Annotated in this window: 50 protein-coding genes, 1 tRNA gene and 1 rRNA gene (1 of these 52 running past the window's edge); 31 read left to right on the top strand and 21 right to left on the bottom strand. The window is 72.9% G+C overall.

The window, feature by feature from the left end; translation table 11 throughout:
• A protein-coding gene (locus tag ABZW30_RS16160; protein WP_355671729.1) for a TetR-like C-terminal domain-containing protein crosses the window boundary here: on the top strand, nt 1-573 show its 3' portion. It extends 45 nt beyond the left edge of the window; the window shows 573 of its 618 coding nt (coding positions 46-618); its start codon lies off the left edge, out of view; its stop codon occupies nt 571-573.
• An 86-nt stretch (nt 574-659) separates the two neighbouring features.
• On the opposite strand, the gene ABZW30_RS16155 is transcribed toward ABZW30_RS16160, so the two are convergent.
• Nucleotides 660-878 (bottom strand): cold shock domain-containing protein, encoded by a 219-nt coding sequence (locus ABZW30_RS16155; RefSeq protein ID WP_355671728.1) that lies wholly within the window; start codon nt 876-878, stop codon nt 660-662.
• 241 nt (nt 879-1,119) lie between these two features.
• Here ABZW30_RS16155 and ABZW30_RS16150 point away from each other — a divergent pair, with 241 nt between their 5' ends.
• From ABZW30_RS16150 to ABZW30_RS16140, 3 genes are all read left to right on the top strand, one after another.
• Nucleotides 1,120-1,647, top strand: coding sequence for a peptidylprolyl isomerase (locus ABZW30_RS16150; RefSeq protein ID WP_355671727.1), 528 nt, complete (start codon nt 1,120-1,122; stop codon nt 1,645-1,647).
• Nucleotides 1,648-1,736: 89 nt separating this feature from the next.
• Nucleotides 1,737-2,582 (top strand): DUF3626 domain-containing protein, encoded by an 846-nt coding sequence (locus tag ABZW30_RS16145; RefSeq protein ID WP_355671726.1) that lies wholly within the window; start codon nt 1,737-1,739, stop codon nt 2,580-2,582.
• Between the two features lie 47 nt (nt 2,583-2,629).
• Nucleotides 2,630-4,192 (top strand): AMP-binding protein, encoded by a 1,563-nt coding sequence (locus tag ABZW30_RS16140; RefSeq protein ID WP_355671725.1) that lies wholly within the window; start codon nt 2,630-2,632, stop codon nt 4,190-4,192.
• Nucleotides 4,193-4,401: 209 nt separating this feature from the next.
• On the opposite strand, the gene ABZW30_RS16135 is transcribed toward ABZW30_RS16140, so the two are convergent.
• Nucleotides 4,402-5,325, bottom strand: a complete 924-nt coding sequence (locus tag ABZW30_RS16135; protein ID WP_355671724.1) for a LysR family transcriptional regulator — start codon at nt 5,323-5,325, stop codon at nt 4,402-4,404.
• A 95-nt stretch (nt 5,326-5,420) separates the two neighbouring features.
• Between ABZW30_RS16135 and ABZW30_RS16130 the strand changes: the two genes are divergently transcribed.
• Entirely contained in the window at nt 5,421-5,771 is a 351-nt protein-coding gene (locus ABZW30_RS16130) for a DoxX family protein (RefSeq protein WP_355671723.1), read from the top strand.
• 203 nt (nt 5,772-5,974) lie between these two features.
• Here ABZW30_RS16130 and ABZW30_RS16125 read toward each other — a convergent pair whose 3' ends face one another.
• Both ABZW30_RS16125 and ABZW30_RS16120 read right to left on the bottom strand, forming a co-directional pair.
• Entirely contained in the window at nt 5,975-6,460 is a 486-nt protein-coding gene (locus ABZW30_RS16125) for an SRPBCC family protein (protein WP_355671722.1), read from the bottom strand.
• A 48-nt stretch (nt 6,461-6,508) separates the two neighbouring features.
• A complete protein-coding gene (locus ABZW30_RS16120) occupies nt 6,509-7,468 on the bottom strand; it encodes a helix-turn-helix domain-containing protein (RefSeq protein WP_355671721.1) in 960 nt (319 codons plus the stop codon).
• Between the two features lie 82 nt (nt 7,469-7,550).
• On the opposite strand from ABZW30_RS16120, the gene ABZW30_RS16115 reads away from it, so the two are divergent.
• Nucleotides 7,551-8,147, top strand: a complete 597-nt coding sequence (locus tag ABZW30_RS16115) for a cysteine hydrolase family protein (RefSeq protein WP_355671720.1) — start codon at nt 7,551-7,553, stop codon at nt 8,145-8,147.
• 6 nt (nt 8,148-8,153) lie between these two features.
• On the opposite strand, the gene ABZW30_RS16110 is transcribed toward ABZW30_RS16115, so the two are convergent.
• On the bottom strand, nt 8,154-8,675 hold the full coding sequence (locus tag ABZW30_RS16110) for a hypothetical protein (protein WP_355671719.1): 522 nt from the start codon (nt 8,673-8,675) through the stop codon (nt 8,154-8,156).
• Nucleotides 8,676-8,706: 31 nt separating this feature from the next.
• Nucleotides 8,707-9,489, bottom strand: coding sequence for an NAD(P)H-binding protein (locus ABZW30_RS16105; RefSeq protein ID WP_355671718.1), 783 nt, complete (start codon nt 9,487-9,489; stop codon nt 8,707-8,709).
• Between the two features lie 104 nt (nt 9,490-9,593).
• On the opposite strand from ABZW30_RS16105, the gene ABZW30_RS16100 reads away from it, so the two are divergent.
• Nucleotides 9,594-10,511 carry a sigma-70 family RNA polymerase sigma factor gene (locus ABZW30_RS16100; RefSeq protein WP_355671717.1) on the top strand — a complete coding sequence of 306 codons (918 nt, stop codon included), beginning with the start codon at nt 9,594-9,596 and terminating at the stop codon, nt 10,509-10,511.
• Nucleotides 10,512-10,605: 94 nt separating this feature from the next.
• Here the strand turns inward: ABZW30_RS16100 and ABZW30_RS16095 are convergent, their stop codons facing one another.
• The gene (locus ABZW30_RS16095; protein WP_355671716.1) at nt 10,606-11,181 is read right to left on the bottom strand and encodes a nucleosidase; all 576 of its coding nucleotides are present in this window, start codon (nt 11,179-11,181) and stop codon (nt 10,606-10,608) included.
• Between the two features lie 550 nt (nt 11,182-11,731).
• On the opposite strand from ABZW30_RS16095, the gene ABZW30_RS16090 reads away from it, so the two are divergent.
• The 10 genes from ABZW30_RS16090 (at nt 11,732) to ABZW30_RS16045 (ending at nt 24,872) form a co-directional block, all read left to right on the top strand.
• Complete coding sequence (locus ABZW30_RS16090; RefSeq protein ID WP_355671715.1) at nt 11,732-13,045, top strand: hypothetical protein; 1,314 nt, start codon at nt 11,732-11,734, stop codon at nt 13,043-13,045.
• Nucleotides 13,046-13,060: 15 nt separating this feature from the next.
• Nucleotides 13,061-14,011 carry a glutamate ABC transporter substrate-binding protein gene (locus tag ABZW30_RS16085; protein WP_355671714.1) on the top strand — a complete coding sequence of 317 codons (951 nt, stop codon included), beginning with the start codon at nt 13,061-13,063 and terminating at the stop codon, nt 14,009-14,011.
• A 190-nt stretch (nt 14,012-14,201) separates the two neighbouring features.
• Nucleotides 14,202-15,563: a hypothetical protein gene (locus ABZW30_RS16080; RefSeq protein ID WP_355671713.1), complete on the top strand. Its 1,362-nt coding sequence runs from the start codon at nt 14,202-14,204 to the stop codon at nt 15,561-15,563.
• Between the two features lie 5 nt (nt 15,564-15,568).
• Nucleotides 15,569-18,142 (top strand): tetratricopeptide repeat protein, encoded by a 2,574-nt coding sequence (locus ABZW30_RS16075; RefSeq protein WP_355671712.1) that lies wholly within the window; start codon nt 15,569-15,571, stop codon nt 18,140-18,142.
• A 3-nt stretch (nt 18,143-18,145) separates the two neighbouring features.
• Nucleotides 18,146-19,486, top strand: a complete 1,341-nt coding sequence (locus ABZW30_RS16070; protein ID WP_355671711.1) for a PP2C family serine/threonine-protein phosphatase — start codon at nt 18,146-18,148, stop codon at nt 19,484-19,486.
• Between the two features lie 94 nt (nt 19,487-19,580).
• On the top strand, nt 19,581-20,936 hold the full coding sequence (locus ABZW30_RS16065) for a VWA domain-containing protein (RefSeq protein ID WP_355671710.1): 1,356 nt from the start codon (nt 19,581-19,583) through the stop codon (nt 20,934-20,936).
• Between the two features lie 73 nt (nt 20,937-21,009).
• Nucleotides 21,010-22,164, top strand: coding sequence for an FHA domain-containing protein (locus ABZW30_RS16060; protein WP_355671709.1), 1,155 nt, complete (start codon nt 21,010-21,012; stop codon nt 22,162-22,164).
• 155 nt (nt 22,165-22,319) lie between these two features.
• Complete coding sequence (locus tag ABZW30_RS16055; protein ID WP_355671708.1) at nt 22,320-23,237, top strand: ABC transporter ATP-binding protein; 918 nt, start codon at nt 22,320-22,322, stop codon at nt 23,235-23,237.
• The gene (locus ABZW30_RS16050; protein ID WP_355671707.1) at nt 23,234-24,379 is read left to right on the top strand and encodes an ABC transporter permease; all 1,146 of its coding nucleotides are present in this window, start codon (nt 23,234-23,236) and stop codon (nt 24,377-24,379) included. The genes ABZW30_RS16055 and ABZW30_RS16050 overlap by 4 nt, the downstream gene beginning before the upstream one ends.
• Before the next feature lie 88 nt (nt 24,380-24,467).
• Complete coding sequence (locus ABZW30_RS16045) at nt 24,468-24,872, top strand: globin (protein WP_355671706.1); 405 nt, start codon at nt 24,468-24,470, stop codon at nt 24,870-24,872.
• A 44-nt stretch (nt 24,873-24,916) separates the two neighbouring features.
• Here ABZW30_RS16045 and ABZW30_RS16040 read toward each other — a convergent pair whose 3' ends face one another.
• From ABZW30_RS16040 to ABZW30_RS16020, 5 genes are all read right to left on the bottom strand, one after another.
• Nucleotides 24,917-25,609, bottom strand: coding sequence for a hypothetical protein (locus ABZW30_RS16040; protein ID WP_355671705.1), 693 nt, complete (start codon nt 25,607-25,609; stop codon nt 24,917-24,919).
• Nucleotides 25,610-25,676: 67 nt separating this feature from the next.
• A complete protein-coding gene (locus tag ABZW30_RS16035) occupies nt 25,677-26,120 on the bottom strand; it encodes a thioesterase family protein (RefSeq protein ID WP_355671704.1) in 444 nt (147 codons plus the stop codon).
• Nucleotides 26,121-26,229: 109 nt separating this feature from the next.
• Complete coding sequence (ettA, locus tag ABZW30_RS16030; protein WP_355671703.1) at nt 26,230-27,894, bottom strand: energy-dependent translational throttle protein EttA; 1,665 nt, start codon at nt 27,892-27,894, stop codon at nt 26,230-26,232.
• A 268-nt stretch (nt 27,895-28,162) separates the two neighbouring features.
• Nucleotides 28,163-29,581, bottom strand: coding sequence for a Cys-Gln thioester bond-forming surface protein (locus tag ABZW30_RS16025; protein WP_355671702.1), 1,419 nt, complete (start codon nt 29,579-29,581; stop codon nt 28,163-28,165).
• 354 nt (nt 29,582-29,935) lie between these two features.
• Entirely contained in the window at nt 29,936-30,520 is a 585-nt protein-coding gene (locus tag ABZW30_RS16020) for a single-stranded DNA-binding protein (RefSeq protein WP_355671701.1), read from the bottom strand.
• Nucleotides 30,521-31,154: 634 nt separating this feature from the next.
• On the opposite strand from ABZW30_RS16020, the gene ABZW30_RS16015 reads away from it, so the two are divergent.
• Nucleotides 31,155-31,230, top strand: a tRNA-Arg gene (locus ABZW30_RS16015).
• A 194-nt stretch (nt 31,231-31,424) separates the two neighbouring features.
• Here ABZW30_RS16015 and ABZW30_RS16010 read toward each other — a convergent pair.
• A complete protein-coding gene (locus tag ABZW30_RS16010) occupies nt 31,425-32,033 on the bottom strand; it encodes a TetR/AcrR family transcriptional regulator (RefSeq protein WP_355671700.1) in 609 nt (202 codons plus the stop codon).
• Nucleotides 32,034-32,110: 77 nt separating this feature from the next.
• On the opposite strand from ABZW30_RS16010, the gene ABZW30_RS16005 reads away from it, so the two are divergent.
• The gene (locus ABZW30_RS16005; protein WP_355671699.1) at nt 32,111-32,662 is read left to right on the top strand and encodes a GNAT family protein; all 552 of its coding nucleotides are present in this window, start codon (nt 32,111-32,113) and stop codon (nt 32,660-32,662) included.
• 145 nt (nt 32,663-32,807) lie between these two features.
• On the opposite strand, the gene ABZW30_RS16000 is transcribed toward ABZW30_RS16005, so the two are convergent.
• Nucleotides 32,808-34,286, bottom strand: coding sequence for an MFS transporter (locus tag ABZW30_RS16000; RefSeq protein WP_355671811.1), 1,479 nt, complete (start codon nt 34,284-34,286; stop codon nt 32,808-32,810).
• Nucleotides 34,287-34,521: 235 nt separating this feature from the next.
• Here ABZW30_RS16000 and ABZW30_RS15995 point away from each other — a divergent pair, with 235 nt between their 5' ends.
• From ABZW30_RS15995 to ABZW30_RS15985, 3 genes are all read left to right on the top strand, one after another.
• Nucleotides 34,522-35,211, top strand: coding sequence for a TetR family transcriptional regulator (locus tag ABZW30_RS15995; RefSeq protein WP_355671698.1), 690 nt, complete (start codon nt 34,522-34,524; stop codon nt 35,209-35,211).
• A gap of 35 nt (nt 35,212-35,246) precedes the next feature.
• On the top strand, nt 35,247-36,056 hold the full coding sequence (locus ABZW30_RS15990; RefSeq protein WP_355671697.1) for an enoyl-CoA hydratase/isomerase family protein: 810 nt from the start codon (nt 35,247-35,249) through the stop codon (nt 36,054-36,056).
• 97 nt (nt 36,057-36,153) lie between these two features.
• The gene (locus tag ABZW30_RS15985; protein WP_355671696.1) at nt 36,154-36,756 is read left to right on the top strand and encodes a hypothetical protein; all 603 of its coding nucleotides are present in this window, start codon (nt 36,154-36,156) and stop codon (nt 36,754-36,756) included.
• A gap of 55 nt (nt 36,757-36,811) precedes the next feature.
• Here the strand turns inward: ABZW30_RS15985 and ABZW30_RS15980 are convergent, their stop codons facing one another.
• Entirely contained in the window at nt 36,812-38,038 is a 1,227-nt protein-coding gene (locus ABZW30_RS15980) for an acyl-CoA dehydrogenase family protein (RefSeq protein WP_355671695.1), read from the bottom strand.
• Nucleotides 38,039-38,191: 153 nt separating this feature from the next.
• Between ABZW30_RS15980 and ABZW30_RS15975 the strand changes: the two genes are divergently transcribed.
• Both ABZW30_RS15975 and ABZW30_RS15970 read left to right on the top strand, forming a co-directional pair.
• Nucleotides 38,192-38,818 (top strand): TetR family transcriptional regulator, encoded by a 627-nt coding sequence (locus tag ABZW30_RS15975; protein WP_355671694.1) that lies wholly within the window; start codon nt 38,192-38,194, stop codon nt 38,816-38,818.
• A gap of 130 nt (nt 38,819-38,948) precedes the next feature.
• Nucleotides 38,949-40,400, top strand: coding sequence for a cellulase family glycosylhydrolase (locus ABZW30_RS15970; protein WP_355671693.1), 1,452 nt, complete (start codon nt 38,949-38,951; stop codon nt 40,398-40,400).
• On the opposite strand, the gene ABZW30_RS15965 is transcribed toward ABZW30_RS15970, so the two are convergent.
• The gene (locus tag ABZW30_RS15965; RefSeq protein ID WP_355671692.1) at nt 40,401-42,425 is read right to left on the bottom strand and encodes a M3 family metallopeptidase; all 2,025 of its coding nucleotides are present in this window, start codon (nt 42,423-42,425) and stop codon (nt 40,401-40,403) included. It abuts the gene before it with no gap.
• Between the two features lie 168 nt (nt 42,426-42,593).
• Here ABZW30_RS15965 and ABZW30_RS15960 point away from each other — a divergent pair, with 168 nt between their 5' ends.
• Nucleotides 42,594-44,321, top strand: a complete 1,728-nt coding sequence (locus tag ABZW30_RS15960; protein WP_355671691.1) for a bifunctional 3'-5' exonuclease/DNA polymerase — start codon at nt 42,594-42,596, stop codon at nt 44,319-44,321.
• 18 nt (nt 44,322-44,339) lie between these two features.
• Here the strand turns inward: ABZW30_RS15960 and dhaM are convergent, their stop codons facing one another.
• Complete coding sequence (gene dhaM / locus ABZW30_RS15955; RefSeq protein WP_355671690.1) at nt 44,340-44,732, bottom strand: dihydroxyacetone kinase phosphoryl donor subunit DhaM; 393 nt, start codon at nt 44,730-44,732, stop codon at nt 44,340-44,342.
• Between the two features lie 167 nt (nt 44,733-44,899).
• Here dhaM and dhaK point away from each other — a divergent pair, with 167 nt between their 5' ends.
• The 4 genes from dhaK to ABZW30_RS15935 all read left to right on the top strand — a co-directional run bounded on the left by dhaK (nt 44,900) and on the right by ABZW30_RS15935 (nt 49,842).
• Nucleotides 44,900-45,895, top strand: a complete 996-nt coding sequence (gene dhaK, locus ABZW30_RS15950) for a dihydroxyacetone kinase subunit DhaK (protein WP_355671689.1) — start codon at nt 44,900-44,902, stop codon at nt 45,893-45,895.
• Between the two features lie 19 nt (nt 45,896-45,914).
• Nucleotides 45,915-46,556, top strand: coding sequence for a dihydroxyacetone kinase subunit DhaL (gene dhaL, locus ABZW30_RS15945; protein WP_355671688.1), 642 nt, complete (start codon nt 45,915-45,917; stop codon nt 46,554-46,556).
• A 727-nt stretch (nt 46,557-47,283) separates the two neighbouring features.
• Nucleotides 47,284-47,502, top strand: coding sequence for a cation transporter (locus ABZW30_RS15940; protein WP_355671687.1), 219 nt, complete (start codon nt 47,284-47,286; stop codon nt 47,500-47,502).
• 69 nt (nt 47,503-47,571) lie between these two features.
• A complete protein-coding gene (locus tag ABZW30_RS15935; RefSeq protein WP_355671686.1) occupies nt 47,572-49,842 on the top strand; it encodes a heavy metal translocating P-type ATPase in 2,271 nt (756 codons plus the stop codon).
• 176 nt (nt 49,843-50,018) lie between these two features.
• Here ABZW30_RS15935 and ABZW30_RS15930 read toward each other — a convergent pair whose 3' ends face one another.
• The 3 genes from ABZW30_RS15930 to ABZW30_RS15920 form a co-directional block, all read right to left on the bottom strand.
• Entirely contained in the window at nt 50,019-50,738 is a 720-nt protein-coding gene (locus ABZW30_RS15930; RefSeq protein WP_355671685.1) for an SDR family oxidoreductase, read from the bottom strand.
• A 541-nt stretch (nt 50,739-51,279) separates the two neighbouring features.
• On the bottom strand, nt 51,280-52,569 hold the full coding sequence (locus tag ABZW30_RS15925; RefSeq protein ID WP_355671684.1) for a citrate synthase: 1,290 nt from the start codon (nt 52,567-52,569) through the stop codon (nt 51,280-51,282).
• Between the two features lie 225 nt (nt 52,570-52,794).
• A complete protein-coding gene (locus tag ABZW30_RS15920; RefSeq protein WP_355671683.1) occupies nt 52,795-55,038 on the bottom strand; it encodes an ATP-dependent RecD-like DNA helicase in 2,244 nt (747 codons plus the stop codon).
• Nucleotides 55,039-55,245: 207 nt separating this feature from the next.
• On the opposite strand from ABZW30_RS15920, the gene ABZW30_RS15915 reads away from it, so the two are divergent.
• Both ABZW30_RS15915 and ABZW30_RS15910 read left to right on the top strand, forming a co-directional pair.
• A complete protein-coding gene (locus ABZW30_RS15915; RefSeq protein WP_355671682.1) occupies nt 55,246-56,037 on the top strand; it encodes a VOC family protein in 792 nt (263 codons plus the stop codon).
• Nucleotides 56,038-56,137: 100 nt separating this feature from the next.
• Nucleotides 56,138-56,599: a GNAT family N-acetyltransferase gene (locus ABZW30_RS15910; RefSeq protein WP_355671681.1), complete on the top strand. Its 462-nt coding sequence runs from the start codon at nt 56,138-56,140 to the stop codon at nt 56,597-56,599.
• Nucleotides 56,600-56,650: 51 nt separating this feature from the next.
• Here the strand turns inward: ABZW30_RS15910 and rrf are convergent.
• Nucleotides 56,651-56,741, bottom strand: a 5S ribosomal RNA gene (rrf, locus tag ABZW30_RS15905); the annotation flags it as partial.

Below are 56,741 nucleotides of genomic sequence, written 5' to 3'. Positions count from 1 at the left end.
GTGGCGTGTGCGACCGAGATGCTGGCCACGGGCCCGCGGGAGTCGGTCACGGTCCGCGCCGTGGCGGCCGCCGCCGACACGTCGACGACGGCGGTGTACTCGCTGTTCGGCGGCAAGGACGGACTGATCGGAGCGGTGCGCGACCGGGCTGTCGCCGGCCTGTTCCAGGACTTGTCGGCGGTGCCGGCCTCGGCGGAACCCCTCGACGACCTCTATGCCCTGGCCATCGCCTACCGGCGATGGGGGTGCGGACACAGCCACCTGTACACGGTGCTGTTCGGAGGGGCACAGTCCTTCGATCCGTCGGGCGCCGTCGGCACCCGTGACCCCGTCCGGCCGCTCATCGCGGCGATCGACCGGGCCGTGGCACGTTCCGCCCTCGACGGCGAGGCGACGTCGATCGCCCTCTCACTGTGGGTCACCCTGCACGGCCTCGTGACGCTCGAACTGGCCGGAGCCCTCGACGCCCGCACGGCCGAGGTCGCGTTCCGGGCGACGGTCCGGGCCGCGCTGCGCGGGTGGGCGACCCCTGCGGTGTTCCACAGCCTTCGCCAAGCCGAACTCGCCCCCTGAGCAGCCGCCGTGCGCGGCCACCGAGCCTGCCGCCCTGCGCAGGAAGTCGGCGCGGCCGACTTCCTGCGCAGTGTCCGCGAAAGCGCCTACGGGTTCACGCCCTCGACGTTCTCCGCCTGGGGCCCCTTCTGGCCCTGGGTGATCTCGAAGGAAACGGCCTCCCCCTCCTCAAGGCTCTTGAACCCCTGCTTCTTGATGGCCCTGAAGTGCACGAACACATCGGCGCCACCACCGTCCGGGCTGATGAACCCGAACCCCTTCTCCGCGTTGAACCACTTCACCACGCCGGTCACTCGCTCGCTCACGCTGTCGCCAATCTCGCTCGAATGTCGATCGACGGCCCCGGAACTCCGGCCGCCCACGCCACCTTCCCCGCCCCGGCCCCCGGTCGCGGGGATGCTCGCCGGGATGGCGCCGAAGGTGTCAGGGCCGGATGCCTGTTCGCCCCGGCGCCACCCGTGCGGGTGAGATGCCGTGTCGCCGCTTCGGGGCCCGCCGTCCGGTCTGGAGACTGGCCGGACCAGTTGCACCGAAGGAAGGATTGTGATGGCGGACGAGCTGTACGCGACGCTGAAGACCGACCAGGGCGACATCGTGATCCGGCTGCTGCCGAACCACGCCCCGAAGACCGTGCAGAACTTCGTGGAGCTGGCCCAGGGCGAGCGGGAGTGGGTCGACCCGAACACGGGCCGGCCGAGCAGGGAGCCGCTGTACGACGGCACGGTCTTCCACCGCGTCATCGACGGCTTCATGATCCAGGGCGGCGACCCCCTGGGCAACGGCACCGGCGGGCCCGGCTACGAGTTCGCCGACGAGTTCCACCCGGACCTGGCGTTCACCGAGCCCTACCTGCTGGCGATGGCCAACTCCGGGCCGGGCACCAACGGCTCCCAGTTCTTCATCACCGTCGCGGCGACCGTCTGGCTCACCGGCAAGCACACCATCTTCGGCGAGGTCGTCGATGACGCCGGCAAGAAGGTCGTCGACGCCATCGGCGCCAGGGCCACCAACCCCCGCAACGACCGCCCGCTGGAGGACGTGGTCCTCAAGACGGTGCTCATCGAGACCCGCTGAGCGCGGCGGGCCCGTCGGTGGACGCCGACGGGCCCGCCGGCGCGGAAACCCACGTGCACTGGGCCGTTCGGCTCGGCCACACTGGCCGGATGACCGCCGACGCCATCCCGACACCACAGCACCGGGCCCTCGGACATGTGGCCGCACTGTCGTCCGGCCCGCCGGTGGACCCGTCCCTGCGGGTGACCCTCAACTTCCATCCGGACCGCGCGGCCCACGGCCGGCCGATCCTGGAGGCCCTGGCCGAGGGCGGCGTCTACGTCTCCCAGTTCACCACCGGGACGAGCAACGGCGGTCTGACCGCCCACCCCGGCGGGGACCGGTGGCGCTGGGAGAGCCGGATCTTCAACGGCGCCTACGACGACGCGCCTTCCGCCGAGCGCCCCGTCTACGGGGCACTGAACTTCCGCCACAAGCCGTTCGGCGCCGCGCCGCGCTTCGGCTCCGCCCACTTCCGGCTCACCGCCGAGGCGTTGGGGCGCACCACCTTCTGCTACCCGGACAGCTGCGTGGACCCCTCGGACTTCGGCGTCGCGGACCGCATGGGGCTGATCGAACTCGCCCTGGCCGACACCCAGGACCACCTCGACGACTACATCGAGGCGCAGGTGCACGGACCGGTGCGCACGGCCCACGACGTCGAGGCCCTGGTCCTGGACCCCTGCTACCGGGGCACGGCCGTCGAGGAGGCCGCCCGACGGCTCCCCTGTCCACTGGAGTGGCACGCCGGCTTCCGGCTCACCGCGCAGGAGCTGCACCGCCATCCCACCTTCCGTGGACCGGAGTTCGTCGACCTGGGCGCAGAGATCGCCGTCGACGGCGCGCTCGATCCCGCCGTCATCGGAGCTGCCGCCGCCACCGGCCGCCATGACCCGCAGGCGGTCAAGAAGGTCTGGCACTACCTCGCGCGCTTCGGAGCGCCCGTGTCGTCCTGATCGCCAACTACCCGCCCCGACGCGGAGGATGGAGTTAGGCTGTCGACATGGTTGCAAACTACAAAGAAGAAGTGGCCATGCCCGACGCGGAGTTCATCAGCGCCCCCGCCCTGATCCTCCGGTCCCTCTCCGCCGACCCCGGCCGGTTGGCCATCACCACCGCCGACGGGGTCAGGATCACCGCCGGCGAGTTCGCCGCCGCCACCTACCGCCTCGCCCACGAGCTCATCGCCCGCGGCGTGACCCGGGGCATGACCGTCGCCCTGCTCACCGGCAACACCGCCGAGGCGCTCAGCGCCCGCTACGCCGCCGGCATCGCGGGCGCCCGCCTGGTGAACCTGTACGACGGTATGAGCGCCCCGATCCTGGCCGAGATCGTGACCAGCGTCGACACCGCCGTCCTGCTGGTGGACGTCGAACGGTACGCGACGGCCCCCGAGGTGCTCGCCCTGGTCGACGTGCCGACCGTCCTCACCCTGGGCCCCGGCCCGGAGGCCGTCGGCGAGGACGTGATCGCCGCCTCCGCCCACCGCCCCGCCCAGCCGCCGGACGTCCGGATCGGCCCGGACGACGACCTGGGCATCCGCCACACCGGCGGCACCACCGGCATCCCCAAGGGCATCGTCAGCCTGCACGGCCCCTACCGCAGCTCCTTCGACGTCCCGTTCGGCCAGGAGCGCGCGGCGCCCCGCCTGCTCGCGGCCACCTCGCTCGCCCACCTCTCCGGCGTGCTCACCGATCTGACGCTCCACCACGGCGGCTCGGTGGTCATCCAGCGCTCCTTCGACCCCGGCGAGGTGCTGGCCGCCATCGAGCGCGAGCGCATCACCGACCTGTGGGTCCTGCCCCCGCTGCTCTACCGGCTGCTGGACCACCCGGCGATCGCCGGCACCGACCTGTCCAGCCTGCAGCGGGTCGTGTACGGCGGCTGCGCCTCCTCGCCGACCCGCATCCGCGAGGCGCTCATGGTGTTCGGGCCGGTCCTGTGGAGCGCCTACGGGATGTCGGAGGCGCAGTACATCACCCAGCTCTCCCCGCAGGAGCACGACCGGGTCGGCCACGGCGGCCAGATCTCGGTCGGCCGGCCCCTGCCGGGCGTCGAGGTGGTGATCCGCTCCGCCGACGGCGCCGAGCTTCCGACCGGCGAGCAGGGCGAGATCCACGTCCGCTCGGCCACCCTCATGGCCGGGTACTGGAAGCGGCCCGACCTCACCGCCGAAGTACTGCGCGACGGCTGGCTGAACACCGGTGACATCGGCTACTTCGACGCGGACGGCTACCTCTACCTGGCCGACCGGCTCAAGGACCTGATCATCGTGGTCGGCGGGCACGTCTACCCCTCCGAGGTGGAGGACCTGCTGCTCACCCACCCGGCGATCGCCCAGTGCGCCGTCTTCGGCGTCCGCGACGCCCAGCAGGCCGAGCACGTCCACGTCGCGGTCGTCCCCGCGCCGGGGCAGCGACCGCAGCTGGAGGACGTCCGCGCGTTCGTCACCGCGCACAAGGGCCGGATCTACGCACCGGAGGCCCTGCACCTGGTCACGGAGATCCCGCTGACCTCGGTCGGCAAGCCGGACAAGAAGCGGCTGCGCGACTCCCTCGCGGTCTGAACCCGCCCGGGGCCGGGGACGCTCACCGAAACCGCACCGAACCCCGCGCAGATCCCCATCGGACTTCACCCCACCGTGGGGTTTGACTCAACGAACCCCGGCCCCGCTGCCGAGAAGCCAACGGGGGGTGGCGGCGCTGAGGGCCGCCACCCCTCCGCTCGCCACCCCTCAGCCACCCCTGCGCTCACCACCCCGCCGCTCCCCGCAGCTCACTCCTCCGAGCTCTCGGTGCTCTCGGTGCTCCCGGTGCTCTCGACGCAGCATCGCACGAAGTCCCGCACCACCGGGTTGCCGTCGTCCACCGGTGCCCAGGCGACCCCGATCCGGCTGGGACTGACACCGCTCACCGGCCGGTAGACGATCCCGGGCCGGGCGTAGAAGCGGGCCGTGGACTCGGGGGCGAGCGCGACCCCGTAGCCGTTGGCGATGGCGCTCAGCCAGTCGTCGGGCTGGTCCACGACGGCGCCGATCCGCACCGGGCGCCCCTCGCGCTCGCCGGCGGCGACCCAGTAGTCCCGCCAGGCGCCGGTCTCAGCCGGGGCGGCGACGAAGGGCTCGTCCCACAGCTCCCGGAACGGGACCACCTCCAGGGCCGCCAGCGGGTGCGCCGAGGGCAGCGCCACCCAGCGCGGCTCGACGGACAGTTCGGCCACCCGCAGCCGCTCCTGCCCGGGGAACGGCAACCGCAGCAGCGCCGCGTCCACCTCCCCGTCCGCCAGGCCCGCCGTGGGGTCCGACCAGGTGGTGGCGTGCCGCATGTCGACCCGCCAGCCCGGGCGGCGGCGGGTGAACTCGGCGACGATCCGCGGGGTGGCCTCGTTGGCGGCGCTGGCCAGGAAGCCGATCCGAAGGACACGTTCGGCCCGGCTCGCCGCGGCCCTGGTCTCCCGCAGCGCGACGTCCCAGGCCGCCAGCAGCGCGGGCGCCCGCGCGGCCAGGGCGCAGCCGGCCTCGGTGAGCGCCATCCCGGCCCGGGAGCGGACGAACAGCGGGGTGCCGAGGCTGTTCTCCAGCTGCCGGATCTGCTTGGTCAGGGCGGGCTGGGAGACGTACAGCCGCTCCGCCGCACGGGTCAGGCCGCCTTCCTCCGCGACGGCGGTGAAGTAGCGCAGCAGCCGGGTGTCCACATCCATTCCATCAGGTTATGGAAGCAGGTATTGGACGCAAGACGAGGGGCTGACGAGGCTGGACGGCGAGCAAGCACCCGTGTCAGCGACGAAGGAGTCCCATGTCCATCGCGTACGTCTTCGTGGCGGTCGCCGCCATCGCCGCCAACGCCGGAATCGCCGCCGCGGACTTCGCCGGGGCACCCTTCGTCCTGGCCAACTCCGCCGAGGTGAACGTCCCGAGGAGTTGGATCCCGCGGCTGGCCGCGCTCAAGGCCGCCGGGGCCGCCGGGCTGCTGATCGGCCTGGTGGCCTTCCCGCCGCTCGGCATCGTCGCCGCGGTGGGCCTGGTGCTGTTCTACATCGGCGCCGTGGCCACCCACGTCCGCACCCGGGTGCTCCACAACCTCTACTTCCCCGCCGGCTACCTCACCCTGGCCGTCGCCACCCTCGCCCTCTCCGCCGCCCGCTGACGGGCCGATCAGGCCGCCACCGCACACACCTTGGTGCGGCCGTCCGTGCGGCCGTCCAGCGCCGCGAACTCGGCACCGTAGCGGCCGGCGCGGAGGACCGCTTTGCCCCTGTTACACGGCCCCGAGGAACTCCCGCACGGCGGCGGCGAGTTCGTCGGCGGCGGTGATCGGCAGCAGGTGGTCGCCGACCAGCTCGACCCCGCTCAGGCCGCGCCGAAGTGCCGCTTGGTGTCGGCGATCAGCTTCTTCAGGAACGCCGTCCCCGGAAGGTCCGTCAGCGCGGCCGGGCGGGCCAGCAGCGGGTTCGGCTCGAAGGCGAAGGTCCAGGTGAACCGGGTGCCGTGGGCGTTCGGCCGGACCACGTAGTCCTCCCCGAACCGCCGGTACAGCGGCAGGCTGGCCTCCGTGACGCAGAACGAGTGCCGCGTCCCCTCCTCCCACCGCACGAACTCCTCCCGCAGGTGCAACAGCCCTGCCGCGGTGATCTCCCGTGTCGTCCCCACCCCGTGCGGCGCCGCCGAGGTGTACCGCCCACCCGCGAGGCCCCGGCACCACGCCAGCGGCGCGTCCCCGGCCAGCCCCCGCCAGACGGTCTCCGGCGCCACCGGCAGGTCCATCACGTACGAGTGCCGGTGCGGCGCGGTCTCGAAGAAGGACGGGTCGAAGCGTTCGAGCGTGAACCAGGCCATCGGATCTCCTCCTGTGACGGGCCCTGTGACGGGCATTCGCCCCCGAACCTAGCTCTCCTCCCGCCCCCGGAACGCGCGCCGGTACTCCCTCGGTGCGACGCCCACCCGCGACACGAACACCGGCCGCAGCGACACCGCCGAGCCGAAGCCGCAGTGCACGGCCACCGCGTCCACCGGCAAGTCCGTCTCCTCCAGAAGTCGTTGGGCGGCGAGGATCCGCTGGTCCAGCAGCCAGCGCAGCGGGGTGGTGCCGGTGGTGGCGCCGAAGTGACGGGCGAAGGACCGCTCGGACATCACGGCGGCGGCCGCCATCCGGCGGACGGTCCACGGCGTGTCGAGGGAGGTCAGGACCTCGGCGCGCACCCGCGCCAGCGGGTCGTCCTCGGCGGGCGCGGGCACCGGAGTCGGGATGAACTGCGCCTGGCCGCCCGCCCGGAACGGGGCCGTGACCATCGCACGGGCGATGGTGGCGGCGGCCTGCTGGCCGTGGGCGGTACGGACCAGGTGGAGGCAGAGGTCGATGCCCGCCGCAACGCCCGCCGAGGTCCACAGGCCCTCGCCGCCGGTGAACAGCACCTCGGGCCGGACGGTCACCGCCGGGTGGCGGCGGGCCAGTTCGGGGGCGAGCGCCCAGTGGGTGGTCGCCTCCCGGCCGTCCAGCAGCCCGGCCTCGGCGAGGACGAAGGCGCCCGCGCAGAGCGAGGCGACGGGGATACCGCGATCGCGGACCTCCCGCAGGGCCGCCAGCACCTCCGGAGGCCGCGCGGCACCCGGCTCCTCCACCCCCGGCACCACCACCAGGTCGCAGTCCGCCAGCGCCCCCAGCCCCTCGTCCGGCAACCGCTCCAGCCCGCCACCCAGCCGCACCCGGGCCCCTGCCGGCCCACAGACCCGCAGGTCGAAGCCCGGCAGCCCCGGCCGGGAGGGCCGGTTCGCCCACACCTCGCCGATCACCGCGTAGTCGAAGGCCCGTACGCCGTCGAAGATCAGGCATCCCACCGTTCGCATGGCGGAAGCATGGCAGGAATCCATCGATGGGTGGCATCCCTGCCCATCACCGTGATCCAACGACGTCCAGCACGATGGACGCATGACGAACACCGACGCCTTCGACGCCCCCCTCACCCTCGACCCCGACGCCGTCCTGCTCCTCATCGACGTCCAGCAGGGCTTCGAGGACCAGGACTTCTGGGGCCCCCGCGACAACCCCCGGGCCGAGCAGCGGATCGCCGAACTGATCGCCGCGTGGCAGGCCACCGGCCGCCCGATCGTCACCGTGCAGCACGCCTCCCCGGCCGGCCCGCTGGTCGAGGGCACGCCCGGCCACGCGCTCAAGGACTTCGTCGCCGCGGTCACCCCCGACCTGCACATCACCAAGACCGTCAACAGCGCCTTCTACGGCACCCCCGACCTGCACGCCTGGCTCCAGCAGCGCGGCGCCCGGCAGGTGGTGGTCACCGGGATCATCACCAACGTGTGCAACGAGACCACGGCCCGGATGGCCGGGAACCTCGGCTACGACGCGATCTTCCCGACCGACGCCATGCACACCTTCGACATGACCGGCCCCGACGGCACCACCGTCCCCGCCGCCGAACTCGCCCGCGCCACCGCGACCACCCTGCACGCGATGCGCTTCGCCAAGGTGGTCACCACGGAGGCCGTCCTCCGGGCCGCCCAGGCCTGATCCCCGCTACGCCCTGAACAGCGGCTCGTACGCGTTGCCCTCCTCCGCGTTGAGCAGCACGTACCGCTCCCCGAGGCCGAACGCGACCTCCCGCAGCCGGGCCAACGCCTCGGCCACGGTGGGGACTTCGATCCCGAGCGCGGCCGCCGCCGCGTCGCGGTCGGCGAACAGGTCGGGCTCCTGCGCCACGTACTCCTCGGCCGCCTCGGCGCTCTCCTCCTCGGTCAGCCGGATGCAGTCCCGCCACCACGGCACGGCCAGCAGCAGCCGGACCATCTCCTCCAGCCCGACGGCCATCAGGGCCGCGCCGCCCTCGGAGTCGGCGTACAGCACGGGCCGCTCGTCACCGCCCTCGCCGCAGAGGAAGAAGGTGCCGCCCGCACCGCACTTGGCCACCTCCTCCAGGGCCTCCCCGGAGGCGAGCACCACCTCCTCCACGTGCGAGTAGGCGTCGAGGGAGAAGTCGCCCGGCCAGAGCAGGTAGTCGACGGCGACGGGGGTGGCACGAACACGATCGAGGAATGACATGGCGGACACCCTAGGGCTCCGCGGCGACAACTCAGGCGGCGAGCCGCTCGGCCAGGAACTCCTCCCAGGTGCGCCGCCCGTGCTCGGCACCGGCCGGGGCGAGGTTGTCCCCGGCCCGGTAGGCGCGCCCGAGCTCGCCCGGCACCCGTACGGGCATCTGCCGGAAGCGGCGCCCCTGCGCGGCCAGGTAGCCCCGGGTCAGCTCGCCCATCCCGTACACCGTCGGACCGGCCAGGTCGGGCACCGCCCCGGCCGGCTCGCCCAGGGCCAACTCGACCAGCCGGGCGGCGACTTCGCGTACGTCCACGGGCTCCCAGCGGACGCCGCCGGGCACCGGGACGACCGGCAGCTTCGCCATCTTCTCGACCACGGTGAACGCCAGGTCGTGGAACTGGGCGGCCCGCAGGACCGTGTACGGCAGGCCCGAGCCGGTCACCGCCTCCTCGGCGGCGAGCTTGGCCCGGAAGTAGTCGAGCGGCACCTTGTCCGCGCCGATCACCGAGATGTACACCAGGTGCCGCACCCCGGCCCGCCGCGCGGCCGCGACCAGCCGCCGGGTGGCCTCGTCGTCGTCCTTGGGGCCGCCCGCGAGGTGCAGCACGGTGTCGACGCCCGCGAGCGCCCCGTCCAGCCGGACGTCCGCCTCGGCCGGGTCGCCGAGCAGGTCGCAGCGCGCGTACGTCACGCCGTCCCCGGCCGCGCGCTCCTGCCGGCTGAGCACCCGCACCGCGCGCGCGGCGGCACGCAGCAGCGGGACGACCTGCCGGCCCAGGGTGCCGGTGCCGCCGGTGACCAGTACCAGGTTGTTCGTCACGATCGTCTCCGATTCGTCCCCGACCGGGAGTTGATCTCCCCGCCGTACCCATTGTTGGGTGACTCCTGCTGCCCTGCCCCGAGGCGACGAAGGAATGTGACACGGTGGACGAGAAATCTTCCCGGACCGCTCGATTCGAGGAGCACCGGCCGCGTCTGCGCGCGGTCGCGTACCGGATGCTCGGCTCGATCAGCGAGGCCGAGGACGCGCTCCAGGAGGCCTGGCTGCGGTACGACCGCACCGACACCGCCGGGGTGGAGAACCTCGGCGGCTGGCTGACCACGGTGGTGTCCCGGGTCTGCCTGAACCTGCTGCGCGACCGCGCCCAGCGCCGCGAGGAGCCGCTGATGCCGACCGGGCCGGACGGGGAGACCGGCCCGGAGCGCATCCCGGACCCGCTGCTGCGCCGCGAGGGCGTGGTCGACCCGGAGCAGGAGGTGATGCTCGCGGACTCGGTCGGTCTGGCACTGATGGTGGTGATGGAGTCGCTGTCGCCCGCCGAGCGGGTCGCCTTCGTGCTGCACGACATGTTCGCGGTGCCGTTCGAGGAGATCGCGCCGCTGATCGAGAAGACGGCGGCCACGACCCGTCAGCTCGCCAGCCGGGCCCGCCGCAAGGTGCAGGGGCAGGCGCCCGCGCCCGACCCGGACCTGGGCCGCCAGCGCCTCGCCGTGGACGCCTTCTTCGCCGCCTCCCGCAACGGCGACCTGGAGGCGCTGGTCGCGGTGCTCGACCCGAACGTGGTGCTGCGCTCGGACGGCGGGGCCGCGCTGGCCCGGCACACCCTGGTGCTCACCGGCGCCGCGACGGTGGCCGGCCAGGCCGCCATGTGGGGCAAGCTGTCGCCGTTCGCCCGCCCGGCGCTGGTCAACGGCACCGCGGGCGCGGTGGTCATCGGCGGCAACGGCCGGGCGCTGTCGATCATGGCGTTCACCGTGGTGGACGGCGCGATCACCGCGATCGACGTGATCGCCGACCCGGAGCGGCTGGCGACCTTCGACCTCTCGACCTTCCGCGACTAGGACGACAACGGGTGGGAGGGCGACCGCCCTCCCACCCGAAGGACCGGAGGACTCAGCGCCCGACCACGCCGTCCGGCTGCTCGCGGACGTTCCGTCACCAGCCCTGCGTGTGGGCCCAGTCGGCGAGGTGCCGGGCGCAGCCGTCCACCGACTCCCGCCAGGTGTGCGCCGCGCCGTCCCCCGCCTCGTCGCTGACGTACTTCACCAGCCGCGCCGGGACCCCGGCCCGGTGGGCGACGGTGGCGACGGCGTAGCCCTCCATGTCGACCAGGTCGGCGTGCTCGGCCAGCCGCTCGCGGGCGGCCGGGGAGTCGACGAACAGGTCGCCGGTGGCCAGCACCGGGCCGTCGCCCTTGCCGACCACCAGCGGGCCGCCGTAGCTGCGGCCGGTCAGGGTCTGCAGGACCTCGGTGTCCAGGTCGTGCTGGATCACCTGGACCACGTGGTGGATGCCCTCCCAGCCCGGACGCAGCGCGCCGGCCGTACCGAGGTTGATCACCTCGGAGGGCTTCTCGCCCTGGGCGAGCACGGTGGCCAGGGCCACGGCGGCGTTGACCTTCCCTATCCCGGTGAGCAGCACGGGCAGGCGCTCGCCCAGGTAGGCGGCCTCCTCACGGACGGCGACGACGAGCAGCGGGCGGTCGGGTGAGATCGTTCCAAGCAGTCGCATGGGGCCCATGGTACGGAGCGGGCGTGTGCCTCACCTCGGAAGTCGCTTGATGGAACCGCGAGGGGCGCCGCCCGCGTCGCACGGGTCGCCACCTCTCCGTCCGAGCCGTTACGGACTGTTACGGGCCGCATCGAGCCGCCCCGGACCGCACCGGGCCCGTACAAGTCGTACCGAGCCGTACGAGAGCGTGCGGAAACCGTGCACGACATGCTCAAGATCCGCGCAAGTCAGGTGTGGCCGGGAGGAGTCACGGCCATACTGCTGCCATCGGTCGGGCCCCGGGTGTCGGGTCCGTACCCAGGGGAGGATGAGGCGGGTGGCATCACCAGTAGGCAACGGCGCCCCGGGCGCCGCGTTCCCGGCGCGGCCGAGCGGTCCACCGGCCGTACCGGGAGCGGCCCTGTTCGGCGCACCGGGGACAGCGTCGGGGACAGCATCGGGGGCGGCACCGGGCACGGCACCGGGGACGCCTTCCCCGGGCTTCCCCGCTCCCGGGCCCGGCGCCGCGCCGCTCGCGAAGCGCCCCCGGGCCGGCGCCCCGGAGCGCGGCGTGCGCGCCCGCCTGGCCCAGGCCACCCGGACGCCCCCGGGGCGGCTGCGGCTGGCCGGGGTGGTGCTCGCGGTGCTCACCGTGGCCTTCGGCGGGCTCACCGCCTGGCAGTTGGAGACCAGGGCCACGGCCGCCGACCGGGTGGTCTCGTACAGTCAGCCGCTCAGCCGGGACGCCGCCGAGATCCACCGCTCGCTCGCGGACGCCGCCACCACCGCGGCCACCGGCTTCCTGCTGGCCGGCGCCGAGCCCAAGGACGTCCGGGACCGCTACGAGCAGGACCTCGCCCAGGCCGCCAAGCTGATCGCCCAGGCCGCCGCCCGGACCACGTCCACCTCGCCGGCCCAGGACTCACTCGCCCGACTGAACCAGCAACTCCCGGTGTACGCCGGTCTGGTGGAAACCGCGCGGGCCGACAACCGGCAGGGCATCCCGCTCGGCGGCGCCTACCTGCGGTACGCCTCCGAGCAGATGCAGGACGTCCTGTTGCCGGCCGCCGCCGAGCTGAACGGCTTCGAGGACAAGGAGCTGGCGAACGACTACGCCGAGGCCAAGTCCGTGCCGTGGGGGGCGTACGGCCTGGCGGTGCTCACCCTGGCCGCGCTCGGCTGGGTGCAGCTGACGCTGTTCCGCCGCACCAACCGGGTGTTCAACATCGGCCTGCTGGGCGCCTCCGCCGCCGTCCTGGCGGGCGCGCTCTGGCTCACCGTCGCCGGTCTGACCGCCGGTTCGGCGCTGGACCGCAGCGACCACGACGGCGCGACCCCGCTGCGGGCGCTCAACTCGGCCCGGGTGGACGTGCTGACCGCCCGGCTGGCGGAGAACCTGCACCTGGTCGCGCGCGGCTCCACCACCAAGTACGCCGACCAGTGGAACAGCACCACCGAGCACCTTTCCGGCGACGACGCCAAGGACGTCCCGCTGGAGCGGCGCAGCGGCTCGCTCCCGGAGGCGGTCCGGCTCGCCCCGCCGTCCGCCGCCCAGCCGGTCCGCGACGCCGCACAGCAGTACGACGAATGGCGCCAACGGCACGACAAGGCACGGTCCTTGGAGGTCGACGACGCCGACTACCAGGCCGCGCTGAACGCCACCGTGTCGGCCACCGACGCCACCAGCACGGCGGAAGCCGCCTTCGACGCCACCGACAAGGCCCTCGGGCAGGCCGCCGACGCCGAGCAGGCCCGGTTCACCGACGCCGCCGAGGGCACCGCCGGGGACCTGCGGCTGGCCGCCGGCGCGGCCGCGGTGCTCGGCCTGGCGGCCGCGGCCGCCGCGCTGCGCGGCCTCGGCCGGCGACTGGCCGAGTACCGGTAAGGGGGAACGGACGAGATGCGCACCAGAACCGTACGGACCAGGAGCGCCGCGGCGTTGGCGGTGCTCGCGGCCTGCGCGGCCGTGCTCGGCGGGGGCGGCCCCTCCGGCGCGGCGCCGACCGCCGCGACGGCCGCGCCGCAGGCCGTCCAACAGGACCAGCAGGCACAGGACAACACCTGCGACATCTACAAGAGCGTGCCGCCCAGCAACGACGACGGCCGGGCGGTGAAGGCCGTCAAGGCCAAACACAGCCTGGTGATCGGCGTGGACCAGAACAGCTACCGCTGGGGCTCGCGCAACCCGAACACCGGCCAGATCGAGGGCTTCGACATCGACCTGGCACGGGCGATCGGCACCGCCATCATGGGCGACCCCGAGAAGGTGGTCCTCAAGCCGGTGGCCACCGCCGACCGGATCGACGCCGTCCAGAAGGGCCGGGTCGACCTGATCGTCCGCACCATGACGGTCAGCTGCAAGCGGATGGAGGACGTCGCCTTCTCCAAGCCGTACTTCAACATCACCCAGCGGGTGCTGGTGCCGAAGGCCTCCCCGGCGAAGAACCTCGACGAGGCGATCGCCGGGAGGACCGTCTGCGTCGCCAAGGGGTCGACCGCCTTCGACGTCGTGAACGGCCCCAAGAAGACCGCCAAGCAGGTCGTCACGAGGGAGAACCAGCTGGATTGCCTGGTCCTGATGCAGCTCGGCAAGGTCGACGCCACCATGACCGACGACGGCCTGGCGGCCGGTCAGGCCGCCCAGGACCAGACCGTGCGGATCGTGGACGGCGACACCCAGCCGGAGGTGATCGGCGTCGCCATGCTCAAGACCAGCCCGGACCTGACCGCCCGGGTCAACCAGGTGCTGGCCGACTACCACGCGAGCGGCGAGTGGGGGCGCTCGTACGACCGCTGGCTCAAGCCGTACATGCTCAACGACGCCGAGCGCTACTGGCCGGTGCCGCACTGAGACGGGTACGGACCGCCGCGGACGCGGGGCGTTGACGCGGTCTTGACGCCCCGCGCCCGTACCGCCCGAACCGGCACCGGCTATGGTTCGGGACGATCACCACGGGGAGACCGGTGGTGGACACGGGGGTTGTCGTGGGATCACACGTCACGAACGTCGGGATCACACGCGAGGAAGGAAGGACACCGCGGTGGCGGCATCGGCTGGCCCGGTACTGAGCCGGGAGGAGGTGGACCGCGCGCTGGCGCGCCTCGGCGCGGAGCGGGACGCGGTCGAGTCGGCGCTGCTCGCCCTGCAGGACCACCCGGGCCTGCGGCTGATGGACGGCGCCGAGCTGTCCGGCCGCACCCTGGAGCGCTGGTCCGTCGCCGGCAAGGGACTGCCGCTGCTCTGGGCGCTGTTCGACCGGTACTCCGAGGCACTCGCCTCGGCGCGCGCCGTGCGGGCCCGCAAGGCCAAGCCCGGCGCGCCCGAACTCGCCGAGCTCAGTGAGCTGTTGACCGGCGACGCGGTGACCGTCCCGGGCGGCGCGGTGCCCGACGGCCCGCAGCTGCTCGGCGCGCCCGCCAAGCTCGTCGAGCGGATCAGCCTGGACGCGCTGATGGCCCGGATGAACTCCTGGTACGCCACCGTGCTGGAGGTGGTCAGCGCCGCCGACGCGGTCTGGTCGGCGCTGCCGGCCCGGATCGACCTGCTGCTGGCCGAACTCCACCGGGTACAGACCCTGGCCGCCTCGCTCGGCGTGCGGGCCGGCAGCCACCCGCTGGGCGACGACCTGGTCGGGCTGGAGCGGGACCTCACCGAACTGCGCACCGAGGTCCGCGAGGACCCGCTGGCCCTGTGGCGCCCGGCCCGGGTGCCGGCCCAGCGCGGCACGGTGCCCGAGGGCTCGGCCTTCGCCACCCCCGCCGGGGTGGTGGACACCGAGCGCTTCGACCGGGCCGGGCGGGCGCTGGACGGCGTCCGGCTGGAACTGGAGAACCTGCTGCGGCTGCGCGACGACGCCGAGGAGCGCCTCCAGGGCGTCGGCGACCTGCTCCAGCGGGCCGACGCCACCCTGGCCGAGGCCCGCCGGGCCCGCGGCGAGGTGCTGGCGAAGATAGCGGCCAGCGACGTCCCGGCGGTGCCCGGCCCGGCCTCGGCGCTGCGCGAACGGATCGTCACCGCACTGGAGCTGCGCCAGGGCGGGCAGTGGGGCCGGCTGGCCCCGCTGCTGGACGCCCTGGAGGACGCCGCCGCCAAGGAGCTGGCCCGGGCCCGGCACTCGCTCACCGAGGTGACCCAGCCGCTGGCCGTCCGGGCCGAGCTGCGCGGCCGGCTGGACGCCTACAAGGCGATGGCCGCCCGAATGCGGGTCTCCGAGGACCCGGAAGTGATCGAGCGGTACGAGAAGGCGCGCTGGCTGCTCTGGAGCGCGCCCTGCGACCTGCGGGCGGCGGCCGCCGCGGTGGCCCGCTTCCAGCAGTCGCTGCGCCCGGCACAGGCCGAGCAGCAGCCGTCACACGAGCCGGCCGGCCAGACGCCGGTCGACGGACAGGTACAGGGGGGCTGAGGTTGATGGGCGAGACGTGCGTACGGCCGGAGTGCTCCGGCAGCGGCAGGATCGACGCCGACGGATACTGCGACGAGTGCGGGCTGGCACCGGCGGGCGGAGGCGGAGGCGGCACCGGCACCACCGCGGCACCCCCGAAGGCAGCGGCGGCCGCCGGCCCCGGCTCGCCCTGCCCGCGTGACTGCTCCGGCAGCATCGACGCGGACGGCTACTGCGACGAGTGCGGTCTGACCCCGCCGGGCGCCGACACCGGCCTCACCCAGCCCTACGTCCCGTCCGCGCGGGTCTCCCCGGACTCCGCCCGCAGCGGCTCGATCCGCTCGATGTCGGCCCGCACCGGCTCCTCCCGCTCGATGTCCGGCCGCTCCCGCTCGCACCGCTCGACCCGCACCGGCTCCAGCCGCTCGGTCTCGGTGCGCTCCACCCGCGGCAGCGTCAGCGCGGGCGCCCGCAACCGGCTGGGCGCCGGGCTGGTCACCGTGCCGACCGTGGAGACCGCCGACCCGTCGCTGGCGGTGCTGGCCAACCCCGAGGTGCCCGAGCGCAAGCGCTACTGCGCCAAGTGCGAGGCCCCGGTAGGCCGGGAGAAGAACGGCTGCCCCGGGCGCCCGGACGGCTTCTGCACCAAGTGCGGCACGCCGTACTCCTTCACCCCCAAGCTGCGCCGCGGCGACCTGGTCGGCGGGCAGTACGAGGTGGTCGGCTGCCTGGCGCACGGCGGACTCGGCTGGATCTACCTGGCGGTGGACCGCCGGGTCAACGACAAGTGGGTCGTCCTCAAGGGCCTGCTGAACACCGGGGACGAGGACGCGCTGGCCGCGGCCGTCGCCGAGCGCCGCTTCCTGGCCGAGGTGGACCACCCGAACATCGTCCGGATCATCAACTTCGCCGAGCACCTGGACCTCCAGTCCGGCTCCACCGACGGCTACATCGTCATGGAGTACGTCGGCGGCAAGTCGCTCAAGGACATCGCCAACGACCGCCGCACCCCGGACGGCGGCCGGCGCGAGCCGCTGCCGGTGGAGGTGGCGATCGCGTACGCGCTGGAGGCGCTGCCGGCGCTCGGGTACCTGCACGGCCGGGGCCTGATCTACTGCGACTTCAAGATCGACAACGTGATCCAGAGCGGCGACGCCCTCAAGATCATCGACATGGGCGCAGTCTGCCGCCTCGACCACGACGGCCCGATCTACGGCACCGTCGGCTACCAGGCCCCGGAGATCGCCACCCACGGCCCCTCCCCCGCCTCCGACCTGTACACCGTGGCCCGCACCCTCGCGGTGCTCACCTTCGACTTCCAGGGCTACAGCACCACCTACCGCGACTCGCTGCCCGGCCCCGAGGACGTCAAGGTCTTCGCCACGTACGAGTCGTACTACCGCTTCCTGGTCCGCGCCACCGACCCGGACCCGGCCCGCCGCTTCTCCTCCGCCGAGGAGATGGCCGACCAGCTCACCGGTGTACTGCGGGAGGTCCTGGCCCTCCAGGACGACCGGCCCCGGCCCGCGCTCTCCACCCTGTTCGGACCCGAACTGCGCGTCGTGGACACCGAGTTGGTGCTGCCCGCCGACCAGCAGGGACAGCTGCGGGTGGCCGCGCTGGACCCGGCGGCCGCCGCCCTCGCACTGCCCGTCCCCCGGGTCGACCCGGGCGACCCCAACGCCGGATTCCTCGCCACCCTGCTCGCCACCGACCCCGAGGAGGCGCTCGCCGCACTGGCCGGCGCCCCCGTCGACTCGGTCGAGAGCCGACTGCGCGAGCTGCGCGCCCTGCTCGAACTCGGCCGCCACGGCACGGCCGTGAACAAGCTGGCCGAGCTGGAGAACGACCACCCGGACGACTGGCGGGTGGTCTGGTACCGCGGCCTGGTCGCCCTGGTGGGGGCCGCCGAGGCCGCCTCGGCGTCGGGTCAGGAGCGCCCGGAGGCGAGTGGGCGAGTCACCGCGCGACTCACAGCCGATCTGCGGGCCGCCGCCGAGGCCTTCGACGCGGTCTACGACGCCTTCCCCGGCGAGGCCGCGCCCAAGCTGGCCCTGGCCATCTGCGCCGAACTGCTCGGCGACGGCGGCGACGCGGCCGAGTTCTACCGGTTGGTGTGGACCACCGACCACTCCTACCTGAGCGCCGCCTTCGGCCTCGCCCGGGTCCGGCTCGCCGAGGACGACCGGCCCGGCGCGGTGCACGTGCTGGAGTCCGTCCCGGCCACCTCCAGCCAGTACACCGCCGCCCGGATCGCCGCCGTCCGCGCCCGGCTGCGCGAACGCCCCGCCACCGACCCGCTGGCCGCCGACCTCGGCGCGAGCTCCGACCAGCTCACCGCGCTGCGCCTGGACGACCGGCGCCGCGAGGAGCTCTCGGTCGAGGTGCTCGGCGCCGCCCTCGGCTGGGTCACCGCCGGGTCGGCGGGCGCCCAGCAGGCCGGCACCACCATGGTGCTGGGACGACCCGCCGCGGAGCGGGAACTGCGCTTCGCCCTGGAACAGTCCTACCGGGTACTCGCCCGGTTGGCCGACCGGGCCGAGACCAGGATCGAGATGGTGGAACGGGCCAACCGGGCCCGCCCCAGGACGTGGGTGTAGCCGATGCCGCAGCAGACCGAGTGCCCGAGCTGTTCCGAGCCGATGGACCCGGAGGACGCGTTCTGCGGCCGCTGCGGGGCCGGCCGGGACGGCCGGGCGGCCCCGGGCGCGATGCCCGCCAGCTGGGCCGCCGCCCGCAGTGAGGCCGTCCCGTCGCAGCGCGGGCCGGTCTGTGTGAGCTGCGGGCGGGCGCAGGTCGCCGAGGACGGCTACTGCGAGGGCTGCGGGAGCGCCCAGCCGCGCCCGCGCGACCACATGGAGAAGGCGCTCGCGGGCGTCGCCGGGGTCAGCGACCGCGGCGTGCGCCACCACCGCAACGAGGACTCCTTCACCGTCGCCGCCTCCTCGCTGCCCGGCGGCGAGCCGGTCGTGGTCGCCGTGGTCTGCGACGGCGTCTCCTCCTCCGACCGCCCGGACGAGGCCTCGGAGACCGCCGTCGACGCCGCCTCCGAGTCCCTGCTGACCTCCCTGGAGGCCGGCCGGGACCCGGTCGAGGCGATGCGCGCCGCGATCGCCGACGCCGCCGAGGCCGTCGCCGACCTGGCGACCGACGGCGCCGGCCCGGCCCGTCCCGACCTCAACGCGCCCGCCTGCACCTACGTCAGCGCGATAGCGGCCGGCGGCCGGGTCACCATCGGCTGGGTCGGCGACACCCGGGCGTACTGGATCCCGGACGACCGCGCCGCGGCCGAGCCCTTCCGGCTCACCCAGGACGACTCCTGGGCGGCCCGGATGGTCGAGGCCGGGCTGATGGGCGAGGCCGAGGCCTACGCCGACCCGCGCGCCCACGCGATCACCGGCTGGCTCGGCGCCGACGCCGAGGAGGTCGTGCCGCACACCCTCGACTTCACCCCGCACGTCCCCGGGGTGCTGCTGATCTGCACCGACGGACTGTGGAACTACGCCGAGGCGGCCACCGACCTGGCGTACTACGTCCGGCCGGACGCCCGCACCGAACCGCTCCTGGCGGCGCAGACCCTGGTGAAGTTCGCGGTCGCGGCCGGCGGCCACGACAACATCACCGTCGCGGTGTTGCCGATCGACCCGCCGACGGTGTCCGTGGAGGAGGTCGAGGAGACGCCCACCGCGCTGGACCTGCCGGTGCTGAATCGCCCGGTGACGGCCCGGGCCGGTGCCGAGGCGCCCGGGGGCGACGAGGACTTCGAGGACTACGAGCCGACCCTGCCGAACCTCCCGGTGATCGGCTCCCCCGCCGCCCCGCTGCCCCCGGCCCCGGCCGTCCCGCCGGGACCGCCCGCGCCGCCGGCGGTCCCGCCCGCACCGCCGGCCCCGCCCGCCGCCCTGCCCGTCCCGCCGCAGCCGCCGCACCCGCCGACGGCCTGACCGGCCGTCCGCGACCGGTCCGACGGCCCCGTCCGCCGGACCGCCCACCGACCTGATCACATCCACCCCTCACCCGACGGGAGCCGACCGCCCCATGGCAACACTGGCGAAGCCGAACCTGCCCAGGTTCGACGTGGAGATCTTCCAGAACGAGTACCTGGCCGACGGCGCCCGCGAGGTCAACGCCATCGTCACCGTCACCGCCACCGGCGGCGGCACCTCCGGCGGCCGCCCGCTCGGCCTCACCGACGCCGCCGCCCAGGGCACCGACGCCAACGCGGCCGTGGTGATCCTGGTCGACTGCTCGGGCTCGATGGACTACCCCAAGACCAAGATCAACGGCGCTCGCGAGGCCACCGCCGCCGCCATCGACGCCCTGCGCGACGGCACCGCCTTCGCCGTGGTGGCCGGCACCCACGAGGCCCGCGACATCTACCCCGGCGACGGCACCCTGGCCACCGCCTCGCCGGCCACCCGCGACCAGGCCAAGGAGGCGCTGCGCCGCCTCACCGCGGCCGGCGGCACCGCGATGGGCACCTGGCTGGCCAAGGCCGACAAGCTCTTCCTCACCCGCCGCGACATCGCCATCCGGCACGCCATCCTGCTCACCGACGGCAACAACGAGCACGAGTCGGCCGCGGACCTGGCCCGCAACATCGAGCGGGTCACCGGCCACTTCACGGCCGACTGCCGTGGCGTCGGCACCGACTGGCGGATCGACGAGCTACGCAAGATCTCCTCGGCGCTGCTCGGCACCGTCGACATCGTCGCCGAGCCGTCCGGCCTGGCCGAGGACTTCCGCTCGATGATGGCCGGCGCGATGGGCAAGCAGGTCGCCGACGTCGCGCTGCGGATCTGGACCCCGGCCAACGCCACCGTGAAGTTCGTCAAGCAGGTCGCCCCCTCGGTCGAGGACCTGACCGAGCGCCGCGCCGAGGCCGGCCCCCGGGCCGGCGACTACCCGACCGGCTCCTGGGGCGACGAGAGCCGCGACTACCACGTCTGCGTCGAGGTCCCGGCCGCCTCGGTCGGCAACGAGATGCTCGCCGCCCGGGTCAGCCTGGTGCTGCCCCCGCAGGTCGGCGGCGGCACCCCCGAGGTGCTCAGCCAGGGCCTCGTCAAGGCCGTCTGGACCGACGACCTGGCCTCCTCCACCCGGATCAGCCCGCAGGTCGCCCACTACACCGGGCAGGCCGAGCTCGCCTCCTCGATCCAGGAGGGCCTGGAGGCCCACCGCTCCGGGGACGTCGACACCGCGACCGCCAAGCTGGGCGCCGCCGTCCGGATCGCGCACGCGACCGGGAACGAGGGCACCTACAAGCTGCTGCAGAAGGTGGTGGACGTGGTGGACCCGAAGGAGGGTACGGTTCGATTCCGTAAGAACGTGAGCGAGGCCGACTCGATGACCCTTGAGACCCGGTCGACCAAGACGGTACGTGTGAAGAAGTGACCGCTGAAGACGTGATCGGGCCGGCCGCCCGGCGCGACACCGCACCGTGCCGGCCCGAAACGAGGGGGACCTGATGCCGATCTGCCCGAGGGGCCACGAGTCGCAGGCCGAGGACTGGTGCGACTTCTGCGGCTTCCCGATGACTCCGCCGGTCCCGACACCCGGCGCCCACGGGGGCTACCCGGGGGCGCCCGGCGCCGACCCCGCGCCCGGCGCACCCGCCGGGCACCCGCAGCACGGCGGTGCGTCCTTCGGCGCCCCGCCGCCCCCGCCCGGCGCATTCCCGCCGCCCGGTGCCTTCCCGCCGCCCGGGGCCGTACCCCCCGGGGCCGTGCCTTCCGGCGCCGTCCCGCCCGGCGCCTTCCCGTCGGCCGCACAGCAGCAGGGCCTCACCGAGGGCCTGACCGTCTGCCCGATCTGCCGCAGCCCGCAGACCGGCCGGTTCTGCGAGGAGTGCGGCTACGACTACGAGCTGTCCACGCCCTCGCGCCGCCAGACCCCGGCCGGACCCGCGCCGGTGCCCGGCCCGGCCCAGCCCCCGCCGCCGCCGCCGCTGAACATCCCGGCGGCCTACGGCGGCCCCGCGCAGGCCCCGCCCGCCCCGCAGCCGCCCCAGCCCGAGTACCCGCACACCTACGGCTACCCTCCGCCGGAGGGCGCCTTCCCCGAGGCCCCGGTGCGCGAGGACTCCGGCCCGGTGTACGCCCACCCGGCCGGCCCCGGCCCGAACAACCGCGGCGGCGACTTCGGCACCTCCTTCCACCTCGCCCCGCCGATGCCGCAGCCCCAGCCGGAGGCGGCCCCGGTGGAGGCGGTCCGGGCCAACTGGATCGCGGTGGTCTCGGCCGACCGCGACTACTTCACCGAGATGATGGCCCGCAGCGGCCCCGAGGCGGCCGGCCTGTTCTTCCCGCCGTACTGCCCCGAGCGCCGCATCCCGCTGACCGGCCGCGGCCAGCTGCGGATCGGCCGGCGCAGCCAGCACCGGGGCACCGTCCCGGAGATCGACCTGTCGGTGCCGCCGGAGGACCCGGGCGCCTCGCACCAGCACGCACTGCTCGCCGAGCAGGCGGACGGCAGCTGGGTGCTGGTCGACCAGGACTCCACCAACGGCACCACCGTCAACGGCGGCGCGGAACCGGTCACCCCGCACACCGCCGTGCCGCTGAACGACGGCGACCGGATCCACATCGGCGCCTGGACGACGATCACGATGCACCGCGCCTGAACACCCTGCTGAGGGTGCATCAGCGACAACCCCGGGCGGGCCGGGCTGAATTCAACATTTCGCCCGGCCCGTCTTTCTCCGGCTTCCTCAGGGGATACCCAAATCCCCGCCCCAGGTGTGCACAAGACGCATCGAAAGCCCTATTGTCAGGGCACATGACTGCAGCTATATCCGCCGACGGCATCCGTCAGCGGTACGGGGATGTGCAGGCCGTCGACGGGGTGTCCTTCACCGTCGAGGCCGGCGAGTTCTACGGGATCCTGGGCCCCAACGGGGCCGGGAAGACCACCACCATGGAGATCCTGGAAGGGGTCCGCAAGCCCGACGAGGGTCGGGTCGAGCTGCTGGGGATGGCTCCCTGGCCGCGCAATCCGAAACTGCTGCCGCGCATCGGCGTGCAGTTCCAGGCCTCCGCTTTCTTCCGGAAACTGACCGCCCGGGAGACCATCCGCACCTTCGCGTCGTTCTACGGGGTCGGTCCCAAGCGGGCCGATGCGATGCTGGAGCGGGTCGGCCTCTCCGACAAGGCCGAGACGCTGACCGACCAGATGTCCGGCGGCCAGGCCCAGCGCCTGTCGATCGCCTGCGCACTGGCGCACGACCCGGAGCTCGTCTTCCTGGACGAGCCCACCACCGGCCTCGACCCGCAGGCCCGGCGCAACCTCTGGGACCTGCTGCGGGACATCAACAACGAGGGCCGCACCGTCGTCCTGACCACCCACTACCTGGACGAGGCCGAGGTGCTCTGCGACCGGGTCTCGATCATGGACCACGGGAAGATCCTGCACACCGGCGCCCCGGCGGCGCTGATCCGCGAGATCGACGACACCGTCCGGATCAGCGTGGCCTCCGGCCAGCTGCCGGTCGAGCGGGCCCGCGAGCTGCTGACCGCGGCCGGCGCCGACGTCGCCACCCTGGAGGACGACACCGTCTCGCTCTCCGTCTCGACCCGGCTCCCGGCCCCGGTGCTCAGCGTGCTGGCCGAGCAGAACGCGCTGCGCGGCCTCGAAGTGCGCGGCGCCACCCTGGAGGACGTCTTCCTCCAGCTGACCGGACGGGAGTTCCGCGCATGACCGCCTCCACCTCCACCGAGCCGAAGGTCCCCGCCCAGCGCGGCGGTTCGGCCGGCGCCGCCGGCGGGCAGGAACGGGTCAGCGCCTTCTGGAGCCTGTCCCGCGCGATGCTGCTCGGCATGAAGCGCGACCGCACCGCGACCTTCTTCATCCTGCTCTTCCCGCTGGTGTTCCTGGTCTTCTTCGGCAGCGTGACCAAGGGGTCCACCAGCCCGCACGCCAAGGTGGCGCAGGTCGGCGCGGTGAAGCTGTTCGACTCGATCCAGGGCGACGAGCGGGCCGGGCTGGACAAGGTCCTCACGATCACCAAGACCGACGACGAGGCCGCCACCCTGGAGAAGGTCCGCAAGGGCGACTTCGACGCGCTGATCAAGCAGGGCCCGGACGGCCAGGTCGAGCTGCGCTACACCGCCGCCGACCAGGTCCGCGCCGGCGCGCTCCAGGGCATCCTCAACTCGGTGGTCCAGGAGGCCAACCAGAGGGCCACCCACCAGCCGGCGGCCTACGTGCTGGACGCCCAGCAGGTCGAGGACAAGTCGCTCAAGCCGATCCAGTTCCTCACCCCCGGTCTGCTCGGCTGGGCCGTCGCCACCGGCGCGGTCTTCGGCGCCGCGCTGACCCTGGTCAACTGGCGCAAGTCCAAGGTGCTGCGCCGACTGCGGCTGGCCCCGATCAGCGCCGGCACGGTGGTCAGCTCCAGGATCCTGGTCTCGCTGCTGACCGCGCTCCTGCAGACCAGCGTCTTCCTGGTGGTCGCCACGAGCTTCTTCGGGCTCAAGCTCACCGGCAACTGGTGGCTCGTCATCCCGCTGGTGGCCTGCGCGACGCTCGCCTTCATGTCGATCGGCCTGCTGGCCGGTTCGGTCGCCAAGACCGAGGAGGCGGCCAACGGCATCTCGCAGATCATCGTGCTGCCGATGTCCTTCCTGTCCGGCTCGTTCTTCCCGATGGACGGCGCTCCGGGCTGGCTGCAGACCGTCTCCAAGGTCATGCCGCTCCACTACCTGGTCAGCAGCGCCCAGTCGGTGCTGACCCGCGGCGGCGGCGTCATGGACGCCCTGCCCACCATGGGCGGCCTGCTGCTGTTCGCGGCCGTGCTGACCGGCATCGCCTGGAAGTTGTTCAAGTGGGAAGACGCCTGATCGTCCCCCGCTGACCGCCCGACGCCGACGGGGTCGTACGCCTTTGGTCCCGGTGTACGACCCCGTCGGTGTCTGCGACCATGGTCGGGTGACAGAGATCCGGCGAGGCACGTTCAGCGAGGAGACCTTCTTCGACCAGGTCGGCGGTGAGCCGACCTTCCGGCGTCTGGTCCGCCGCTTCTACGAGGGCATCGCCGAGGACGAGTTGCTGCGGCCGATGTACCCGGAGGAGGACCTCGGCCCGGCCGAGGAACGGATGGCGCTCTTCCTGATGCAGTACTGGGGCGGCCCGCGCACCTACAGCGATCACCGCGGCCACCCGCGGCTGCGGATGCGCCACGCACCGTTCAAGGTCGACAGGGCCGCTCACGACGCCTGGCTGACCCACATGCGGGCGGCCGTGCACAGCCTGGAACTGCCCGCCGAGCACGAGCGGCAGCTGCTCGACTACCTGACGTACGCGGCCGCGTCGATGATCAACACCCCGGGCTGAGCCGCCTCTCACCGGGCGACCCGGACAGGGCTACCGGAACAGGACTACCGGATCGGGCTGAGCCCCAGCCCCGCGCCCGGCGCGGCCGCCGTCCGCACCACCACCGAGCCCGCCGGAGCACTCAGCCGCAGCCAGCCGCCCGCCCGGTGCACGGTGAGCGGGACGCCCGGCTTCAGGAAGCCGATCACGTACGCGGCGTGGACCGCGCGCAGCGGCAGCTCCGGCAGCGCGGTGACCGGGCGGGACCAGATCTCGTCGGCCAGCCGGTCCAGCACCTCGCGGGTGCGGTGGTGCGCCGGGACGGCCTCGCTGCGCTCGCGGAACTCCTTCACCCCGGCCATCAGTTCGGGGTACACCTCGGCCACCGGCGGGGCGCCGGCCGACCGCCAGCCGACCCGCGGCGGCAGCAGCCCGGCCCAGGCCGGACCGGTCACCGGCGCGGGCAGCGCGACGGCTCCCGCCTCGGCGTCCACGCCGTCCAGCAGCTGACCGGCCGAGACCGTCAGATCGACCGGCTCGTCCAGACCGCTCAGCCGGGCGGTGCGGATCGCCAGCGCGCCCGAGCCGCCCAGCGGCAGCCGGCCGAACACCGCCAGCACACCGTCGTCCCCGTCCGGGGCCATCGCCTGCAGCCGCACGGCCGCCGCCTTGTCGAAGCGCAGCAGGCGCAACAGGAAGGCGGAGAGGTCGGCTGCCTCCCCGGCGTCGGTCAGGGCGAGGCGGGCGGTGATGGTCAACGCGGCTCAGCTCGAATCGTCGTGGGGCGCGATCGTCGTGGGGCGCGATCGTCGTGGGGTGGGACTTTCAGACTGCCGCGACGACCGGGGTCTCGTCCATGAAACGGGAGAGGAACTCCCGCTCCACCGGGGAGATCCGGCGCGGCCGGCCCTCGGCCAGGTCGTAGGGCACGACCACGGTGGAGGCCCGGACGTACACCGTCTCGGAGCCGTCCTCGTGGACGTCCTTGATGTCGTAGGAGACGGTCAGCGAGGCGCCGCCGATGTGCGTCACCCGGGTCTCGATGGTGACCGGCTCCGGCCGGTGCACCAGCGGGCGCTTGTAGTCGATCTCGTGGCGGGCCACCACCGAGCCGCCCGCGAACTCCCCGGCGCCGGCCTCGGCGGCCTGGGTGAACATGAAGTCGATCCGGGCCTCCTCCAGGTAGCGCAGGAAGACCACGTTGTTGACGTGCCCGAAGGCGTCCATGTCGGACCAGCGCAGCGGGCAGGCGTAGATGTGGCGAGCCACGGGTGTCTCCTCGGTGTCCGGCTGGCCCGCCGCCACGGATCGGCGACGGGCCGCGGCCCGGCAGGCCGCCCCGGAGGGCAGTCTGCCGGGCCGTTGTGACAGCTGGATGTCAGCCTCGGGTCAGCTTCTTGTACGTGGCCCGGTGCGGACGGGCGGCGTCGGCGCCGAGCCGCTCGACCTTGTTCTTCTCGTACGACTCGAAGTTGCCCTCGAACCAGAACCACTTGCTCTCGCCCTCGTAGGCGAGGATGTGGGTGGCCACTCGGTCCAGGAACCAGCGGTCGTGGGAGATGACCACGGCGCAGCCGGGGAACTCCAGCAGGGCGTTCTCCAGCGAGGACAGCGTCTCGACGTCGAGGTCGTTGGTGGGCTCGTCGAGGAGCAGCAGGTTGCCGCCCTGCTTGAGGGTCAGCGCCAGGTTCAGACGGTTGCGCTCACCACCGGAGAGCACGCCGGCCGGCTTCTGCTGGTCCGGGCCCTTGAAGCCGAAGGCCGACACGTAGGCGCGGGACGGCATCTCGACCTGGCCGACGTTGATCCAGTCCAGACCGTCGGAGACGACCTCCCAGAGGGTCTTCTTCGGGTCGATGTTGGCGCGCGACTGGTCGACGTAGCTGATCTTGACGGTCTCGCCGACCTTGACCTTCCCGGAGTCCGGGGTCTCCAGGTCCTGGAGCATCTTGAACAGCGTGGTCTTGCCGGCGCCGTTCGGGCCGATGACGCCGACGATGCCGTTGCGCGGCAGGGTGAAGCTCAGGTCATCGATCAGGATCTTCTCGCCGAAGGCCTTGGAGAGGTTCTCGACCTCGATGACGACGCTGCCCAGACGCGGGCCCGGCGGGATCTGGATCTCCTCGAAGTCCAGCTTCCGCATCTTGTCGGCCTCGGCCGCCATCTCCTCGTAGCGGGCCAGACGGGCCTTGGACTTCGCCTGGCGGCCCTTGGCGTTGGAGCGGACCCACTCCAGCTCTTCCTTGAGGCGCTTGGCGCGCTTCGCGTCCTTCTGGCCCTCGACCTTGAGACGGGACTGCTTGGTCTCCAGGTAGGTGGAGTAGTTGCCCTCGTACGGGTAGGCGCGGCCGCGGTCGAGCTCCAGGATCCACTCGGCGACGTTGTCCAGGAAGTACCGGTCGTGGGTGACCGCGACGACGGTGCCCTTGTACTTCTCCAGGTGCTGCTCCAGCCAGTTCACCGACTCGGCGTCCAGGTGGTTGGTGGGCTCGTCGAGCAGCAGCAGGTCGGGGGCCTCCAGCAGCAGCTTGCAGAGCGCGACGCGGCGCTTCTCACCACCGGAGAGCTTGGTGACCGGCCAGTCGCCGGGCGGGCAGCCCAGGGCGTCCATGGCCTGCTCCAGCTGGGCGTCCAGGTCCCAGGCCTCGGCGTGGTCCAGCTCCTCCTGGAGCTTGCCCATCTCGTCGAGCAGCGCGTCCGAGTAGTCGGTCGCCATCAGCTCGGCGATCTCGTTGAAGCGGTCGAGCTTGCCCTTGATCTCCTTGACGCCGTCCTGGACGTTCTCCAGAACGTTCTTGGACTCGTCGAGCGGCGGCTCCTGGAGCAGCATGCCGACGGTGAAGCCGGGCGAGAGGAAGGCGTCGCCGTTGGAGGGCTGCTCCAGGCCGGCCATCATCTTCAGCACGGTGGACTTACCGGCACCGTTGGGGCCCACGACGCCGATCTTCGCTCCGGGGAGGAAGCTGAGCGTCACGTCGTCAAGGATGACCTTGTCTCCGTGCGCCTTGCGCACCTTGCGCATCGTGTAGATGTATTCCGCCACGTGAGATCGCTCCGGCGTCGTCGGGAGTAATTCGGCTTGCAGCCTTCCATTGTGCCGCACCCGGCCGGAACCCCCGAACCGCCCAGGTGACCCCACCGGGGTATCCGTGGCCGCAGGCGGACCACCCGCCTCTCCCGCGACGGCGCGGCCCTCGCTCCCCGCCCCGGGAACGGCGAAGGCCCGGCTCCCCGCATCAACTGCGGGGAGCCGGGCCGGTTCCGCTGCTCAGGGCCTCAGGAGGTCGACTCCCCCGGCCCGCTCAGACGGGTCAGGCGGTGGTGCGACCGTGACGGCCACGGCGGCGCAGGACGAAGACCGCGGCGCCACCGGCCACGACCAGGCCACCGGCGACGGCGGCGAGGATCGGGGTCGAGTCATTGGCACCGGTCTGGGCCAGGCCACCGGTGCCCGGGGCGGCGCTGGTGGTCGCCGGGGTCGGCTGGCCGGCGGCCGGGGTGGTCGAGGTGGCCGACGGGGTGGCGGTGGTGGCGGCCGGGGTGGTCGGGGCGCCGGTCGGGGTCACGCCGGTCTTGCAGTCCAGGAAGCCGGTGAACTCCTTGGCGTAGCCGTTCGCGCCGGCGACCTTGATGTCGTAGTTGGTCTTCTCGGCGACCTTGACGAGCACGCTCTCGGTCTTGCCCGGCTGGACGGTCACCTGCTGCTTGTCGACCGTGACGGTGGCGGCCTCGTCACCGCTGTTGGTGACGGAGACGCGCACGCCGTTGTTGGCGCACTCGACCTTGGCGGAGCTGTCGACCAGCGCGCCCTTGCCCTGCTTCCAGGTGGCCTGGGCGGCGGCGGCGACGCTGACCTTGGTGGAGCCGGCCAGGATCATGGTCTGGCTGTGGCGACCCTGGTTGTCCACGTCGGTCATGAAGACCCGGCCGCTGAGCACGTTGGCCTCGGCACTGGCGTTGACGGCGGCCTTGCCGTCCGCGGTGCCGGCCGGCACGTCCAGGAACAGCTGGGTGTCCTTGGCGATCGGACCGGCCAGGGTGCCGTTGACCGGCTTGCCGTCCTTGTCCACCAGCTTGGCCTTGTCGGCGGCGTCGCCGGAGACGGCGAGCTTCACCTCGTTGGCGCTGGAGTTCAGGACGAACGGGCCGAGCTTGCTGCCCGACTTGCCGGAGGCGGAGTCCGGGGTGAGCGTCAGCGAGGGCTTCGGCTCGGCCGCGACGCCCTTGTTGACGTCGCTGGTCAGGTAGTCGCGCAGCTTCTTGGCGTTCTCGTTCTGCGGGACGGCGTTCTTGTTGTCCGAGAACTTCCAGATCGCGGCCTGGGTGCCCGCGGCGGCGTCCGCGTCGCTCAGGTCATCGACCTGGATGGCCGCAGCCAGGGACTTCAGGTTCGCCTGCGGGTACGAGTTCTCCAGGATCCAGCGGATCTTGGGGGCGTTGGCGTTGCTGTTGAGGGAGCTCGACGCCCAGTCCGACTCGTGGTACTTGGCGCCGCTGTCCAGGTAGACCGGGTTGTCGAAGTCGATGCAGTAGGTCTGCAGCTTCTCGCCCGCGGCCGTCTTGAGGGTGAACAGACCGCCCTCGACGGTCCCCTTGCCCTGGACGTCGATCGCCTCGCCGAGCATGGTGTTCTGGACCACAGCGGTCACACCCGACGCCGGGGTGTCCGCGGCGACCGCCGCACCGGCCGCGAACAGGCCTCCGCCCAGCGCAAGGCTGGTCGTGAGCATGACAGTGGATATGCGGGACAGACTCCGCCCGTGACTCTGGAACATCTGGGATCCCTCCGGAGCGGACCGCACCCAGTGGGCAGCCCGCCGACTTGCCGTGCCGCACGTGCCCCCTGTGGCACTGCTGCGGGTATGAACCAGACGAATCCTATTGAGCCCCGGGGGGCCCGAAACCCCCATGCGAAATCAGGACGATTCCGTATCTGGATCGTTATCAATCCCCCCAGGTTCCACACAAGCTGACGGTCAGGCAGAATCAGTCCGCCACTTTCTGTTATCCGGTCGAGATTGCGCGTGCGGGCGCAACAGCCTTCTCGATCAACATATTTGTCGACAGGGAAGGTCACCGACCGGTCAGCTCAGCAAAGCCCGGTCTTCACCTCCCCGCTCCCCCTCGGACACCTCCCCCTGCTGCTCCGTCACCGACCGCACACCTGGCGGCAGCTCGGACGAACGCGGCGTCACGGCCACCGCCGAGGCCTTGCGCGCCTCCAGCGCGCTGGCGATCCACCCGGGCACCGGTTCGGCCGCCACCTCCGCCGCGGCCGGCCCCGCACCGCCGGGCGGCTGCCCGCGCACCCCGGTCGCCCAACGGAAGGCCGAGGTACCGCGGGTGAGATCGTGTCCGACCGACCGGGCGTCAACCTCGGCCCGACTGCGCTTCACCTCACCCTCCGTCCACTCCCGCACCCGCAGCCGGCCGGTCACCAGCACCGGGTCCCCCTTGGCCAGCGAGCCGATCAGGTTGACCGCGAGCGCCCGCCAGGCCGTCACCCTCAGCCACTGCGTCTCGCCGTCCACCCAGCACGCCCGCTCACGGTCGTACCGGCGCTCCGTACAGCCGAGCTGGAAGTTCGCCATCGGCACCCCGTTGGCGGTTTCCCCGTAGCTCACCTCGGTGGCGACATTGCCGAGCACCGTCACATGCGTCTCGTTCACAGCACACTCTCCGTTCTCGCCGGTGCACCGTAGGGAATCGAGCGGTGCGAGTTGAGAGTGCGCCCCGAAGGAAATCCCGGCCACGGAGTTCTGAAATCCTGTGGATAACTCGGCACAGCGGAATGCCACTGTCACTCGCAGGGGTGAATTTCAGCCTTCGTGCGCCGCCGGGCCGCCATCTCTTCGCGGCCATGACAACAAACCGGCGGATCGCCGCGCCCGCCCGAGCGGGGCGGAAGGCGCGCCGGCCACCGTCCCCGCACGTCATCCGACCGGCGCAAGCCGAAATCTGCCCCCCACCCGCGTCGGCGGCGGCACATTCTCCGTGTCGAATCCATAACGGGAGAGGAGGCAGCCCCGTAACGACTGCACAACGTCCGGCGCAGAACGGTGCGATACCGCTGCACTCACGGCGTTCACCTGCGATTATCGGACCGCTCCACCGAACCGACACACCAACGACGGTGTCGTCACACCCGGCCGAGGAACTGGACACCCTTATCCTGTCCCCGACAGGGCGAGGGTCCACCAACCCCCACCCCCACCCCCAGGTACGGGGCCGGACAACGCGCGCCCCCAGCGCTCGTCGCCCGATCCCGGCCACGGTCACGCCCGCCAGGGCGCCGTCCGTCCCGCCCCCATAGCTCAGCGGATAGAGCACCCGCCTTCTAAGCGGTAGGTCGCAGGTTCGAATCCTGCTGGGGGCGCCACCCTGCAATTTCTGCAGGCCATCGCACCGGCGAACACTTTCCGTGGCCGTTTCGAACCTCCGGGTAATCCCGCACTCACCGCGCATAAGCCGTGACAATGCGTGTCATGCCTGCAGCGAAAACACCTGGAATTCCGGGCGAATCCCCCGGCCCACGCGAAACCGGCCCGCCGGGCGCGGCCGTCAGGGCCCCGGTCAGCCCGCCAGTCCCGCCAGATAGGCGTCCAGCAGGGCGATCTGCCGCTCGGCCGGGAACTCCGCCGGGGCGAACAGCGACTGCACCACCAGCCCCAGCACGAAGGCCTGCGCCGCCGTCGCGAGCCCGGCGGGGTCGACCCCGGCCGGGAGCTCCCCGAGCCGCTGGGCGTCCGCCACGTGCGCCGTGAGCGCCACCCGCGAGCGGGCGTAGCGACCCGCGTGCGCGGCCGCCAGCTCCGGGTCGGCCAGGGCGACGTCCCAGGAGCCGACCCAGATCCGGTTGCCCGCCACGGCCGCCTCGTCCAGCGGCAGTACGTCGAGCAGCGCGGCCCGCAGCCCGGCCAGCCCGACCGGCGGCGGGGTGCCGTCGACGGGGGCGGTGCGCCGGGGCCGGGCGAGCGAGCGCCGGTCGAGCTCCTCCAGCGCGTGGTTCAGCAGCGCCCTCTTGTTCGGGAAGTAGTGCGTCAGCAGTCCGGTGGAGGCACCCAGCTCGGCCGCCACCGCGCGCAGCGTCAGCCCCTCGAAGCCCTTGGTGGAGAGCACCCGCCACACCCCCTCGGAGACTTCCGAGCGGCGTGCGTCATGGTCTCCACGGGCTGGCGTCATGGGGGCTATCGTACATACCAAACGTTTGTTATGAATGGATCACGACAGCTCCCGCACCGTCCGCGAAAGGCCCACCCGTGTTTTCCGTACCGCTCGCCGAGAACGCCGAACTGCGCCCGCTGGAGCCCTGGCAGGCCCCCGAGTTCCTGGCCCACATCGACCGCGCCCGGGCCCACACCGACCCGTGGATCCCGTGGGCCACCTTCTCCACCGACCTCGACTCGGCCCGCGCCACCCTGCAGCGCTACGCCGACGGCCAGGCCGCCGACGAGCGACGGATCTACGGCATCTGGCGGGACGGCACGCTGGTCGGCGGCGTGATGTTCGTGCACTTCAGCACCAAGACCGGCAACTGCGAGATCGGCGCCTGGACCGAGCCGGCCGGCGAGGGCGGCGGGCTGATCACCGCCGCCGTGCGGCAGCTGCTCGACTACGCCTTCGTCACCCGCGGCCTGCACCGCGCCGAGTGGTGGTGCTCGGCCGTCAACGCCCGCAGCCGGGCGGTGGCCGAGCGGGTCGGCATGCGGCGGGACGGCGTGCTGCGCGAGTGGTTCCTGCACAACGGGGTCCGCCACGACAAGGAGATCTGGGCGATCCTGGCCCCGGAGTGGGCCTCCGCCAAGGCCTGACCCCGGGCCGGACCCGACCGAAGCCGGCCGGGACCCGACCCGGACGGGGCCCGACCCGAGCAGCGGGGCCGGTGGACTCCCCCCGTAGTCCACCGGGCCCCGCTCCCCCCGACGCCTACACCGAGCGCCCGCTCAAGCCGCCCGCTCAGGCCGCCAGCACCGGCTCCCCCGGGGTGGCGGCGGCCGCCGCCTCCGCCGACCGCAGCCGCAGCGCCAGCAGCAGCACCAGCGCCATCACCCCGCCCGCCGACAGGAAGACCACGTCCACCGCGTCCGTGAAGCTGCGCACCGCGTGGTCCCGGGCCGCGCCGGTCAGCACCCGCACCGCCCCGAGCGGCCGTCCCGGCTCGCCGGACTGGAAGACCCGGGCCAGCAGGCTGCCGAAGAACGCCGCGCCGAGCGCGCCGCCGAGGGTCTGGAAGAACCGGATGCCGGTGGTCGCCACGCCGAGCTGGTGGCGCGGGGCGGTGTCCTGCACCAGGGTGATCAGCTGCCCGATCAGCTGGCCGAACCCCGCGCCGAGCAGAGCGAGTTCGGCGCCCACCGCCCACAGCGGGGTGTCCGGCCCGCTGAACCCGAGCAGCACCAGGGCGAGCGTCCCGCAGACCGCGCCGGCCGCCAGGAAGGTGCGCGGCGCGTGGCCTCGGGCGATCAGCCTGGTGACCAGCAGGCCGACGCCGGTCATCCCGGCCGCCATCGGCATCAGGTAGAGGCTGGCCGTGGTCGGGGCGATCCCCCGGGCGAGCTGCAGGTAGATCATCACGTAGACGATCGAGCCGGTCATGCCCATCCCGACCAGGCCCTGGACGGCGAAGCCGATCCGCACGATCGGGATCCGGAACAGCGAGAGCGGCAGCACCGGCTCGGCGGCGGTGGCCTGGCGCCACAGGAAGAGGCCGAGGGCGGCCAGAGTGGCGGCGGACAGCCCGAGGATCTCCGGGGAGGTCCAGCCGTGGTCCTTGCCGCCCCACTCGGTGACCAGCAGCAGCCCGGTGGCGAAGGCGGCGGCCAGGGTGGCGCCGAGGAAGTCCAGGCCACGCCGGCGGACGGTCTGCGGCAGCTTGATCACCAGGACGACGCCGGCCACCACCAACAGGCCGAGCGGCAGGTTGATGTAGAAGATCCAGCGCCAGCTGAGGTGGTCGGTGAACAGCGCCCCGACCAGCGGGCCGACGGCCATCCCGAGCCCCGCGACGATGCCGCCCATCGCGCCGCCCTTGCCGCTGCCGCGCTCCTCCGGGTCCTGGAGGTGGGCCATGACCACCATCGTGACGCTCATCAGCCCGCCGCCGCCGATGCCCTGGACGGCCCGGAAGGCGATCAGCTGGCCCATCGACTGCGCGGCCCCGCACGCCGCCGAGCCCAACAGGAAGGTGGCGAGCGCACCGAGCAGCACCCGCTTGGCGCCGTAGACGTCGCAGAGCTTGCCGTAGAGCGGGAGCAGCGCGGTGGCGGCCAGGGCGAAGGCACTGACCAGCCAGGGCAGCCGGTCGACGCCGTGGACGGGGTCGAGGTCGCGGACGATCGGCACGGTGGCCGCCGACACGATGTTCGAGTCGAGCACGGCCAGCACGATCGTGACCAGGCAGAGCAGCATGCCCAGCTTGCGGTGGGCGGCCGTCATCAGGCCGGTCCCGGCCTGGGCGGGTGCGTTCGGAGCGGCGGATGCCATCGGGAAGTCCCCCCGGAGTCAGTGGAGTTCGGCCCGGGCCGGTGTGGTCCGGCGGGCTCGGCACCACCATGACAGCATTCTTGGACTGGGTCAATTCTTCAGCCCAGCCAATCTTTCGCCCCAGCTTATCTTTCATCCGGGACCATCATTCAGCCTGGTCAAGCTTTGATCCTGGTACAGTCTCCTCATGGCGATCCACTCCGGCTTGGACCTCGGCCCCGACCGCGACCTCGACGCGCTCCCGCTGCGCGAGCGCAAGAAGATCCAGACCGGCATCCGGATCTTCCGCACCGCCATCGAACTGTTCGCCGAGCGCGGCTTCGACCAGGTCTCGGTGGCCGAGATCGCGGCCGCCGCCGAGGTGTCCAAGATGACCGTCTTCAACTACTTCCCCACCAAGGAAGACCTGGTCATGGGCCCGATGGAGCAACACCTCGACGAGCCGGCCCGGGTGGTGCGCGACCGCGCCCCGGGCGTCTCGGCTGTCGTGGCGCTGCGCGAGCACTTCCTGGCGGCGCTGGTGAACCGGGACCCGGCCACCGGACTGAACGACGACCAGGTGGTGCTGGACGTGGTCCGGCTGATCCACGAGACCCCGGCGCTGGCCGTACGCGCCACCGCCGCCTTCGACCGGCGCGCCCAGTCCCTGCTGGCCGAGGTGCTGGTCGCCGAGGACCCGGCCCACGACGAACTGACCGCCCGGGTCGCCGCCGCCCAGCTGCTGGCCGTCCGGCTGACCCTGATCGGCGGCAACCACCAGCGGATGCTGGCCGGCCGCCGGGCCGCCGACGCCCTGCCCGCCGCGCTCGACGAGGCCCGCCGCGCCTTCGCCCTGGTCGAACTGGGCCTCGGCGACTACTGCACCGGGGCCGCCTGAGAGAGTGGGCGCACCACGACCGACCGGAGGTGCGCATGGACCAGCCGCTGCTCACGCGGGACCGTTCCGCCCTGCCCGCCCAGACCGACGGCCTGAACGCCTACGTCGGTGAGGACGGCGTCGCGGTGCTGGAGTTCGCCCGCCCGCACCGCCGCAACGCGGTGACCCTGGCGATCTGGCAGGCGCTGCCCAAGGTCCTGGCGCAGATCGCCGAGCAGGAGGGGGTGCGCGCCCTGCTGCTGACCGGCGCCGGGAACACCTTCAGCGCCGGCGCGGACATCACCGAACTCGCCGAGGTGTACGGCGATCCGCAGCACGCGGACGCCTACCACGCGATCAACGTGGCCGCCGAGGAGGCGCTCGCGGCCTTCCCGCACCCGACCATCGCCGTGGTGCACGGCGCCTGCGTGGGCGGCGGCTGCCAGCTGGCCGTCGCCTGCGATCTGCGCTTCGTCGCCGACAACGCCCGGCTGGGGATCACCCCGGCCAAGCTCGGCGTGGTCTACCCCGCGGTGCCGACGCTGCGGCTGGCCCGGCTGGTCGGCCCGGCCCGGGCCAAGTACCTGCTGTTCTCCGGCGAGTTGGTCTCCGGCCGGGACGCGCTGCCGCTGGGCCTCGCGGAGAAGGTCCTGCCGGTCGCCGAACTGGACGCCGCCGCGCTGGAGTTCGCCCGACTGCTGACCACCCGTTCGACCCAGACCATCGGCGCGGTCAAGTCCGCGCTGGCCGTCCCGGCGGAGCGGGCAGCCGAGGCGCTGGAGCCCTGGGAGCGGCGCTCGCGGGAGGCCTCGGACGTGCACGAGGGCCTGGCCGCCTTCCTGGAGGGCCGCCCGCCCCGGTTCTGAGCCGGTCCGGACGGGCAGCGGCGCCGGCGGCTCACGTACGATCATCCGACCGGCGCCCCGCCGCCGCCCGCCTTTTCGACCCGGAGCACGCACCCCGATGACCACCGAGGCCACGGCCGCCCCCACCAGCCGGACGATCTGGGCCCGCCGGGTCACCGACGGCGTCGAGCCGAAGAACGTGATCATCGCGGTCTGCCTGCTGATCGGCGGCCTCCGCTACGGCCTGGCCGGCCTCGGCTGGGCCGCCTTCGCCGCGCTGTTCGCGGCCGTCATCCCGACCCTGTTCATCCAGCGCGGTATCCGCAAGGGCACTCTGGAGGACCGTCACGTCGGCCACCGCCAGCGCCGGCTGACCGTCATCCCCTTCATCATGGGCTCGGTGCTGACCAGCTTCGCGGTGATGATCTGGCTGGACGCCCCGACCGACCTGACCGCGATGGTGGCGGCGATGTTCGCCTCGCTGATCCCGATCCTGGTGATCACCGTCTGGTGGAAGGTCTCCGTGCACACCGCCGTGGCCAGCGGCGCGGTGGCCTGCCTCGGCATCGCGCTCGGCCCGCTGTGGCTGCTGCTCTACCCCCTGGTCGCGGTGATCGGCTGGTCCCGGGTGGTGCTGCGGGACCACACCACCGCGCAGACGATCGTCGGCGCGGTGGTGGGCGCGGTCACGGCCGGGCTCACCTTCTGGCTGGCCCGCTGACCGCATGGGGCGTGTCCGGCGATTCCCGCCGGGCGCGCGAATCGTCGGACACGCCTCAACGGATCGGCATCCCCGAGATCGCCCGGGCGATGACCAGCCGCTGGATCTCGCTGGTCCCCTCGAAGATCGAGTAGATCGCGCTGTCCCGGTGCATCCGCTCCACCGGGTACTCCCGGGTGAAGCCGTTGCCGCCGAGGATCTGCATCGCCTGCGCGGTGACGAACTTGGCCGTCTCGCCCGCGTACAGCTTGGACATCGAGCCCTCGGCCGCGGTGAACGGCTGGTTGTTGACCGCCATCCAGGACGCCCGCCACACCAGCAGCCGGGCCGCGTCGATCCGGGTCTTCATGTCGGCCAGCTGGAACGCCACGCCCTGGTTGTCGATGATCGGGCGGCCGAACTGCTCCCGGGTCTTGGCGTAGTCCAGCGCCACCTCGTACGCGGCCCGGGCGATGCCGATCGCCTGCGCGCCGACGGCCGGGCGGGAGGCCTCGAACGTGGCCATCGCCGCGTTGCCCTTGCCGCCCGGGCGCTTGACGCCCTCACGGGCCCGGGCCAGTCGCTCGTCCAGCTTCTCCTTGCCGCCGAGCAGGCAGCTGCCGGGCACCCGGACGTCGTCCAGCACCACCTCGGCGGTGTGCGAGGCGCGGATGCCGTGCTTCTTGAACTTCTGGCCCTGGCTCAGCCCCGGGGTGCCCGGCGGAACGACGAAGGAGGCGTGCCCGCGCGTGCCGAGCTCCGGGTCGACGCCGGCGACCACCACGTGCACCGCGGCGATCCCGCCGTTGGTGGCCCAGGTCTTGGTGCCGTTGAGCACCCACTCGTCCTTGGCCTCGTCGTAGACGGCCCGGGTGCGCAGCGCGCCCACGTCGGAGCCGGCGTCCGGCTCGGAGGAGCAGAAGGCGGCCACCTTGACGTCGTCCGGGGTGCCGAACATCTGCGGGGTCCAGGTGCCGATCTGCTCGTCGGTGCCGTTGGCGAGCACCGCGACGGCGGCCAGCGTGGTGCCGACGATGGACAGCCCGATGCCCGCGTCGCCCCAGAACAGCTCCTCCATGGCGATCGGGATGCCGACGCCGGAGGGGTCGAAGTACTGCTGGGCGTAGAAGTCCAGCGAGTAGATGCCCAGCTTGGCGGCCTCCTGGATGATCGGCCAGGGGGTCTCCTCGCGCTCGTCCCACTCGGCCGCGGCCGGGCGCATCACGTCGGCGGCGAAGCCGTGCAGCCAGTCGCGTACGGCGAGCTGGTCCGCGCCCGGGTCCAGCGAGAACGTGCTGCTCATGGTGCTTGCCTCCGAAGAAGGGGTACGGCCGACCGGGGTGTTACCTCGGGTAACATCGTCGGAGTCTGCTACTGATTGGTAACCGGTGTCAACGCCCCCGCAGACCCCGCCCACCCCGACCCCGGCCCCGGCCCCGACCCCGAGGAGCAGCGCATGTCCCGAGAGCCCCGCCGCGAGCAGTTGCTCAACGCCGCCGACCGGGTCGTCCAGCGCGAGGGCCCGAGCGCCAGCATGAACGCCATCGCCGCCGAGGCCGGCATCACCAAGCCGATCCTCTACCGGCACTTCGGCGACCGGAACGGCCTGATCAGAGCCCTCACCGAGCGCCACACCGGCGGGCTGCTGGCCGCGATCCGGGCCGCCCTGGCCGAACCGTTGGAGCGCCGCGACCGGGTCGAGCACGTCCTGGACACCTACCTCGCCGCGATCGAGGCCCGCCCGCAGGTCTACCGGCTGCTCACCCACCCCGAGCCGGGCGACCCGAGCGGCGCCGGCAACGCGCTCGCCCCCGCCCTCAAGCAGATCGCCGAGGAGATCACCCGGGCCGTGCAGAGCCAGGTCGACCTCGGCGCCGACCGCGACCTGCTCGCCGAGGCCTGGGGCCGGGGCATCACCGGCATGGTGCTGGCCGCCGGCGACTGGTGGCTGGAGAGCAAGCCCTGCTCACGCACCCGCATGGTGCAGGCCCTGGCCGACCTGCTGTGGGGCCGCCTGGCCGCCGCCGCGGACCTGCCGACCGCCGTCCTGCCGCCCACCCCGGTCGAGCCCGCCGCGGACTGACCCGTCGCGACCTGACCCGTCGTCGGCCGAGCTGGCGTGAACCGGACTCCCGTTTGCCGCACCACCCTTGTGCGGCCATCGGCGCCACCGGCATCATCGGGGCCCCGTCCCCCGCCGTGCGAGGTCCCCGATGCGCCTGCGCCGCACCGCCGTTGCCCTGCTGCTCGCCGCCACCGCCGCCCTGACCGCCACCCCGGCCCCGGCCTCGGCCTCCGACCACGGCGGGCACCGGGACCACTTCCCCACCGGGACGGCCACCGCCCCCGACGGCCGCACCGCGCTCACCGACGCCCGGGGCCGGCGCCTCCAGCTGCGCGGCTTCAACCTCGACAAGTACGCCGAGGCCACCGAGGCCGATCTCAAGTCCCTTGCCGCCCAGGGCTTCACCCTGGTCCGGCTGCCGATCTCCTGGACCAGGCTGGAGCCCCGGCGCGGCCGGCTCGACCCCGCCGAACTGCACCGGCTGCAGCAACTCCTCGGGTGGGCCGACCGCCTGGGCCTGCTCGTCCTGGTCGACTTCCACCAGGACGTCTACGGACCGAAGTTCGGCGGCGCCACCTTCGGCATCCCGGTCTGGGCCACCCGCGACGACGGCCTGCCCTTCACCCCCGACCCGAACGACTGGTTCGCCGGCTACTTCCAACCCGCCGTCCAGGCCGCCTTCCGCCACCTCTACGACGACCCCGACCTGCGCGCCTGGCAGACCGACTTCTACAGCCGGCTCGCCCGCGAACTGCACGGCCACCGCTCACTGTTGGGCTACGACCTGTTCAACGAGCCGTTCGGCCCGGTGAACGGCGACCCGACCGACCCGGCCGTGCTCGCCGCCGCCTCCGCCGCCCTGGAACAGGGCCGACTCGCCGACATGTACCGCCGCCTGATCGCCGCCGTCCGCCGAGTCGACTCCCGTGCCTGGCTGTTCGTCGAACCGACCGTCCTGGTCGGCCAGGGCGTACCCACCCGGCTGCCCGGCTTCACCGACCCCCGCCCGGGCGCGCCCCGGCTCGGCTACGCCCCGCACTTCTACGACACCGCGGTGGAGAACGGCGCCGACTGGAACCCCGCCGACGGCTTCGTCGAGCAGTACACCGCCGCGATCACCGGCTACCCCACCGCGAACCGCCTGCCGGTCCTGGTCGGCGAGTGGGGCCCGCCCGACTCCCGCACCCCGGGCAACACCCTGCTGGTCCGCCGGCAGATCGCCGCGATGGACGGCTTCGCCGAGGGCTGGACCATGTGGTACTGGTGCCGCGGCACCGGCGGCTACTGCGCGCTCGACCCCGCCGGGCACCCCGCCCCCGGGGACGGGCCCGCCTTCGACCCGTACCCGGTGGCCGTCGCCGGCACGGACGTCCGCACCACCGGCACCACCGTCCGCTGGGCGTCCGACGGCACCGGGCGCGCCAGCGAACTCGTGCTGCCGCCCGCCGCCTTCCCGCACGGCGCCCGGGTCGCCGTCTCCCCCGCCGGCGCCCGGGTCGAGGTCGAGCAGCCCGCGGACGGACGCGCGGGAACGGTACGGATCCGGCTCCCGCACGCCCACCAGGGCACCCCGGTGACGGTCGAGCTCACAGCTCGGTGATCAGGCCAGCCCCCGGCGGGCCAGCAGCGGCCCGGTCTCCGGCGCCCGGCCGACCACCGCGCGGAAGGACTCCAGCGGGTCCCGGCTGAAGCCGCGCGCCAGCAGCTCGCGCCGGAACAGCTCGCCGCTCTCCCGCACCGACCGCCCGTTGGTCTCGAACCACTGCACGGTGTCCGCGTCCAGCACCTCCGACCAGATGTACGCGTAGTACCCGGCGCTGTAGCCGCTGGAGAAGATGTGCTGGAAGTAGGGCGTGCGGTAGCGCGGCGGGATCGCCGGGACCACGATCCCGGCCTCCGCCAGCGCCCGGGCCTCGAACTCCTCGGCGTCCGCGACCTCGTGGCCCTGCGGCAGGGTGTGCCAGGCCCAGTCCAGCAGCGTCGCCGCCAGGTACTCCACCGTCCGGAAGCCCTGACCGAAGCCCTCGGCCGCCGTCATCCGCTCGACCAGCTCGGCCGGCAGCGGCTCCCCGGTCTCGTGGTGGCGGGCGTAGTTGGCCAGCACCTCCGGGCGGACCATCCACATCTCGTTGACCTGCGAGGGGAACTCCACGAAGTCCCGCGGCACCGCCGTACCCGCGAACAGCGGGTAGGTGACGTCCGAGAACAGTCCGTGCAGCGCGTGCCCGAACTCGTGGAAGAGCGTGCGCAGCTCGTCCCAGCTGAGCAGCACCGGCTCACCGGGCGCCGGACGCGGGATGTTGAGGTTGTTCAGCACCACCGGCCGCTGCCCGGTCAGCCCGGACTGGCCGACCAGCTCGTCCATCCAGGCGCCACCGCGCTTGGACGCCCGGGCGTGGAAGTCGCCGATGAACAGGCCCAGCGACGCGCCGTCCTCCTCGAACACCTCGAAGACCCGGGCGTCCGGGTGGTGCGCCGTCAGCTCCGGCCGCTCGGTGAAGGTCAGCCCGTACGCGAGCTTCGCGGCGAAGAACACGCCGTCCTTCAGCACCCGCTCCAGCTCGAAGTACGGGCGCAGCGCCGCCGCGTCCACCCGGTAGGAGGTCTGCCGGACCTTCTCCGAGTAGTACGCCCAGTCGTGCGCGGCGATCTCCTCGATCCCGTCCGCGGCCGCCACCTTGGCCAGCTCGGCGGCCTCCCGGCGGGCATTGGCCACGGCCGGCTCCACCAGCCGGGCCAGCAGGCCGGAGACCGCCTCCACCGTCCCGGCCGTCTCGTCCGCCACCACGTACGCGGCGTGGCTCGGGTGCCCCAGCAGCGCGGCCCGCTCGGCGCGCAGCCCGGCCATCCGGATCGCCAACGGACCGTTGACCTCGACGCCGCGGGCCAGCGAGGCGGCCAGCAGCCGCTCGCGCACCGAACGGTCGCTGAGCTGGGCCAGTTCGGGCTGGTTGGAGGGGCTCTTCAGGCTCAGCACGTACTTGCCCTCGTGCCCGAGCACCCGGGCGTTCTCCGCGGCGCCGGCGATCGCGCCCTCGGACAGCCCGGCCAGCTCCTCGGCGGAGTCCACGACCAGCGCGGCGGCGCGGGTGGCGGCGTTCACGTTCTGCTGGAACGTGGTGCCCAGCGCGGCCAGTTCGGCGTTCAGCTCGCGCAGCCGGGCCTGTTCGGCCTCGCCCAGCCGGGCGCCCGAGCGGACGAAGGCGGTGTACCAGCGCTCCAGCAGCCGCAGTGACTCCGGGTCCAGCTCCAGGTCGGCCCGGGCCTCGTACAGCGCCTCGATCCGGGCGAACAGCCCCTGGTCCAGGTGGATCGCGTCGTGGTGGGCGGCGAGCAGCGGGCTCACCTTCGCCTCCACCTCGTCCAGCAGGTCGGTGGTGTCCGAGGAGGACTGGTTGCGGAACACCGCGTCCACCCGGCTCAGCAACTCGCCGGAGCGTTCCAGCGCCACCAGGGTGTTCTCGAAGGTCGGCAGCGCACGGGTGTCGGTGATCGCCTCGATCTCGGCCAGCTGCTCGGCCATCCCGCGCTCGTAGGCGGGCAGGTAGTGCTCCTGCCGGATCTCGGCGTAGGGCGGGAGTTGGTAGACCAGGGGGCTGGGCGTGAAGAACGGGTTCTCGGTCATTTCGCCGACCATACGCGGTGTCACCCCGCGTGCCCATACGCCCCCGACCCGGAACACAGGCCCCGGTTGTCGGACCCACCCGTTAACGTCGACACCGCGGACCTGCCGGTCCGCACGTCCGTGCCCCCACCCGCACGCCAGACCGCCCCTCGGAGAGGAGACGCCCCCGTGGCCCCCAGAACCGCCCTCGCGCCCGACCCGCACGGCCCCGGCGGCCGCCTCCAGCCGCTGGACGACGCCGGGGCGCCGCTCGGCCCGCCAGAGACCGTCCGCGACCTCGCCGCCGCCGTCGCCGCCCGGGAGGCCGCCGGGAGCGACCGTCTGCCGGGGCCGCGCTGGGTCTGGGCCGCCGCCGACTCCGGGTACGCCCCGCTGCTGCCCCGGCTGCCCGACCGGCTCGCCCGCTGCCACGACCTGCGGCTGGTCGAGGCCCTGCTGCTGGGCCACGAGGGCCGCGTCGGCGCGCCGCGCTCGCTCGGCGCCGCCTGGTCCCGGCTACGCGGCCTGCCCGTCCCGGACGACCTGCCCGAGCCGGGCCTGGCCGACGCCGACGACGGGCAGGACACCCTGTTCGCCCCCGACCGGCTGCAACTGCCGCCCGGCGCCGACCCCTTGGCCGCCGTGGTCGCCGTCCACGCCGAGCAGCAGCGCCGGATCGCCGCCATCGCCGACCCGGCCGCCCGACAGCGGTTCCGACTGCTGGTCGCCGCCGAGTCGGCCGGCGCACTGGCGGCCGCCGAGATGGCCCACGACGGCCTGCCCTGGCGCGCCGACGTCCACGACCACCTGCTGACCGAGCTGCTCGGCCCGCGCCCGACCGTCCCCGGCACCCAGCCCCGGCGGCTCGCCGAACTCGCCGTCGAACTCCAACAGGCCCTCGGCGCCAAGCCCTTCAACCCCGACTCGCACACCCAGGTGCTGCGCGCCTTCGCCGAGGCCGGCATCCAGCTCGGCTCCACCCGCTCCTGGGAGCTCAGGCGCATCGACCACCCGGCCGCCCAGCTGCTGATCCGTTACAAGGAGCTGTCCCGGATCCACGTCGCCCACGGCTGGGCCTGGCAGGACGCCTGGGCCCGCGGCGGCCGCTTCCGGCCCGAGTACGTGGTCGGCGGCGTGGTCTCCGGCCGCTGGGCCAGCCGTGGCGGCGGCGCCCTGCAGATCCCGCGCATCCTGCGCCGCGCCGTGGTCGCCGACCCGGGCTGGCTGCTGGTGGTCGCCGACGCCGCCCAGCTGGAGCCTCGGGTGCTCGCCGCGCTCTCCCAGGACGCCGGACTGGCCCGCACCGCGGCCGGCGGCGACCTCTACGAGGCTCTCGCCGCCAGCGCCTTCCAAGGCGACCGGGACAAGGCCAAGCTCGGCCTGCTCGGCGCCATGTACGGGCAGACCAGCGGCGACATCGGCCCGCTGCTGAACACCCTGCGCCGCCGCTACCCCGCCGCGATGGGCTACGTCGAGGCCGCCGCCCGCACCGGGGAGGACGGCGGCGTGGTCACCTCCCGGCTCGGCCGGGTCTGCCCGCCCGCCTCCGCCGACTTCCTCGACCTCACCGAGGCCGACACCGCCGGCGAGGCGGGCGGCCGCACCGCCCGCGCCCGCGGCCGGTTCACCCGCAACTTCGTCATCCAGGCCAGCGCCGCCGACTGGGCGCTCGCCCTGCTCGCCGCGCTTCGCCGACGGCTGGGCGAACTGCCGGTGGCCGACCCGGCGGACCGCCCGCACCTGGTGTTCTTCCAGCACGACGAGGTGATCGTGCACACCCCGGCCAACCTGGCCGACGGGGTGGCCGCCGCCGTCACCGAGGCCGCCGACGAGGCCCGGCGGCTGGTGTTCGGCGACACCCCGGTGCGGTTCCCGCTCAGCACGGCGGTGGTGGACTGCTACGCGGACGCCAAGTAGCCACTGCGGCTTCCGGGCTCAGATCTTCCGGAACGTGCGCGCGTCCTCGGCCGCCGCGACCACCTCGGCCAGCCCCGCCCCGGTCGAGGCGGTGACGGCGGCCGCCACCGCGCCCTCCACGAACGGCGCGTCCACCAGCTTCACGCCGGGGCGCGGCTCGTCCTCCAGCACGGTCACGGCGGTGAGCACCGAACTGCCGAGGTCCGGCAGCACGACCACGCCGGCCCCGCCGTCCGCCTCCGCGATCGCCCCGGCGATCAGCTCGTAGCTGGTACCGAGCCCGCCGTCCTCCGTCCCGGCCGCGACCACCACCCGCACGCCGTCCGGGGCGAGCTCGCCGAGCAGCTCGCGCAGCCCGTCGGCCAGCTTGGCGCTGTGCGAAACCAGAACAATGCCCACGTGTTCGCTCATGTCTGCGACCCTACGGCCCCATCCCGCTGCTCCGGGAGAGTGACCGAATCGCGCGTGTCGCACCCCGTGCCCGGCACCCCCGTCTGGCGTAGCGTCGGGTCCACCAGCGTCCGCAGCCGTAGCGGCCCCACCCAGGTCACCCAGGTCACCCAAGGGAGCGAAGAGCGTTGAAGAAGCTGATCAACACCCCGGAGAGCGTCCTGGAGGACGCGCTGGCCGGAGTCGCCGCCGCCCACCCCGAGCTGACGGTGGACGTCCCCAACCGGGTGATCACCCGGGCCGCCCGCCCGGCCGGCCCCAAGGTCGCGCTGATCTCCGGCGGCGGATCCGGCCACGAGCCGTTGCACGGCGGCTTCGTCGGCCCCGGCATGCTCGACGCCGCCTGCCCCGGCGAGGTGTTCACCTCGCCCGTCCCGGACCAGATGCTGGCCGCCGCCAAGGCGGTGGAGAACGGCGCCGGGGTGGTCTTCGTCGTGAAGAACTACACCGGCGACGTGATGAACTTCGAGCTCGCCGCCGAACTCGCCGCCGAGGAGGGCCTGGAGGTCCGCACCGTCCTGGTCAACGACGACGTCGCGGTCGAGGACTCCACCTGGACGGCCGGCCGCCGGGGCACCGGCGCGACCGTCCTGGTCGAGAAGACCGCCGGCGCACTGGCCGAGCGCGGCGCCACCCTCGACGAGGTGGCCGCCCTGGGCGAGCGGGTCAACGCCGCCTCCCGCTCCTTCGCGATCGCGCTCACCGCCGCCACCGTCCCGGCCGCCGGCAAGCCCGGCTTCGACCTCCCCGAGGACGAGATCGAGGTCGGCGTGGGCATCCACGGCGAGCCCGGCCGCCGCCGCGAGAAGCTCCGCCCGGCCCGCGAACTGGCCGCCGAGGTGGTCGAGACCATCCTCGCCGACCACCACCTGACACCGGGCGACAAGGTGATCGCCCTGCTGAACGGCCTCGGCGCGACACCGCTGCTGGAGCTGTACGTGGTCTACGGCGAGGTCGCCGCCCGGCTCGCCGAACACGGCATCACGGTGGCCCGCAGCCTGGTCGGCAACTACGTCACCAGCCTGGACATGGCGGGTTTCTCACTCACCCTCACCAAGGCCGACGCCCAGCTGCTGGAACTCTGGGACGCCCCGGTCGACACCCCCGCCCTCAAGCGGTCCTGAGTCGTTCGAAGGAGACCCGATGGACTTCGACACCCCGCTGTTCGATTTCTCCCTGGCTGAGGCCTGGATCCGCGCGATCGCCGCGGCCGTCGAGAAGGAGCAGGCCCGGCTCACCGAACTCGACTCCGCGATCGGCGACGGCGACCACGGCAGCAACCTCCAGCGCGGCTTCACCGCCGCCCTGACCGCCCTGGACGACCTCCAGCCGGCCGGCCCCGGCGCCGTCCTGACCAAGACCGGCACCACCCTCATCTCCAAGGTCGGCGGCGCCTCCGGCCCGCTCTACGGCAAGGCCTTCCGCGCCGTCGGCGCCGCTCTGCCCGAGCCCGCCGACCCGGCCACCGTCGCCGAGGCCCTGTCCGCCGGCCTGGACGCGATCCGCACCCTCGGCAAGGCCCGGCCCGGCGACAAGACCATCGTCGACGCCTGGACCCCGGCCGTCGCCGCCTTCCGCCACGCGGCCGCCACCGGCGCCGCCCTCCCCGAAGCGGCGGCGGCCGCCGCCGAGGCCGCCGACCAGGGCGCCCGCGACACCGTCCCGCTCCAGGCCCGCAAGGGCCGCGCCTCCTACCTCGGCGAACGCAGCATCGGCCACCAGGACCCGGGCGCCACCTCCACCGCCCTCCTCTTCCGCACCCTCGCCGACGTCACCGCCGGCTGAGTCCCGCCGCCGCCCCCTCCCCCTGTTCCCCCCTCGTGCGGTTCCCCGGGCCCCGGAAGGAGCGCGGGAACCGCACGAGGCGGAAGCCTCCCGAGCCGCGCCGAGCCATCCCACGGCCCCTGCCCCCAGGCCCGTCAATCCGTCCGTGTGATCAGCGACAACAGCGCGGCATCCCGCAGATCCCCACCCGTGTGCACCGGCAGATCCGCGTACACCCGCCCCACCGCCGCCTCCGGGTCCCCCGCCGAGGCCGCGCGGCGCCCCGTACCAGCGGCCCGACCCGCTCCGCCGGCGGATGGAACTCCCAGCTCCTGCGGTGCCACGCCTCGATCACCCCGTCCGCGCAGAGCACCGGCACGTCCTCCGCCCCGAACGGCTGCCCCCGGGTGCGGCGGCAGTCCGGCGGCGGTGGGTACCGAGGGCGAGTGGGCGCGGCGGATCGGAAAAACATATCGAACATAAGGGACGATCACGGCACCGAACCGTCCCGCCCCGCCCCGCCGGAGGCGCGTTCCCGGCCCGGGCGGCCACCGGCCTCCGGCCTCCGACGCGAGCCCACCACACCGATCCCGGCCCGGCACCCCTCCTCCCCGGCCCGACCACCCCCGTCACCTACGATGCGATCCACCTCACCCGCCCCCTCGGGAAATACCCCTGAGGGGTATGGTGTTGCCAGAGACGGAAACCGCACCGCGCGAGAACCCGCACCGACCCTCCGGAGGCCCCGATGTCCAGCACCATCACCTACACCGTGTCCGGCATGAGCTGCGGCCACTGCGAGAAGGCGATCAGCGAGGAGATCTCCGCGCTGACCGGTGTCACCGAGGTCGCCGCCGACGCCCAGGCCGGTACCGTGACGGTCTCCTCCGCCGCCCCGTTGGACGAGGAGCAGGTCCGCGCCGCCATCGACGAGGCCGGCTACGAACTGGTCGGCCACAGCGCCTGAGCCGCCACGGTACGGCGGGGCCCGGCACAGCGACCCCGCCGTACGCCCCCACCAAGGAGCTGATCCGCAATGAGCACGTCCGCCCCGGATATCGGGGCCCGGGACCGGGTCGAGCTGTCGATCGGCGGGATGACCTGCGCCTCCTGCGCGGCCCGGATCGAGAAGAAGCTCAACCGGATGGACGGCGTCGAGGCCACCGTCAACTTCGCCACCGAGAAGGCCCGGGTCGACTTCGACCCCGGCGTCTCGGTCGAGGACCTGATCGCCACCGTGGAGCGGACCGGCTACACCGCCGAGCTCCCGCCGCCCCCGGCCCCGGCCGCCCCCGAGCCGGCCGGCGCCACCGCCGCCCCCGAGCAGCCCGCCGCCGACCCCCTGCGCGACCGGCTGCTGATCGGCACCGTGCTCAGCGTCCCGGTGGTCCTGCTGTCGATGGTCCCCGCCCTGCAGTTCACCAACTGGCAGTGGCTGGCCTTCGCGCTCACCGGCCCGGTCGTGGTCCACGGCGGCCTGCCCTTCCACCGCGCCGCCTGGACCAACCTCAGGCACGGCGCCGCGACCATGGACACCCTGGTCTCGCTCGGCACCCTGGCCGCCTTCGGCTGGTCCTTCTGGGCGCTGTTCTGGGGCCACGCCGGCATGCCGGGGATGCGCCACGACTTCTCGTTCCCGATCGCCGACACCGACGCCTCCTCCACCCTCTACCTGGAGACCGCGGCCGCCGTCACAGTGCTGATCCTGCTCGGCCGCTACCTGGAGGCCCGCTCCAAGCGCCGGGCCGGCGCCGCCCTGCACGCCCTGCTCGACCTCGGCGCCAAGGACGTCGCCGTCCTCCAGGAGGAGCGCGAAATCCGGATGCCGGTGGACCGGTTGGCGGTCGGCATGCGCTTCGTGGTGCGCCCCGGCGAGAAGATCGCCACCGACGGCGTCGTGGTCGAGGGCGGCTCCGCCGTGGACGCCTCGATGCTCACCGGCGAGTCCGTCCCGGTCGAGGTCGCCGTCGGTGACACCGTCACCGGCGCCACCGTCAACGCGGGCGGCCGCCTGGTGGTCGAGGCCACCCGGGTCGGCGCGGACACCCAGCTGGCCCGGATGGCCAAGCTGGTCGAGGAGGCCCAGAACGGCAAGGCCGCCGCCCAGCGCCTGGCCGACCGGATCTCCGCCGTCTTCGTCCCGGTGGTCATCCTGATCGCGCTCGCCACCCTGGTCGGCCGGCTGCTGGCCACCAGCAACCCCACCGCGGCGTTCACCGCCGCCGTGGCCGTGCTGATCATCGCCTGCCCGTGCGCCCTGGGCCTGGCCACCCCGACCGCACTGCTGGTCGGCACCGGCCGCGGCGCCCAGCTCGGCATCCTGATCAAGGGCCCCGAGGTGCTGGAGACCACCCGACGGGTCGACACCGTCGTACTGGACAAGACCGGCACCGTCACCACCGGCCGGATGGCCCTGGTCGCCGTACACACCGTGGACGGCGTCACCGAGACCGAGGCGCTGCGCCTGGCCGGGGCCGTGGAGCGCGCCTCCGAACACCCGATCGCCCGCGCCGTCGCCGATGCCGCCGCCGAGCGCACCGGCGGACTGCCGCCCGTCGAGGGCTTCCGCAACGTGCCCGGGCGGGGCGTGGAGGGTGTCGTGGACGGCCGCACCGTGCTGGCCGGGCACGAGGCCCTGCTGGCCGACCGCGCGCAGCACCTGACGCCCGTCCTGGCCCGCGCCAAGGCCGGGGCCGAGGCGGCCGGCCGCACCGCGATCGCGGTCGGCTGGGACGGTGAGGCACGGGCGGTGCTGGAGGTGGCGGACGCGGTCAAGCCGACCAGCGCCGAGGCGATCGCCCGGCTGCGGGCGCTCGGCCTGCGCCCGGTCCTGCTGACCGGCGACAACCGGGCGGTGGCCGAGGCGGTGGCCGCCGAGGTCGGCATCGACCCGCGGGACGTGATCGCCGAGGTGCTCCCCGCGGACAAGGTGGACACCGTCAAGCGGCTGCAGGCCGAGGGCAAGGTCGTGGCGATGGTCGGCGACGGCGTCAACGACGCGGCCGCGCTCGCCCAGGCCGACCTCGGCCTGGCGATGGGCACCGGCACCGACGCCGCCATCGAGGCGGGCGACCTGACCCTGGTCCGCGGCGACCTGCTGGCCGCGGCGGACGCCATCCGGCTCTCCCGCCGCACCCTCGGCACCATCAGGGGCAACCTGTTCTGGGCGTTCGGCTACAACGTGGCGGCGATCCCGCTGGCCGCCGCCGGACTGCTCAACCCGATGATCGCCGGGGCCGCGATGGCCTTCTCCTCGGTCTTCGTGGTCAGCAACAGCCTCCGGCTGCGCCGTTTCCAGCCCGCCTGAGACCGGGCAGCGCGAGAGGCCCGGACCGGCACCGGTCCGGGCCCCTGCTCACGCGCCCGCCTCGCTCCGCTCGGCAGGGGCATTCGCCCACGCGCACCTCTCGACGGCGCCCTCGCTTCGCTCACTCACACGCCCGCGCACCTCTCGACGGTTCGCTCACCGCGTTCACTCACGCCTCAGCGCCCCAGCAGCTCGCCGCCGTTGCAGTGCAGGATCTCGCCGGTGATGAACCCGGCCTCCGGGGAGGCGAGGAAGTGCACCGCCGCCGCGACCTCACCGGTCTCGCCGATCCGGCCGAGCAGTGTGCGCGCCGCCCGGCGGGCCACCTCGGCCTCGTCCAGCCGCGGTCCGAAGAACTCGGTGCCGCTGACCGTCCCCGGCGCGACGATGTTGGCGGTGATCCCCGAGGTCCCCAACTGGGCCGCCAGGAAGTGGTTCCAGGCGTGCAGCGAGGCCTTCGCGGCGCCGTACGAACCGGCCCCGCGCAGGGCGGCGATGGAGCTGATGGTGACCACCCGGCCGGAGCCGGGGGCGAGCCGGTCCCGGATCGACTCGGTCAGCAGCACCACGGTCAGCACATTGCGCTCGAAGTCGCCGCGCCAACGGGCCAGCAGGGCGTGCGGCCCACCGCCGACCACGGTCTCCCGGCTGCCGGCGTTGTTCACCAGCACGTCGATCCGCTCGGGCAGGTCGTGGAGCGCGGCCTCCACCGCGTCCGGGTCGGCGAGGTCGCACACCAGCGGGGTGACGTTCGGTCCGAGGTCGGCCGCGGCCTTCTCCAGGACCTCACGGCGCCGACCGACGATCACCACGTGCTCGCCCGCCTCGGCGAACCGCCGCGCGACTTCGTACCCGATTCCCGTGCCACCACCGGTGACGACGACGTTCCTGGCCATCTGCGCACTCCCTCCCCAGTTCCGCCACCGCGCTGCAAGGGTGCGCGACGGTCCGTACCGGAATGCCACGATTCCTATCACGCTCGGTTGCCGTGACTGCGGGGAGGGTGACGTCGGGCGCGAGGGAAGGTGTGATATGAGCGCGGAACGGCGCGCCTACGGAGCGTGGCGAGAGGCAGCTCACACCTCCCGGGCGTAACTTCTCGCACCCTGATACGTCTTAGGTTGGTAGTGCGGCAGTTTTTCCGATGGGCCGGGGCGTGATCAACGGCAACGCGTCCCTCATCCAGCGGCTGTCGCCGACGGGGCTCCGGCGGGCCCCGGGAACGGTCGTCGGTCTCGACGGCCTTCGCGCACGGCGCCGGGGTTGCGGCGGGTCAGGGACGCTTTGAGCGGCCGTCCCCGACTGCGGCCGGCCCCGGAGTCGTGCGCTGTACGGTTCCGTCCCCGCGCGGGCCTTCCGGGTCCGGGGCGCGGGGACGGCGAAGGGGCCCGGCCGCTCAGCAGCGGCCGGGCCCCTCTCCGTCTCACCCGCGGCGCGTCAGCGCTGGTCGAGCTCGACGTAGTCGCGGATCGCGGTGCCGGTGTAGATCTGACGCGGACGGCCGATGCGGCTGGTCGGGTCGTTGATCATCTCGTGCCAGTGGGCGATCCAGCCCGGCAGCCGGCCGAGGGCGAACAGCACGGTGAACATACTGGTCGGGAAGCCCATGGCGCGGTAGATCAGGCCGGTGTAGAAGTCCACGTTCGGGTACAGCTTGCGCGAGATGAAGAAGTCGTCCTTGAGGGCGTGCTCCTCCAGCTTGAGCGCGATCTCCAGCAGCTCGTCGCTCTTGCCGAGCTGGCCGAGGACCTCGTGCGCGAGCAGCTTGACCTGGGCGGCGCGCGGGTCGAAGGCCTTGTAGACCCGGTGACCGAAGCCCATCAGCTTGACGCCGGCTTCCTTGTTCTTCACCTTCGTGATGAAGGCGTCGACGTCGCCGCCGTCCTTCTGGATGCTCTCCAGCATCTCCAGCACGGCCTGGTTGGCGCCGCCGTGCAGCGGGCCCCACAGGGCCGAGATACCGGCCGAGATCGAGGCGAACAGGTTGGCGTGGCTGGAGCCGACCAGACGCACGGTGGAGGTCGAGCAGTTCTGCTCGTGGTCCGCGTGCAGGATGAGCAGCTTGTCCAGCGCGTTGACGACGACCGGGTTGAGCTCGTAGTCCTCGGCGGGGACCGCGAAGGTCATCCGCAGGAGGTTCTCGACGTAGCTCAGGTCGTTGCGCGGGTAGACGAAGGGCTGGCCCATCGCCTTCTTGTACGCGTACGCGGCGATCGTCGGCAGCTTGGCCAGCAGGCGGACGGTCGACAGGTGGCGCTGGGCCGCGTCGAAGGGGTTGTGGCTCTCCGGGTAGAACGTGGAGAGCGCGCCGACCACCGAGGACAGCATGGCCATCGGGTGGGCGTCCCGCGGGAAGCCCTGGAAGAAGCGCTTGACGTCCTCGTGCAGCAGCGTGTGCTGGGTGATCTCGCGGTTGAAGACCGCCAGCTGGTCCGCGGTGGGCAGCTCGCCGTTGATCAGGAGGTACGCGGTCTCGATGAAGCCGCCCTGCGCTGCGAGCTGCTCGATCGGGTAGCCGCGGTACCGAAGGATGCCGTTGTCGCCGTCCACGAAGGTGATCGCGGACTTGTACGCAGCGGTGTTACCGAAGCCGTTGTCCAGGGTGACCAGGCCGGTCTGCGGGAGCAGCTTCGAGATGTCGAAGCCGGAGTTGCCCGCAGTGCTCTCGACGACGGGGTACTCGTACTCGCCGTCCTGGTACCGCAGTACTACCGAGTTGTCGCTCACGTCTTCCTCACCGACGAAATGAATCCTCTTCCAAGGTGCCCTGACTGTCTCCACGATCCCCCATCCGGAGGACAGTCGCGCACCCGGGGTGGCCCGGAAGGGCCCGCCCCTACAAAACCTGCCGCCGCAGCCGGTACGAACCGGACAAGATCGGCACCACCCTAGGCTCTGCCGTAAATCTCTTCACGTCAAGAGAACCTTAGAGGCAACCATCCTGCTGGATAATCATCCAGAAGCAAGCCGATGATCGAGCGCGGCATGCCGCCGACCTGCGCTGACGGCCCGTACGGCCTGCGCGATCGCCTTCCGTGACCCGACCAGCACCACGAGTTTTCTAGCCCTGGTCACCGCGGTGTAGAGCAGATTTCGCTGGAGCATCGTCCAAGCGGACATAGTGACCGGAATCACCACCACCGGATACTCGCTACCCTGCGAGCGGTGGATCGTCACCGCGTACGCGTGGGCCAGCTCGTCCAGTTCGTCGAAGTCGTACGCCACCTCCTCGTCCTCGTCGGTGACGACCGTCAGCCGCTGGTCGTCCGCACTGAGGGCGGTCACCACTCCCACTGTGCCGTTGAAGACACCGTTCCGCCCCTTGTCATAGTTGTTGCGGATCTGGGTGACCTTGTCCCCCACCCGGAACGTCCGCCCGCCGAAGCGCCGCTCCGCCAGCCCCTCCCGGGCCGGCGTCACCGCCGCCTGCAGCAGCGTGTTCAGGTTCCCCGCCCCGGCCGGGCCCCGGTGCATCGGCGCCAGCACCTGGACGTCCCGGCGCGGGTCGAAGCCGAACTTCTGCGGGATCCGGCGCGCCACGACGTCCACCGTCAGCCCGGCCGCCCGCTCCGCGTCGTCCTCCACGAACAGGAAGAAGTCCGCCAGACCTTCCGTCAGGGGCGGCTTCCCCTCGTTGATCCGGTGCGCGTTGCTCACCACGCCCGACTGCTGCGCCTGCCGGAAGATCCTGGTCAGCCGCACCGACGGGACCGGCCCGTCCTCGGCCAGCAGGTCCCGCAGCACCTCCCCGGCGCCCACCGAGGGCAGCTGGTCCACGTCCCCCACGAACAGCAGGTGAGCGCCCATCGGCACCGCCTTGACCAGCTTGTTCGCCAGGATCAGGTCCAGCATCGAGGCCTCGTCCACCACCACCAGGTCGGCGTCCAGCGGCCGGTCCCGGTCGTACGCGGCGTCCCCGCCCGGCTTCAGCTCCAGCAGCCGGTGCACCGTCGAGGCCTCCACCCCGGTCAGCTCCGACAGCCGCTTCGCCGCCCGCCCGGTCGGCGCCGCCAGCACCACCTTCGCCCGCTTGGCCAGCGCCAGCGTCACGATCGACTTCACCGTGAACGACTTGCCGCAACCCGGACCACCCGTCAGCACCGCGACCTTCTGCGTCAGCGCCAACCGCACCGACTGCTCCTGCTCCGGCGCCAGCTCCGCCCCCGTTCGCTTCGCCAGCCACTCCAGCGCCACCGGCCAGTCGACGCGTCCGAACCACGGCATCCGGTCCGAGTCCGAACGCAGCAGCCGCAGCAGCTGATTGGCCAGCGAGATCTCCGCCCGGTGGAACGGCACCAGGTAGACGGCGGTGATCGGCTCACCCGCGTCGCCCGGCACCGTCTCGCGCACCACCCCCTCGGCCGCGACCAGCTCGGCCAGGCAGTCGATCACCAGCCCCACGTCCACCTGCAGCAGCTTCACGCCGTCCGCGATCAGCCGCTCCTCCGGCAGGTAGCAGTGCCCCTGGTCGCTGCTCTGCGACAGCGCGTACTGCAGCCCCGCCTTCACCCGCTCCGGGCTGTCGTGCGGAATGCCCACCGCCTGGGCGATCCGGTCCGCCGTCAGGAAGCCGATGCCCCAGACGTCCGCCGCCAGCTTGTACGGCTCGTTCTTCACCACCCCGATCGAGGCGTCGCCGTACTGCTTGTAGATCCGCACCGCCAGTGAGGTCGACACCCCGACCCCCTGCAGGAAGACCATCACCTCCTTGATGGCCTTCTGTTCCTCCCAGGCCGCCGCGATCTTCTTGGTCCGCTTCGGCCCCAGCCCCGGCACCTCGATCAGCCGGCCCGGCTCGTTCTCGATCACCTCCAGGGTGTCCGCCCCGAAGCGCTCCACGATCCGCTCGGCGAACCGCGGCCCGATGCCCTTGATCAACCCCGAGCCCAGGTAGCGCTGGATGCCCTGCACGGTGGCCGGCAGCACCGTCGTGTAGTTCTCCACCATGAACTGCCGCCCGTACTGCGGGTGCGAGCCCCACCGCCCGTGCAGCCGCAGCGACTCCCCGACCTGCGCCCCCAGCAGCGCGCCCACCACGGTCAGCAGGTCGTTCCCGCCCCGGCCGGTGTCCACCCGGGCCACGGTGTAGCCGGTCTCCTCATTGGAGTAGGTGATCCGCTCCAGCACGCCCTCGACCTGCGCCAACTGGCGCGGCACCTGCTGCGTCTGCTGCCCCGACTGCGGCTGCTTGCCCACCGGAGCCCCCTCTTCGACCGGTACGGGTGGACCCTTCCGTTACGCACCGTACCGCTCCTCGCCGACAACCCCGGAACCCGGGAAAGTCCCGGGAACCCGGCGGCAGCCCGCCGTGCACCGCCCCCTCCGGGGTGCCAGGCTGGAAAGTCCAGGGGGTCTCGACCGCGCCCGCGCCCGCACGGGCCCCGTCCGAGGAGCAGTGCCGCCATGCTCAACACCGACTACCACCCCGGCTCCCCGGACTGGCTCGACCTGAGCAGCCCCGACACCCGGGCCTCCGTCGACTTCTACACCGCCCTGTTCGGCTGGTCCTTCGACTCGGCCGGCCCCGAGGCCGGCGGCTACGGCTTCTTCCAACTCGACGGCCGCACGGTCGCCGCCCTCGGCCCGCTCGTCGAGGAGGGCTCCCTGCCCGGCTGGACCCTCTACTTCGCCACCCCCGACGCCGACGGCACCACCGAACTCGTCGAACAGGCCGGCGGCCGCGTCCGGTTCGCCCCCTTCGACGTCTTCACGGCAGGCCGGATGGCCGGCTACACCGACCCGACCGGCGCCGACTTCGCGGTCTGGCAGCCGCACGACACCCGCGGCCTGGACCTCGTCAACGACGAGGGCAGCCTCTGCTGGGCCGAGTGCTACAGCATCGACGCCGAGTGTGCGAAGGCCTTCTACCGAGCGGTCTTCGGCTGGCAGGAACAGGACGTCCCGTTCGGCGAGGCGCTCTACACCGTCCTCACCCCGGCCGGCGGCGGCACCGAGGACGCCCACGGCGGCATCATGCAGCTCGGCCCCGAACAGACCGCCCGCGGCACCGGCTCGCACTGGCTCCCCTACTTCGAGGTCCCCAACGTCGACGCCAGCCTCGCCATCGCCGAAACGCTCGGCGCGAAGGTGCGGATCCCCGCGACGGACGTGCACGGCGTCGGCCGGCTCGCCCAGCTGCTCGACCCGCACGGAGCCGTCTTCGCCGTCATCACGAGCGCCAAGCCCGGGGAGTGACTCCGCATTACCGCGCATTACCCCTCAGAAGGGCCGTGAAGGGGTGCTACGGGCGTAGATAGGGCGGGTGCGGGAAGCCAGGGCGCTCTAGTCTCTGATCATGACTGAAACGGCTGTTCTGACGATTCGACGGGCCGACGAGGCCGATCTGCCGGCGGTCGTGGCCATGCTCGCCGACGACCCGCTGGGCGCCACCCGCGAGAGCCCCGACGACCTCACCCCGTACCGCACCGCCTTCGCCCGCATCGACGGCGACCCGCACCAGCACCTGGTGGTGGCCGAACGCGCCGGCCGCGTCGTCGGCACCCTGCAGCTCACGGTGGTCCCGGGCCTCTCCCGGACGGGCTCCACCCGCACGATCATCGAGGCCGTCCGCATCCACGCCGACGAACGCGGCAGCGGACTCGGCACCGAGCTGATCGAGTGGGCCGTCGAGCGCTCCCGCGAACTGGGTGCCGACCTCGTCCAGCTCACGTCGGACGCGACGCGCACGGATGCGCACCGCTTCTACGAGCGACTCGGTTTCGTGGCCTCGCACGTCGGATTCAAGCTCAAGCTCTGAAAATGCGAAAAGGCCCACCCGGTAAGCCGGGTGGGCCTTTTCTGAAGAATTGTTCGGCGGCGTCCTACTCTCCCACAGGGTCCCCCCTGCAGTACCATCGGCGCTGTGAGGCTTAGCTTCCGGGTTCGGAATGTAACCGGGC

Origin of the sequence: Kitasatospora sp. NPDC004669 (genome assembly GCF_040609455.1) — a bacterium.
In the GTDB taxonomy this organism is placed as follows: domain Bacteria; phylum Actinomycetota; class Actinomycetes; order Streptomycetales; family Streptomycetaceae; genus Kitasatospora.
The sequence above is the reverse complement of the archived record's forward strand: the minus strand, read 5'-3'. Positions and strand labels throughout refer to the sequence as shown.

Bases quoted from the DNA above. Each gene is read 5' to 3' on its own strand.
- ABZW30_RS15910 (WP_355671681.1), top strand. From the start codon at position 56,138: ATGACTGAAACGGCTGTTCTGACGATTCGACGGGCCGACGAGGCCGAT.
- ABZW30_RS15935 (WP_355671686.1), top strand. From the start codon at position 47,572: ATGAGCACGTCCGCCCCGGATATCGGGGCCCGGGACCGGGTCGAGCTG.
- ABZW30_RS16120 (WP_355671721.1), bottom strand. From the start codon at position 7,468: ATGCGAACGGTGGGATGCCTGATCTTCGACGGCGTACGGGCCTTCGAC.
- ABZW30_RS16010 (WP_355671700.1), bottom strand. From the start codon at position 32,033: ATGACGCCAGCCCGTGGAGACCATGACGCACGCCGCTCGGAAGTCTCC.
- ABZW30_RS15980 (WP_355671695.1), bottom strand. From the start codon at position 38,038: ATGAGCAGCACGTTCTCGCTGGACCCGGGCGCGGACCAGCTCGCCGTA.
- ABZW30_RS16065 (WP_355671710.1), top strand. From the start codon at position 19,581: ATGGCAACACTGGCGAAGCCGAACCTGCCCAGGTTCGACGTGGAGATC.
- ABZW30_RS16140 (WP_355671725.1), top strand. From the start codon at position 2,630: ATGGTTGCAAACTACAAAGAAGAAGTGGCCATGCCCGACGCGGAGTTC.
- ABZW30_RS16095 (WP_355671716.1), bottom strand. From the start codon at position 11,181: ATGCGACTGCTTGGAACGATCTCACCCGACCGCCCGCTGCTCGTCGTC.
- ABZW30_RS15930 (WP_355671685.1), bottom strand. From the start codon at position 50,738: ATGGCCAGGAACGTCGTCGTCACCGGTGGTGGCACGGGAATCGGGTAC.
- ABZW30_RS16130 (WP_355671723.1), top strand. From the start codon at position 5,421: ATGTCCATCGCGTACGTCTTCGTGGCGGTCGCCGCCATCGCCGCCAAC.
- ABZW30_RS15985 (WP_355671696.1), top strand. From the start codon at position 36,154: ATGACCACCGAGGCCACGGCCGCCCCCACCAGCCGGACGATCTGGGCC.
- dhaM (WP_355671690.1), bottom strand. From the start codon at position 44,732: ATGAGCGAACACGTGGGCATTGTTCTGGTTTCGCACAGCGCCAAGCTG.
- ABZW30_RS15970 (WP_355671693.1), top strand. From the start codon at position 38,949: ATGCGCCTGCGCCGCACCGCCGTTGCCCTGCTGCTCGCCGCCACCGCC.
- ABZW30_RS16115 (WP_355671720.1), top strand. From the start codon at position 7,551: ATGACGAACACCGACGCCTTCGACGCCCCCCTCACCCTCGACCCCGAC.
- ABZW30_RS16150 (WP_355671727.1), top strand. From the start codon at position 1,120: ATGGCGGACGAGCTGTACGCGACGCTGAAGACCGACCAGGGCGACATC.
- ABZW30_RS16055 (WP_355671708.1), top strand. From the start codon at position 22,320: ATGACTGCAGCTATATCCGCCGACGGCATCCGTCAGCGGTACGGGGAT.
- ABZW30_RS15915 (WP_355671682.1), top strand. From the start codon at position 55,246: ATGCTCAACACCGACTACCACCCCGGCTCCCCGGACTGGCTCGACCTG.
- ABZW30_RS15990 (WP_355671697.1), top strand. From the start codon at position 35,247: ATGGACCAGCCGCTGCTCACGCGGGACCGTTCCGCCCTGCCCGCCCAG.
- ABZW30_RS15965 (WP_355671692.1), bottom strand. From the start codon at position 42,425: ATGACCGAGAACCCGTTCTTCACGCCCAGCCCCCTGGTCTACCAACTC.
- ABZW30_RS16070 (WP_355671711.1), top strand. From the start codon at position 18,146: ATGCCGCAGCAGACCGAGTGCCCGAGCTGTTCCGAGCCGATGGACCCG.
- ABZW30_RS15995 (WP_355671698.1), top strand. From the start codon at position 34,522: ATGGCGATCCACTCCGGCTTGGACCTCGGCCCCGACCGCGACCTCGAC.
- ABZW30_RS16110 (WP_355671719.1), bottom strand. From the start codon at position 8,675: ATGTCATTCCTCGATCGTGTTCGTGCCACCCCCGTCGCCGTCGACTAC.
- ABZW30_RS16050 (WP_355671707.1), top strand. From the start codon at position 23,234: ATGACCGCCTCCACCTCCACCGAGCCGAAGGTCCCCGCCCAGCGCGGC.
- dhaL (WP_355671688.1), top strand. From the start codon at position 45,915: ATGGACTTCGACACCCCGCTGTTCGATTTCTCCCTGGCTGAGGCCTGG.
- ABZW30_RS16000 (WP_355671811.1), bottom strand. From the start codon at position 34,286: ATGACGGCCGCCCACCGCAAGCTGGGCATGCTGCTCTGCCTGGTCACG.
- ABZW30_RS15975 (WP_355671694.1), top strand. From the start codon at position 38,192: ATGTCCCGAGAGCCCCGCCGCGAGCAGTTGCTCAACGCCGCCGACCGG.
- ABZW30_RS16060 (WP_355671709.1), top strand. From the start codon at position 21,010: ATGCCGATCTGCCCGAGGGGCCACGAGTCGCAGGCCGAGGACTGGTGC.
- ABZW30_RS16025 (WP_355671702.1), bottom strand. From the start codon at position 29,581: ATGCTCACGACCAGCCTTGCGCTGGGCGGAGGCCTGTTCGCGGCCGGT.
- ABZW30_RS15940 (WP_355671687.1), top strand. From the start codon at position 47,284: ATGTCCAGCACCATCACCTACACCGTGTCCGGCATGAGCTGCGGCCAC.
- ABZW30_RS16075 (WP_355671712.1), top strand. From the start codon at position 15,569: ATGGGCGAGACGTGCGTACGGCCGGAGTGCTCCGGCAGCGGCAGGATC.
- ABZW30_RS16085 (WP_355671714.1), top strand. From the start codon at position 13,061: ATGCGCACCAGAACCGTACGGACCAGGAGCGCCGCGGCGTTGGCGGTG.
- ABZW30_RS16125 (WP_355671722.1), bottom strand. From the start codon at position 6,460: ATGGCCTGGTTCACGCTCGAACGCTTCGACCCGTCCTTCTTCGAGACC.
- ABZW30_RS16145 (WP_355671726.1), top strand. From the start codon at position 1,737: ATGACCGCCGACGCCATCCCGACACCACAGCACCGGGCCCTCGGACAT.
- ABZW30_RS16135 (WP_355671724.1), bottom strand. From the start codon at position 5,325: ATGGATGTGGACACCCGGCTGCTGCGCTACTTCACCGCCGTCGCGGAG.